Source organism: Altererythrobacter sp. MTPC7 (assembly GCF_042851395.1).
Classification (GTDB): Bacteria; Pseudomonadota; Alphaproteobacteria; order Sphingomonadales; family Sphingomonadaceae; genus CAJXSN01.
The window spans coordinates 55,897-112,642 of record NZ_BTGS01000010.1; the positions used below are offsets into that span (position 1 = coordinate 55,897).

Here is a 56,746-nt window from a genome sequence, read left to right on the forward strand (position 1 = left end):
AAGCTCAAGCCCGCCAAGATCATCAAGCGCCTGAAGGTCGTCGAAAGCTTCATCGATTCCGGCAACCGCCCGGAATGGATGATCCTCGAAGTCGTGCCGGTCATCCCGCCGGAACTGCGCCCGCTGGTCCCGCTGGATGGCGGCCGTTTCGCGACGTCCGATCTCAACGATCTCTATCGCCGCGTCATCAACCGCAACAACCGCCTGAAGCGCCTGATGGAACTGCGCGCGCCGGACATCATCGTCCGCAACGAAAAGCGTATGCTGCAGGAAGCTGTCGACGCCCTGTTCGACAACGGCCGCCGCGGCCGCGTGATCACGGGCGCGAACAAGCGTCCTCTGAAGTCGCTCAGCGACATGCTCAAGGGCAAGCAGGGCCGCTTCCGCCAGAACCTTCTGGGTAAGCGCGTCGACTATTCGGGCCGTTCGGTCATCGTGACCGGTCCGGAACTGAAACTGCACCAGTGCGGCCTGCCCAAGAAGATGGCATTGGAGCTATTCAAGCCGTTCATCTACGCCCGCCTCGACGCCAAGGGTCTGTCCATGACGCTGAAGCAGGCGAAGAAGTGGGTCGAGAAGGAACGCAAGGAAGTCTGGGACATCCTCGACGAAGTCATCCGCGAGCACCCGGTCCTGCTGAACCGCGCTCCGACGCTTCACCGTCTCGGCATCCAGGCGTTTGAGCCCGTGCTGATCGAAGGCAAGGCGATCCAGCTGCACCCGCTCGTCTGCTCGGCCTTCAACGCCGACTTCGACGGTGACCAGATGGCCGTCCACGTACCGCTCTCGCTGGAAGCCCAGCTGGAAGCGCGCGTGCTGATGATGTCGACCAACAACATCCTTTCGCCCGCCAACGGCAAGCCGATCATCGTGCCTTCGCAGGACATGGTGCTGGGTCTCTATTACCTGTCCATGGAGCGTCAGGAGCATAAGCCGGAATTCGTCGAAGACGAAAACGGCGAGAAGGTCGAGAAGCTGCCGCGTTTCTCCGACATGGCGGAGGTGCATCAGGCGCTGGAAACCAAGTCGGTCACGCTGCACACCAAGATCATCACCCGCGTTCCGCAGGCCGATGAAAAGGGCAAGATCTCGATGGTGCGGTTCATCACCACCCCGGGCCGTATGCTGATCGGCGAATGCCTGCCGAAGAACCACAAGGTCCCCTTCGACATCGTCAACCGCCTGCTGACGAAGAAGGACATCGGCGACGTGATCGACGAGGTCTATCGTCACACCGGTCAGAAGGACACGGTGCTGTTCGCCGATGCCATCATGTCGCTGGGCTTCCGCCACGCGTTCAAGGCCGGCATTTCCTTCGGCAAGGACGACATGATCATCCCGGCCAGCAAGGAAGGCATGATCGAGAAGGCCAAGGACGAAGTTGCCGATTACGAGCAGCAGTACCAGGACGGCCTGATCACCCAGCAGGAAAAGTACAACAAGGTGATCGACGCCTGGAGCCGTACCGGCGACCAGGTGGCCGATGCCATGATGGAAGAGATTAAGTCGCAGCCGATCGACGACGACGGCCGCGAGGCGCCGATCAACTCGATCTACATGATGAGCCACTCCGGTGCCCGTGGTAGCCCCGCCCAGATGAAGCAGCTGGCAGGGATGCGCGGCCTGATGGCGAAGCCTTCGGGCGAAATCATCGAGACGCCGATCATCTCGAACTTCAAGGAAGGCCTGACCGTCCTTGAATACTTCAACTCGACCCACGGCGCCCGCAAGGGCTTGGCCGACACGGCTCTGAAAACGGCGAACTCGGGTTACCTGACCCGCCGTCTCGTCGATGTGTCGCAGGACTGCGTCATCGTGGAAGAGAACTGCAAGACGGAAAACGCTCTGGAAATGCGTGCCATCGTGCAGGGCGGCAGCGTCATCGCTTCGCTGGGCGAGCGTATCCTGGGCCGCACCGTGGCCGAGGACATCGTCAATGCGGCGACGGACGAGGTCATCGTGAAGAAGGGCACGCTGGTCGACGAACCGATGGTCAAGGCCATCGAGGAAGCCGAAGTGCAGGTCGCCAAGATCCGCTCTCCGCTGGTTTGCGAAGCCGACCAGGGCGTGTGCGGCACGTGCTATGGCCGTGACCTTGCCCGCGGTACGCCGGTGAACATCGGCGAAGCTGTCGGCGTCATCGCCGCGCAGTCGATTGGTGAACCCGGCACGCAGCTGACCATGCGTACCTTCCACATCGGCGGTGCCGCCCAGCTGAACGAAACCAGCCACCTCGAATCCATCTCGGACGGTAAGGTCGTCTATCGCGACATGCCGACCATCGTGGACAAGAAGGGCCGGATCCTGTCGCTCGCCCGCAATGGCGAACTGGCAGTGATCGACGCCGAAGGCCGCGAACGCGAGATCCACAAGGTGCCTTACGGTACCGTGCTGATGCACAAGGACGGCGAGAAGGTGAAGGAAGGCGACCGGCTGGCGGAATGGGATCCGTTCACCCTGCCGATCATCACCGAAACCTCGGGCGTGGTGAAGTTCCAGGACCTGGTCGATGGCTCGACGATGGAAGAGCGCGTGGACGATGCAACGGGGATCGCCCAGCGCGTCGTCACCGAGAACCGGGCAACCGGGCGCAAGAAGAAGGAAGACCTTCGTCCGCGCCTGACCCTGCTCGGCGAAGGCCAGAGCGCCGATTCCGACGAGACCGAGGCCCAGCGCTACATGCTGGCCCCGGGCACGTCGCTGTCGGTCGATGACGGCCAGACGGTCGAAGCGGGCGACATCCTTGCCCGCGCCAGCCGCGAAGCTGCCAAGACCCGAGACATCACCGGTGGTCTGCCGCGTGTTGCCGAGCTGTTCGAAGCCCGTATTCCGAAGGATGTGTCGGTCATTGCCAAGATTTCTGGCAAGATCGAATTCGTCCGCGAATACAAGGCGAAGCGCAAGATCGCCATCGTCCCCGAGGAAGGGGATCCGGTGGAGTACCTGATCGCGAAGACCAAGGTCATCGACGTTCAGGAAGGCGATTTCGTGAAGAAGGGCGACACGCTGGTGTCCGGCTCTCCGAACCCGCACGACATCCTCGATGTCATGGGCGTGGAAGCGCTGGCCGAGTATCTCGTGAACGAGATCCAGGAAGTCTACCGTCTGCAGGGCGTGAAGATCAACGACAAGCACATCGAGGTGATCGTTCGCCAGATGCTGCAAAAGGTCGAGATCACCGATGGCGGCGACACCGTGCTGCTGCCGGGCGAACAGGTCGACCTGGAGGAAATGCAGGAAGCGAATGCCAAGCTGACCCGCAGCAAGAAACCGGCACAGGGTACGCCGGTCCTGCTCGGCATCACCAAGGCCTCGCTCCAGACGCGTTCCTTCATCTCGGCCGCGTCGTTCCAGGAAACGACCCGCGTGCTCACGCAGGCGTCGGTCGAGGGCAAGAAGGACACGCTGATCGGCCTGAAGGAAAACGTGATCGTGGGCCGTCTCATCCCCGCCGGTACCGGCGCGGCGATGAACCGCGTTCGCGTCACCGCCTCCAGCCGCGATGCCGCCCTCCGCGCCCAGTGGAAGAAGCAGCAGGAAGCCCTTCTCGCTGCCGAAACCGCCAAGGAACAGCACGAAGCGGAACTGGCCCAGGATGCGGAAGCTGCCGCGACCGGCGATGCCACCATGGCAGCGATGGTCGACAGCGGCACCGGGACCGATGCCGACGCCGGCGATTACCTGCGCGAAGACGAGGGCACTCCGCCCGAAGCCATCGCGAAGGAAGAGCAGGCACAGGACGACGGTGCTGCCGACGAGCCGAAGGCCGACGACGCCGAATAATCGGCCTGCCCTACGGTAAAAATATCAAGCCCCGCCGGTTCGCTCCGGCGGGGCTTTTTATTCGTGGAGGTCACGCCTAATCTCGGCGCATGAAGTGTCCCTTCGTCCTGGTTGCCGTCGGGCTCAGTCTGGCAGGCTGCGGGCCGCAGGATGCGAGCCTGCGGCCAGAGAACGAGCTGCAGGACATTGCAAAAAACGCGGAACCGGTGCCCGATCTGCAAGGGCACTGGACGGTCTCGCGCCTGGATGGCGAGACACTGGACATGCGCATACCCCTGTCCGGCAGCAGCGATACGCTGGCGTGGGACCCCGGATGTGCCGGCTGGATCCTTTCATATCGGGCAGAAGAGGGTCGGCTGGTTATCGCGGACGATGTCGTGCCGCGCGATCGCCCGGTGTGCGACATCGGCTATCCCGAACCCCTGCCAGCGGTCATGACAGCCCTTCAGGGACGCTGGACTGCGACGAAAGAGCCAAACGGGAACATCGTCCTCTTACGAGATGAAACCCGTCTCGTCCTCGAAGCGTCTTCGTCTACGCCGCCGGAAACGCTGGCGGGAGAATGGGATGTCGTGCAGATCGACGGGCGCCCGGCAATTCCAAGCGGAAGCCTGCGCATCACGGCAGATGCCCATGCAATCCGCGTCGAACCGTCGTGCCTTGGAGGCGCCGTCCCTTATCGCATCGTGAACGAGCGTTTTAGCGTCATCGAGACACCGGCGCCCCCTCCGCCTCCTCCGGGTGCCGAGCCGGTTCCTCCGCCCCCAGTCTGCGCAGTCGTGCCGCCCAAGGGCAGGAACACCATTCTTTCCATCATCGGGAAGGCCGAAAAGATTACGCGCGGGGCCGAGCGCAAAGTTACACTGTCCGGTAGCGGCGGCAGCCTGACGCTGGCACGACGCGCTGCCGTTCGCACGCCCGGGGCAGGAACGCGGCAAAGTCTACCAAACCGGGAATAAATTACGGGAAGGGCGAAATGCGAAGCCCGATCTACCTGCTCAGCGCAAGGTTGCAAAACTTGCCGTCCGCAGCCCTAGCGGCACTCGCGCTGCCGGTTTCCATCGGCTATCGGGCTTGGCCATGACCACTACCCGTTTCGCCCCTTCGCCCACCGGACGGCTGCATGTCGGCAATATCCGCACGGCGCTGCACAACTGGTTCCTCTCCCGCAAATCCGGTGGGACATTCCTGCTGCGCATCGACGACACCGATGCCGAGCGATCGAAGGAGGAGTATGTCGATGCAATCCGCGCCGACCTCGCCTGGCTGGGGCTGGAGCCGAATGGAGAGGCGCGGCAATCCGATCGGCTGGCCCTCTACGACGAGGCTTTCGAGAAGCTTAAAGCCGAAGGCCGCGTCTACCCGGCTTACGAAACCGCGCGCGAGCTGGAGTTGAAGCGCAAGATCGCGCTGGGACGCGGCAAGCCGCCGATCTACGACCGCGCAGCCCTTGCGCTGTCCGAGGAGGAACGCGCGGCGAAGGAAGCAGACGGCGTCACTCCGCATTGGCGGCTTCGCCTCGACCATGACTCGCCGATCCAATGGGGCGACGGCGTGCGAGGCACGGTGAAATTCGACCCTGCGACCCTTTCCGACCCGGTGATCCGCCGCGCCGACGGAAGCTGGCTCTACATGCTGCCAAGCTGCGTCGACGATATCGACATGGGCGTGACGCAGGTGCTGCGCGGTGAGGACCACGTCAGCAACACCGCCGTGCAGGTGCAGATGTTCGAGGCGCTGGGAGCAACCCCGCCCGCTTTCGCGCACGAGGCGCTGCTGGTCGGCAAGGAAGGCAAGCTGTCGAAGCGACTGGGCTCGCTCGGCTGCGATGCATTCCGCGAGAAAGGGATCGAGCCCGAGGCGGTCATCGCGCTGCTGGCGCGCCTCGGCACCTCGCAGCCGGTGGAGCCGATTGCCGACCGCGAGAAGCTGCTCGACAGCTTCGACCTTGCGACCTTCGGCCGCGCCCCCGCCAAGTTCGACGAGGCCGAACTGGAGCGGGTGAACACGGCCATCGTCCACCAGATGCCCTTCAGCGACGTGGCCGATCGCTTGCCCGAAGGCATGGACGAGGCCGGCTGGCACGCGGTCCAGCCTAACGTGTCGACCGTTGACGAGGCGCAGGAATGGTGGCGGCTGGTCACCGGGCCCGTCGATGCCGTGGACTTCTCCGATGAAGATCGGGCCTACCTTTCCGAAGCGGCGCAGGCGCTGGAATGGGGCGAGAACCCTTGGGGTGCGCTGACCGGAAAGCTGAAGGAGGCCACGGGCCGTAAGGGAAAAGCGCTGTTCCTGCCGCTACGCCAGGCGCTGACCGGCATGAACCATGGCCCCGACATGGGCGAACTGCTGCCGCTGATCGGCGAGGCGGAGGCGCGTGGGCGGCTCGAGCGCGCTTCTACCTAGCTGCCGTGTTTCTCCAGTTCGTCGCCGGTGAGCGTCACGACATGCAGCAGGTTCGTGCTGCCCGGGGTCCCGAAAGGCACGCCTGCCAGCGCGATCAGCTTGCTGCCCGCCTCGCCGAAGCCGTGGCGCAGAGCCATGCGCTTGCCCTTGGCGATCATCTCTTCGAAACTGCCGATGTCCTTCGTCGCAACCGCGTGCGCGCCCCATAGCAGGGCGAGGCGGCGCGCGGTGCGCATGCTGGGCGTCAGGACGAGCATCGGCACGCTCGGGCGTTCGCGGGCGACACGGCGGGCCGTGCTGCCGGAGCCTGTGAAGACCGTCACCGCGCCGATCTTCACCGTGTCCGCGATGGTCATGCAGGCATGGCTAAGCGCGTCGGCAGTAGTGGCGTCGGGCGGCGTGTCGAGGAAGCGCACGCGGGCGAGATATTCCGGATCGTTCTCGACCTTGGTCGCGATGCGGTGCATGATGGTGACCGCTTCTTCGGGCCAGTCGCCGGCAGCCGTCTCCGCGCTGAGCATCACAGCGTCGGCCCCGTCATAGACTGCATTGGCGACGTCGGAGACCTCGGCCCTGGTCGGGCTGGGGCTTTCGATCATGCTTTCCAGCATTTGCGTGGCGACGATCACCGGCTTGCCCGCCGTGCGCGTCTTGTTGACGATGGTCTTCTGCAGTGGCGGAACGTCCTCCGGATCGAGTTCCACGCCCAGGTCTCCGCGCGCGACCATGATGCCGTCGGACAATTCGATGATCTCGTCCAGCCGGCGCACCGCCATGGGTTTCTCGATCTTGGCACACAGGGCGCCATAGCCGCCCATCAGGCGCCGCGCTTCGGCAAGGTCTTCGGGACGCTGGACGAAGCTGAGGCCGATCCAGTCCGCGCCCTGTTCCACGGCAAAGGCAAGGTCCTTGCGGTCTTTCGCTGTCAGGGCCGGGATCGGGATTTCGGCATCGGGCACGTTCACGCCCTTACGGTCCGAGATGACGCCGCCGACCTCTGCCGAGCACAGGATTGCGTCCTCGTCCGCCTTGATAACCCGCAACCGGATCTTGCCATCGTTGATCAGCAGGCGCTGGCCCTTTTCCAGCAGGCCGAACAGTTCGGGATGGGGCAGCTGGACCCGCGTTTCGTCGCCGGGTTCATCGCGCCGGTCGAGCGTGAAGTGCCCGGAATGGCGAATGACCGCCTTGCCATCCTTGAATTTGCCGACCCGCAGCTTGGGCCCCTGCAGGTCGCAGAAAACCGCGATCGGGCGGTGAAATTCCTTCTCCAGCGCGCGGATCGCCTTGATCGTTTCGGCATGCTGCGCGTGTTCGCCATGGCTCATGTTCACCCGGAACGCATCGACGCCTGCGCGAAAGAGGCGGCGCAGCATTTCGGGATCGCGGCTGGCAGGACCCGTCGTCGCGAGGATCTTGACCTTGCGGCCCCGGGGATCGAGTTTGGGCGGGGCGGGTTTTGCAGGGCGCTTTTCCATGGCGGGAAGCTATGGCACCGCCACATTGCAACTCAAGGACGAAACGCATGGATACGAATACGCCCCGCTCGCAAGGCAATCTGGATACCCTGGACGATGCCGTCGCGGCGGCTGCCTTCCGCCGGCTTGTGCGGCATTTGCAGCACCGCCACGATGCGCAGAATATCGACCTGATGGGCCTGAGCGGTTTCTGCCGCAATTGCCTCGCCGACTGGATCATGGATGCCGGCTTCGAAGGCGACAAGGCCGCCGCGCGCGAGCTCATCCACGGCATGCCGCAGGACGAATGGAAAGCCACGCGCCAGACCCCGGCAACGCAGGAACAACTGGACCGCATGGAAGCGAGCGTGGCGAAGAACGCGCGATAATAATCGTCCGATAAACCGGGTTGGCGGTTCACCCCTCCGGACTGGCTCGCTAAAGCGCGCGCAACTGATTCTCACACATGACCGGAGACCCCCGATGGCCGATACCGATGCCAATGCCGCCGATGACCGCCTGCGCCTGCTGATCGAACGGATCGAGCGGCTGGAAGAGGAAAAGAAGGGCATCGCTGAGGATATCCGCGACGTCTACGCAGAGGCGAAGGCGGTCGGGTACGATCCGAAGATCATGCGCCAGGTCGTCCGCCTGCGGAAGATGAAGCCGGACGATCGCAGCGAGCAGGAAATGGTGCTCGACACCTACAAGACGGCGCTCGGCATGGTGTGATAGCCCCTGCTGTGTCATGCTGGTGGTACAGTCAGAGGAGGACAGAATGGCCGGACCCTGGAAAGATGCGCGCGGCATCATCGTAACCACGACCCCGACGATCGAAGGACGCCCGATCGAGGCCTATCTCGGCATCGTGACGGGCGAAGTCATCGTCGGGGCGAACCTGTTCCGCGACCTGTTCGCCAATATCCGCGACATCGTGGGCGGGCGTTCGGGCAGCTACGAACGGATCCTGCGCGATGCGCGCCAGCAGGCGATCGAGGAATTGCAGGCGGAATGCGGGGCGCTGGGCGGCAATGCCGTGGTCGGGGTCGATCTCGATTACGAGGTGATCGGCGATACCGGCTCCATGCTGATGGTGTCGGCCAGCGGTACGGCGGTGAAACTCTCCTGATCAGGCTTGCCGGGTTCGCTCAACCGGCGCCCGGCAGCATCTCGCCGAGCACCAGAACCAGCGCGACCGCCGTGCCGTTGTGCATGGCGTGCAGCAGCATCGCTGCCCACAGCCCGTAATGGACGCGGGCATAGCCGAACAGCGCCCCGGCAATGAATTGCGGGATTACCAACGGCAGCAGGATCAGCAGGGTCCCTTCGGTGTAATTGGCCAGATGAACCAGCGCAAAAGCCAGTGTCACCAGCCAGAAGACGACCGGGAATGCAGCGGCAAACCAGCGGAAGGGCGCTCTTCCGCGCAAGGTATAGAGCGCCGCGACCGCACCCGCCCCGGTAAGAAGCGCGCCGCCGATCGCCTTGACGTTCACGGGCGCGTCAGACCGGGCGATGTCGGTCTGGGTCAGCAGGATGAACCCCGCCGCCAAAACGCCGAGTGCGAGCCAGTGGCCGGGCCTGCCCGAGAGCCAGCTGCGAAAGGCGGTTTCCTCCAGCAGGGGCGCGCCCAGCACGATGGCGGCAATCACCATCGGCGTCAGCGCGATATCGTTCAGCGAGTTCGACGGGAATTCGAACCCTGCGGCAAGCGCTGCCATGGCCAAGATGCCGAGCAGGCTCATCGCCGCGAAATCCACCGCGTAAAGGCGCAGGACGCCGACAAGACCTTGCGCGCCGATCCCCGTTGCGCGTTCCGGCAGGACTGGCCTGCGCAGGAAAGCGGCCAGCGGGGGCCTGTTGCCAGTCGAGACAGGCGAAATGTCGCCGCGCTCCGGCGAGGGAAGGGTTGAGGGAGACGGGGTCATGGGGCTATGCGCACCTCTTACAGATTCATCCACTTACAATCGGTGCACGCGACCCATGGCAGGCCATTCCAAATTCAAGAACATCATGCACCGCAAGGGTGCACAGGACAAGAAACGCTCCAACCTGTTTTCCAAACTTTCGCGCGAAATTACGGTTGCGGCGAAAATGGGCACGCCCGATCCGGACATGAATCCGCGTCTGCGCCTGGCGGTCAATACGGCCAAGGCTCAGTCCATGCCCAAGGACAATATCCAGCGCGCGATCGACAAGGCGAGCGCGGCGGATGGCGAGAATTACGAGGAAGTGCGCTACGAAGGCTACGGCCCCGGCGGCAGCGCCATCATCGTCGAGGCGCTGACCGACAACCGCAACCGCACCGCCACGGCCGTGCGCACCGCCTTCAGCAAGAATGGCGGCAATCTGGGGACCGAGGGCAGCGTTGCCCACGGCTTCGAACGGCTGGGCTACATCGAATACGGGCCTGAGGCAGGCGACGAGGAGAAGATCCTGGAAGCTGCCATGGAAGCCGGGGCGGAAGACATTTCCTCCAGCGAAGACGGCCACGAGATATGGACGGCGGCAGAAGACCTGCACCAGGTTTCCAGCGACCTGGAAAAGTCGCTGGGCGAGGCGAAGGAAGTCAAGCTTGCATGGAAACCGAACCTGACGGTCGACATGGACGAGAAGGGCGCCGGCACGCTGCTGAAGCTGATCGACACGCTGGACGATGACGACGACGTCCAGACCGTGTGGGGCAATTACGAAATCTCGGACGAGGTGATGGCCAAGCTGGACGCGTGATCGTCCTCGGACTCGACCCGTCGCTCAGTTGCACGGGCTGGGGCGTCATCCGCTTCGAGGGAAGCCGCATCGCGCATATCGCGAACGGTCAGGTGCCCACCGCGCCGAAATCGCCCATGGCGGATCGGCTCGACCAGCTCTACTCCGCCATCGCTGCGGTCGTCGCTGCGCATGGCCCCGACCGCGCGGCGGCGGAGGAGATTTTCGCCAACAAGAACGCGCAATCGACCATAAAGCTGGCGCAGGCGCGCGGCGCGGTGCTGGCGGCCTGCGGTGCTGGCGGGCTGAGGGTGAACGAGCATTCCGCGCGGCTGGTGAAGAAATCGGTCGTCGGAACCGGCGCAGCGGACAAGCGCCAGGTCCAAGCGATGCTGAAGGTCCTGCTTCCCGGCATACAGGTCGCCGGCGCGGACGCTGCAGATGCGCTGGCTGTGGCTATTGCCGACGCGCATCTGTCGCCGCGATAAAATCCTGCAAAGGAACAATGCCTTAGCTCGGCCGTAATACCGTCATGCCGCAGCGGCTTTGCCTAAGCAGGCGTTTCAAGCGGAGAGCCGGAATGCGAAAGATCCTGACGACTGCCTTCGCCACGACCACCTTCCTGCTGGGCGGATGCGCCATGGGCTATGGCGGCAATCCGATCGGCGCCGTGCTCGGATCGGTCCTTGGCGGGGCCGGAACGCAGGACGGTTACGACACGAACCGCCTCAACGATTTCGAGCGGGCTGCGGCCAATGCATGCGCCAGGGAAGCGTCGCGTTACGGTCGCATTTCGCTGGAGCGGGTCGAGCAGCGCAGCCGCGACATCGTGCGCGTCGATGGCCGCATCGATTCCCGCGACCGCAATCGCGACCAGTTCCTGTGCGAATTCCGCAGCGACGGCCGGATCGTGAATTTCCGTACCGGCTGATCGCGGCGAGCGATTGACTCCGGTGCATCGCCGACGGAAATGGCGGCAATGTTTCTTGTCGTTTTTCGCAACACGAAATGCGCCGACATGGACGCACAGGCATATGCCGAGGACGCCGCGCGCATGGAGCGCGAGGCTTTCGGGCAGCCTGGGTTCCTGTCCTTCAAGAGCTTCACTGCGGATGATGGGGAAGTGGTCGCCATTTCCGAATGGGAGAGCCGGGAGGCTGCGGCTGCGTGGCGGCGACGGGCTTCCCATGCAAAGGCGCAGGCTCGTGGGCGCGATGCGTATTACGATCAATATACCGTCGTGACCTGCAACAATCCCGATATCCGGCGTTGGCAGGCGGGCGAACCGACCTGAAAAGACGTGCGTTCGGCCATGCTTAATATGAGCGCCTGCAAGGACCTTGTCATATGCAGGTGCTGTGACATGCCCGGCCCAGAGTGAATGTTCTCCAGCGAAGAAGTGCCAGCCATGACCATACAGCTTTTCGGCATCCCCAATTGCGACACCGTGAAGAAGGCACGCAAATGGTGCGATGCGAACGGCGTCGATTACGCGTTCCACGACTACAAGAAGGAAGGCGTGGACCGCGACCGGCTTGAACGGTGGGCCGACGAGTGCGGGTGGGAGTCTTTGCTGAACCGGCGCGGGACGACCTATCGCAAGCTGGATGACGCGGACAAGGCGGACATAAACCGCGACAAGGCGCTGGCCCTGCTGGTGGAACACCCGAGCATGATCAAGCGGCCCGTTGCCCAGCACGAAGATGGTAGCCGCATCCTGGTCGGCTTCAACGAAAGTGAATGGGAGAACGCGTGGTGCTGAGACTTTCCGTAAGGCTGTTGGCTCTGGCCGCATGCGTGCTCGCCCCGATGCCCGCTATTGCGCAGGACGATCTTCTGGTGATTGCACATCGCGGCGCGAGCGGGGATCGCCCCGAACATACGCTGGCGGCCTACGAACTCGCGATCGACCAGGGGGCCGATTATATCGAACCCGACCTGGTCGCGACGAAGGACATGGTCCTGGTCGCCCGGCACGAGAACGAGATCGGCGCAACGACGGACGTCGCCTCGCGCGACGAATTTCGCGACCGGCGGCGGAGCAAGACCATCGACGGCGAACTGGTTTCCGGCTGGTTCGTGGAAGATTTCACCCTCGCCGAACTTCGCACCTTGCGAGCCAAGGAGCGCCTGCCCGCACTGCGTCCCTCCAACACCCGTTTCGACGGCCTTTACCAGGTCCCCACATTCGCAGAGATCGTGACACTGGTGCGGGCGAAGGAGGCGGAGACGGGCCGTGCGATCGGGCTTTACCCCGAATTGAAGCACCCCACTTTCCTTTTGCAGGACGCAGGGATCGACATGGTCGACCTGCTGGTGGCCGAATTGCGGGAAGCGGGGCTGGACGGTGCGGACGACGCCGTGTTCGTCCAGAGTTTTGAAGTCGGCACGCTGGAACGGCTGGACCGGATGCTGGATGTCCGGCTGGTTCAGCTGGTGAAGGACGAGGGCGGCCCCGCCGACATGCGCGGCCTCAGCTATGCCGACATGGTCTCGCCGGCGGGCCTGGCAGAAATTTCCGCCTATGCCGACGGTATCGGGGCGCCCGTCGGCCTTCTTTTTGGACCTGCCGGTACGGCGTTGCCGGTCATTGCCGATGCGAAGGAGGCCGGGCTGCTGGTCCATGCCTGGACCGTGCGGAAGGAAAACGCCTTCCTTCCCGAACAGCTCAGGGGGCGGGGCGGCCCGGCGCAGACGGGCTGCGACGAATCTCTTTATTCCACGCTCGCCAGCAGCGGTATCGACGGGGTCTTCACGGATGATCCGGGGCGCATGGTTTCGCCCGATCCCACCGGCAATCCGGTCTGCATGGGCGGCGGCTAGGCCGCGCGCACGCTCATGATGTAATTCAGCGAGAAATCGTCCGACAAGTGCAGCCCCTTGCCCGGACGCCACGCGATGCCGCGGGTCTCGGTGACTTGCAGGCCCGTATCCGCCAGCAGCGCTTCCAGTTCATCCGGGGTGACGAAATCGTCCCAGTGATGCGTCCCAGCAGGGATGGCACCGGTGCCTTCTGCCGCGCCGACCAGGAGGAGACGGCTTGCGGCAGTCCGGTTGGGCGTGGACAGGACCATCAGGCCGCCCGGCTTGAGCCTGTAGGCAAGGCCCGACAGGAACGCGCCCTTGTCGGCGACGTGCTCCAGCACCTCCAGCGAGGTCACCAGGTCGAATTGGCCGAGCGCCGCATCCGCCAGCTCTCCCGCACGATAGTCTATCTCCAGACCGCTGCCCGCTGCGTGGGCGCGGGCCGCAGCGATATTCTCCTCCGCCGCATCAAGCCCCGTCACTGCCGCGCCCATCCGGGCCAGCGGTTCGCACAGCAGCCCTGCGCCGCAGCCGACATCCAGCGCGGTCTTCCCCGCCAGCGGCTGCGGGTCGCGCACATCGCCGCCCCAGTGGGTATCGATCGCCTCGCGCACGAAGCCCAGCCGCACCGGATTGAGCTTGTGCAGCATGGCGGAGGAGCCCTTCGGATCCCACCACTCCGCCGCCAACGCACCGAAATGCGCGGCCTCGTCCGGGCGGATGGTGGCCGCTGCATTTGCCTGCGGCGTAGAATTGCTTCGCGCTTCGTGTCTTGCATCGCTCATGCCCGCTTCGTAACAGCGCCCGTCTGCCCGGGATAGGGGCGAGCAGCGGGAGTGACGGATCCTTGGCGCGCATCGTGATGAAATTCGGCGGCACCTCCATGGCGGGGACCGAGCGCATTCGCCGCGTCGCGCAGATCGTGCGCCGCCAGGCCGCGCCCAAGCCCGACGGCACGCGTGACGAGGTCGTGGTCGTCGTCTCCGCGATGGCGGGCGAAACCGACCGCCTCGTCAATTTCGCGCGCGAGGCCCATGCCCTCTACGATCCCGCCGAATACGACGTCGTCGTCGCCAGCGGGGAACAGGTCACTTCCGGCCTCCTGGCGATGACCCTGCAATCCATGGGCTGCAAGGCCCGCAGCTGGCTCGGCTGGCAGCTCCCCGTCCGCACGGTGGAGGCACATGCCAAGGCGCGGGTCGAGGGAATCGACGCCGACGCGCTTCTCGCCTCCCTTGCCGAAGGCTCCGTCGCCGTCGTCCCCGGTTTCCAGGGCATCAGCGCCGAAGGCCGCATTACCACGCTGGGCCGCGGCGGGTCCGATACCAGCGCCGTGGCCGTCGCCGCCGCGGTGAAGGCCGACCGCTGCGACATCTACACCGATGTCGACGGCGTCTACACCACCGATCCCCGCATCGTGGCCCGCGCGCGCAAGCTGAAGGCGGTAACCTACGAGGAGATGCTGGAACTGGCCAGCGTCGGGGCCAAGGTCCTGCAGACCCGCAGCGTGGGCCTGGCCATGAAGGAACAGGTCCGCGTGCAGGTCCTTTCCAGCTTCACAGACGACGATTCCCCTCCCGCAGACGACCTGCCCGGCACGCTGATCGTGTCCGACACCGAAATGGACGCGATCCTCGAAAGGAACGACATGGAACGCCAGCACGTCACCGGCATCGCCCACGACAAGAACGAGGCCAAGATCATCCTGACCCGCGTGCCGGACAAACCGGGCGCCGTGGCGGAGATTTTCGAACCGCTGGCCGCCGCGTCGATCAATGTCGACATGATCATCCAGAACGTGGGCCGCGACAAGGGCGAGACCGACGTCACCTTCACCGTGCCCCAGACCGACCTGCCGCGCGCGCAGGCCCTGCTGGAGGACCGGCGCAGCGGCATCGGCTTCAACCGTATCATCACCGACAGCCACATCGCCAAGATCAGCGTGGTGGGCGTGGGGATGAAGAGCCATGCAGGCGTCGCCAGCACGATGTTCCGCAGCCTGTCCGACCGCGGCATCAACATCCAGGCGATCAGCACGTCGGAAATCAAGGTCAGCGTGATGATCGACGAGGACGAGACCGAACTCGCCGTCCGCGTCCTCCACACCGCCTACGGCCTGGACGCCCCCGAAGAGGGCTGAGCAGAGAACCAAGCAGAGGGCTGAGCACTCCCCTCTCCGCAACGAAGTTGACAAAGGTGACACCGCCCCGCGGCGCGAAATCTCCTTTTCCTGTTATACGTCAGCAGCTTGCGCCCGAAAACGAAGTTGACACTTCGCCCGGGTGCAAACGCGAAAACACACCCACCCGGCACGCCGCGCCCACCGGGTCGGCCCGGCGCCACAGGCAGCGGTAGCAAGCGCCGGCCGTGTAGGAAAATTGTTTGCTTGCGGCAAAGCCGAGCGGCCTTAGTAACCAAGACTACGGGAGAGTGTCTTGAGCCGCCAGCTTATCAATGAATACCGCAACGACCTCGATCGGATCATCAAGGTCGGCGGAAACCTGAACGAAGGCTCCGTACGCGATGCCTTTCAAGGGCTTCTGAAAAGCTGGGGCCGGTCCAACGACCTTACCTACCTGTCCGAACATCCCATGACGACGGCACAGGGAACGAACATCCGCATCGACGGCGCGCTGGTCTACGATATCCGCGTTCCCTTCGGCTATTGGGAGGCGAAGGACACCAGGGACGATCTCGAAGAGGAAATTCGCAAGAAGGAAGCCAGAGGCTATCCCAAGACGAACATCATCTACGAGGACACAACGCGCGCGGTGCTGATCCAGGACGGACGGCGCACTGCCGAAGCGGACATGACCAATACCGAGGAGCTATACGAACTCCTCAACCAATTCTTCGCCTACGAACAGACATCCATCCGCGACTTTCGTAAGGCGATTGCCAAGTTCGGCGAGGATTTGCCCGCCATCCTCGATGCCCTGCGCGAACGCATCCGCGAAAAACGCGAGGCCAGCCCGGATTTCGCCAAGGCCGAGGAGACGTTCCTCAAGCAGGTCAAGGAGACCATCAACCCCTCGCTAGAGCGCGCCGACGTCACGGAAATGCTGATCCAGCACATCCTGACGGAAGACATTTTCAACCGCGTGTTCGACATGCGCGACTACCACCGCGATAACAATATCGCGAAGCAGCTTTATGCGCTGGAGCGCAAGCTGTTCGAATATGGTGACAAGCGCTCGCTGCTACAGGCGCTGCGGCCCTATTACACAGGGATCGAGGAAACCGCGCACCTGATCCAGAGCCATTCGGAAAAGCAGAACTTCCTGAAATCGCTCTACGAGAATTTCTACAAGGTCTATAATCCCAAGGCCGCCGACCGGCTGGGCGTGGTTTACACGCCGGGCGAAATCGTCCGCTTCATGATCCGCAGCGCGGACTGGCTGTGCGAAAAGCATTTCGGCAAGAACCTCGTTGATCGGGGCGTCGAAATCCTCGACCCGGCGACGGGCACCGGCACTTATATCGTCGAGCTGCTGGAATATTTTCGCGGACAGCCGGACAAGTTGCGGCAGAAATACAAGGAGGAGCTGCACGCCAACGAGGTGGCGATCCTGCCCTATTACGTCGCCAACCTGAATATCGAGGCGACGTATCAGGCAATCACCGGCCAGTTTGCCGAATTCGAGGGGCTATGCCTGGTCGATACGCTGGACAATGTGGACGGGCTCGGCATCCATTCGGGCCACCAGTTCGACATGCTCGGCGCGCTGAGCGACGAGAATATCGAGCGCGTGAAGCGGCAGAACCGGCGCAAGATCAGCATCATTATCGGCAATCCGCCGTATAATGCGAACCAGCAAAGCGAGAACGACAACAACAAAAACCGCGAATACCCACACATCGACGACCGAATAAAGCGGACCTACATTAAAGAGAGCACCGCTCAGAAAACGAAGCTCTACGATATGTATTCGCGCTTTTATCGCTGGGCTAGCGACCGGCTTGGCGACGAAGGGATCGTCGCCTTCGTCAACAATAACAGTTTTCTGGAAGCGAGAACCTTTGACGGATTTCGGAAACGTATGGCCGAAGAGTTCTCGGAAGCTTGGGTTATCGATCTAAAAGGCAATGCTCGCAATAGTGGTGAACGGCGTCGGCGCGAAGGCGGCAACGTTTTCGAGGACAAGATCAAGGTTGGGGTCGCGGTCGCCTTTTTCATCCGCAAAAAAAGCAAAGCTCCTTTCAGGATCAACTATCTGGCCGTTGAGGATTATGCGACGGAGGACGACAAGCGGAGTTACATCGCATCGCGTGACCTGCAGACGGACAAGTTCGTTCGCATTCGCCCGAATGAGCGTAGCACTTGGCTAAATCAAATTGAAGCCAGTGAATGGGACGAGTTTCTGCCAATTGCAGATAAGGCGGTGAAATCTGCAGATGATAAGCGCAAAGAACGCGCTATTTTTAAGTTGTTCTCGCTCGGTGTGAAAACTAACCGCGATGACTGGGCGGTATCTCGTTCGTCAGGCTTTCTTGATACAGTGTATGAATACCATTTGCAGGAATATCGCGATCTCGTACGAAGCCTTCCGAAAGGAAAGCTAGACTATCGGAAACTTAACTTCAATGATCAGATTAAATGGACAAGGAAAACCCGTAAGCTGGCGGCGGCGAGGTCTAAGCTTGTCGGAAAACCCAATTCGATACAGTCACTCTATCGACCATATGACCGGCAACGAACGAACTTTCTGTGGCAATTCAACGAGGATCATTATCAGCTCGCGCGCTTAGAGCGTGACAACACATTTAGCCGGTCGATATTGATCAGCGGCCAGCCCGCCTCCAAGCCGTTTCAAGCATTGGCAGTAATCCAGTTGTGGCATCATGATACGCTCGAAAAGGCGACTGGACTCTCCAGCCATCGCTACACCAAATCCGGCGAGCAGATAGACAACATCACCGACTGGGCGCTCAACAAGTTCAAGGCGCATTACAAGGATGAGGTCGCAGCGGCGCGTCACGCGAATCGTGTCGGTAACGGCGGTGTAGCCCACCAGATAACCAATCCCGACGGTTCGGTCGAAACGCTGGAGCTGGACGCAAGCCCGCCCGCTTGGCCGGCCGATGACAACGGCGTGCCAACGGTCACCAAGGACGCAATCTTCGCCTATTGCTACGCCGTCCTGCACGATCCGGTCTATCGCGAGAAATACGCGCTGAACCTCAAGCGCGAGTTTCCGCGCATCCCCTTCTATCCGGATTTTGCCCAATGGGTGGAGTGGGGGGAGGCGCTGCTCGACCTGCATATCGATTACGAGGAGGTTGAGCCTTACCCGCTGGAGCGGGTCGATACGCCCAACCCCAAGCGCGCCGAGGGTTCGCATCCCAAGCCCAAGCTAAAATCCTTCCTCGCCGAAGGGGCCGAGACGGGCAGCGTCGTCGTGGATGAAGATACGCAGATCACCGGCATTCCGGCGGGCGCGTGGGACTATCGCCTCGGCAATCGCAGCGCGATCGACTGGGTGCTCGACCAGCACAAGGAAAAGAAACCGCGCGACCCGACCATCCGCGAGAAGTTCAACACCTATCGCTTCGCCGATTACAAGGAGAGCATGATCGACCTGCTCGCCAAGGTCGTGCGGGTGAGCGTGGAAACCAACGCGATCACCGATGTGATGGCCGCGTTGGATCGCAGCGATTGGGGCGACAGCTCGCCCTAACTCCCCGAAATCTCCCCGCCTGCGGGGGCGGCGGCTCTCAGGGTTTCGACCAGGGCCTGGCCTGCGGCCATGGCGGCGGCGTCGTCGCCTGCCTCCACCGCGTCGCGGATCGACTGCAGGTCTTCGCGTGCCGCTTCGACCAGCGGGGCGGGCAGGACGCGCTCGTTCTCGTCGAGATAGCTGGCCATGCGGTCGACCACCACGGTGCGGTCGGCGCTGATGGTGGGGCGGGCCAATTCGCGCGCGATCAGGCCGGCGCCGGAAATGGCCTGGTTGATCTCGGTCGCATCTTCGGAAATGCCGTAAGGATCCGCGCCCGCCGTGGTCTGTGCCTGCGGCTCGCCCGCCGGGTCGGCTTCGGGCGCGGGCTCTGCCGAACATGCTGCCAGCGACAGGGCGGCGATAGCGGCGGCGGCATTCAGGGCAATGATGGAAGTGGGGCGGTTGCGACCGTTGTGGGAATGCATGGGATGTCCTTGATTTTTATCGTTGTGCCTTCGCAAACGCATGGGCGGCGAAGGGTTTCCGCGGTGCAGGCGCTTGCCCACCGCGCGCCGCTCCCCTAACCGCGGCTGCCATGACTATCTATCCCAAAAGCCACGCCCTGATGCAGCGCGGGCGCGAATTTCTCGGCTGCGAACACGCCGTCCTGTGCGGCGCGATGAGCTGGGTTTCCGAGCGCAACCTGGTCTCCGCCATTTCCAATGCCGGCGGCTTCGGCGTGATTGCCTGCGGGGCGATGACGCCCGATCTGCTGGACGCCGAAATCGCGGCGACGAAGGCGATGACGGACAGGCCCTTCGGCGTGAACCTCATCACCATGCATCCGGACCTGATGGACCTGATCGACGTGTGCGCGAAGCATGGCGTGGGCCATGTCGTGCTGGCAGGCGGCATTCCGCCCAAGGGCAGCGTCGAGCGAATAAAGGAAGGCGGGGCCAAGGTCATCGTCTTCGCCCCCACGCTGGCGCTGGCGAAGAAGCTGCTGCGCTCTGGTGGGGACGCGCTGGTGATCGAAGGCATGGAGGCGGGCGGCCATATCGGTCCCGTTTCCACCAGCGTGCTGGCGCAGGAATTCCTGCCCGAGCTTTCGCAGGATCACCTGGTCTTCGTCGCGGGCGGCATCGGCCGGGGCGAGGCGATTGCAGGCTATCTGGAGATGGGCGCGGTCGGCGTGCAACTGGGCACGCGCTTCGCCGCCGCCAGCGAGAGCATCGCGCATCCCGACTTCAAGAAGGCGTTCTTCCGCGCCAATGCCCGCGATGCCGTGGCATCGGTGCAGGTCGATCCGCGCCTGCCGGTGATCCCCGTGCGCGCATTGAAGAACAAGGGGACCGAGGCCTTCACCGCCAAGCAGCGCGAAGTGGCCGGGCTGGTGGATACTGAAGGCCTGGAAATGATGGAGGCCCAGCTGCAGATCGAGCATTACTGGGCAGGCGCCCTGCGCCGCGCGGTGATCGACGGCGATGTGGAGAACGGCAGCCTGATGGCCGGGCAGTCGGTCGGCATGGTCAAGCAGGAAGAGCCGGTGGCGGACATCATGCGCGGCCTGATGGACCAGTGCGAACAGGCGCTCGGCCAGAGGCATAACGCCGGGTGAGCGAGCCGCTCGTTTTGACGCTCGCCTGCGAGGACCGGCCGGGCATCACGGCCGCCGTCACCTCGTTCCTGTTCGAACGCGGCGGCAATGTGCTGGAAGCGCAGCAGTTCGGCGACTTCCAGAGCGGGCGGTTTTTCATGCGGGTGGAATTCGACCCCGCCGACGCTTCGCGCGAGGTCCTGCGGCGCGAGTTTAAAGACGTTGGGGGCCGCTTCGCCATGGATTGGAAGCTGGCCCTGCGGGACCGCCCGCGCCGGGTGCTGCTGATGGTCAGCAAGTTCGATCACTGCCTGGCCGACCTGCTCTATCGCTGGCGGATCGGGGAAATGGCGATCCGGCCCGTCGCCATCGTCTCCAACCATCCGCGCGAAAGCATCACGCATACCGATTTGGGCGACGTGCCGTTCCACCACCTGCCAGTGACGCGCGAGACAAAGGCGGAGCAGGAGGCGCAGGTGCGCGCCATTGCGGACGAAACGGATGCCGAGCTGGTCGTGCTCGCCCGCTACATGCAGATCCTGTCGGACGAGCAGGCCGCCCATTTCGCCGGGCGCTGCATCAATATCCACCATTCCTTCCTGCCCGGCTTCAAGGGCGCAAAACCCTATCACCAGGCCCATGCGCGGGGCGTGAAGATGATCGGGGCGACGGCGCATTACGTGACCACCGACCTCGACGAAGGGCCGATCATCCACCAGGACGTGGAAGCCATCAGCCATGCCGACACGCCCGATGCGCTGGTGCGCAAGGGCCGCGACATCGAACGCCGCGTGCTGGCAGAGGCCGTGCGCCTCCATGTCGAAGAACGCGCCTTGCTGAATGACGGGCGCACGGTGGTGTTCCAGCGATAGACGGCCAGCGATAGACGGCCAGCGATAGACGGCCAGCGATAGACGGGAAGTGGGAGAGAGAGCATGAACGGACCGGACCTGACAGGACGCGTGGCGCTGGTGACGGGCGCGTCCTCCGGCTTTGGCGAGCGGTTCGCCCGCGTGCTGGCCGCGCACGGCGCGAAGGTCGTGCTGGCCGCGCGGCGGGTCGAGCGGCTGGAGGCGCTGGCGGATGAGCTGGGGCGCGAAAACGCGCTGCCGGTCGAGATGGACGCGAGCGATGCCGAGGCGCTGGTGGCGGCGGTGGAGGCGGGAAGCCAGGCGTTCGGCACGATCGACATCCTCGTCAACAATGCCGGCATTCCCGACGCGCAGCGTGCCCATAAGATGAGCCTGGAGCTGACCGACCGCGTGCTGGACGTGAACCTGCGCGCGCCGTGGGTGCTTTCCTGCGAGGTCGCCCGGCGACTGATGGCGGCGGAAAAGCCGGGGCGGATCGTCAACATCTCCAGCGTGGCACATTACCGCTACGATGGCGGCGGCGCGGCGCTCTATGCCGTGACCAAGACCGCGCTTGCCCGCATGACAGAGGCACTGAGCGTCGAGTGGGCCTATGCGAACATCAACGTCAACGCGATCTGCCCGGGCATGTTCGTGACCGAGATGACCGACGGCATGTTCGAACGCATCGGCGATCCGAGGCCGGGCCTAGCGCGGCAACGCGTGCCCGAGGTCGAGCAGATGGATTCCACCCTGCTCTACCTCGTCGATCCCGCCAGCGAATGCGTCACCGGCGCGGTGATCCGCGTGGATGACGGGCAGGCTGCAAAAGGCAAATTGCGCTAGTCGGCCGCTTGCGGTTCCATCGCCTTGTCCTCGTTCGCGCGGGCGATGACGTATTCGCGGATCGCGTCCATCTCTTCCTTGCTGAGCGATTCCGCGAAGCTGGCCATGCCATTGTCTTTCAGCAGGCCGTCATGGACGACGCTGAGCCAGGCGGCCTTGTTGCCCAGCGTGCCTGAGCGCCTGAGGTCCGGCAGGACGGTGCTGCCGACGGCTCCGGGTGCGTGGCACACGGCGCAGTAGCGGGCGTATTTTGCCTTGCCGAGCGCGATGGTTTGCGCGCTTGCTCGGCTGGGCGGGGGGTCGAGCGGGATGTCGGCCAGCGCCGGTTCGGGCGGCAATGCCGCCATAGCGCCCAGCCGGAAGACCAGCAGGCGCGATATGTTGCGCACCGGGGCCTTCGCCTTCATCAAATCGCCGTCGACGCTGAGCGCATAGGCGCCGCCCCAACCGGCAAGCACGGCGACATATTGCTGGCCGTCCACGGTGTAGGTGACGGGCGGGGCCACGATGCCGGTCTGCGCGGCGAAGCTCCACAATTCCTCCCCGCTGGCTGCATCGAACGCCTTGAAGTCGCTGCCCGCCGTGCCCTGGAAAACCAGGCCGCCCGCGGTTGCCAGCAGGCCGCCGTTCCACGGCCCCTCGTGTTCGACGCTCCAGCGCGCCTTTTTCGCCACCGGATCCCATGCGACCAGCATTCCGCGCAAGGTTCCGGCCACTTGCCTACGGAAGCCGAGATCGGGCGGCAGATCGCCTGCGCCAAGGTCGAAGCCTACGTTGAAGCCGCGCGCCCGGTCGGGCTTCCAGTCGGCTTGCGGGGCGTAAACCATGCCTGCTTCGAAGGCGGGAATGTAGACGAGGTTTTCGCCCGGGTGATAGGCCATCGGGTGCCAGTTGTGCCCGCCCAGTGCGCCCGGTGTGACCATCGCCGGCTGGCCCGTCCGGTCGATGCGGGTTTCGGGGTTCTCGATCGGTCGGCCCGTTTCCGGGTCGATTCCGGTCGCCCAGTTGACGGTGACATAGGGATCGCCGCTGATGAACTCGCCGGTGGCGCGATCGAGCACGTAGAAGAAGCCGTTCTTGGGCGCCTGCATCAGCACCTGACGCTCCCGCCCGCCGATCTCCATGTCGGCCAGCATGATGTGCTGCGTGGCGGTGAAGTCCCAGGTCTCGCCCGGCGTGGTCTGGTAATGCCAGACATATTCGCCGGTCGAGGGGCGCAGGGCCACGATGGAAGAGAGGTAGAGGTTGTCGCCTTCCCCGCGTCCGTCCGCGCCGGGGCTGCGATAGGCGCGGTTCCATGGGCTTCCGTTGCCGACGCCGATATACAGGAGGTCGAGTTCGGGGTCGTAGGCCATGGCGTCCCACACCGTGCCGCCGCCGCCGATGCCGTCCTCGCCCGTCAGCGTGTCGCCTTCCCAGGTGGCGGCCGCTTCGCGCAGATATTCGGGCGAGCCCTCCGTCTCCTCGCCATCGGGCACGGTGTAGAAGCGCCACAGCTCCTCGCCATCGACCGCGTCATAGGCCGCGATGTAGCCGCGCACGCCGAATTCCGCGCCGCCATTGCCGATGATGACCTTGCCGTCGATCACGCGCGGCGCGCCGGTGACGGTATAGGATTTGGACTGGTCGACCGTGACGGTTTCCCAGACGACCGCGCCCGTATCCCGGTCCAGCGCCACCAGCCGGCCGTCCAGCGTGCCGAGGAACAGCCGGTCGCCCCAGGCGGCAAGGCCGCGGTTCACGACGTCGCAGCACGCCTTGACCGCGGTTTCGCCGGGCACTTGCGGATCAAAGCTCCATAGCGGCTCGCCGGTTGCGGCATCGAATGCCTTCACCTTGCTCCACGCGGTGGTCAGGTAGAGCCTGCCGTCCATCACCAGCGGCGTCGCCTCCTGCCCGCGCGCGGTGTCCATGTCGGCGGCCCATGCAAGGCCCAGTTCGCCCACATTTTCGGTGGTGATCTGCGCCAGCGGGCTGAAGCGCTGCTCCGCATAGTCGCGGCCGTAGGAAATCCAGTTCGCCCCGTCGGCCTGCGCGTTTAGCAGCCTTGCGCCGTCGATCCCGCCGTTCGCTGCCGGTTCGTATCCCTCGCCGCACGAGCCGAGCGTGAACGGCAATGCCATTGCGGCCAGTGCCGCGAGCGCGAGACGCTTCATCCTATCCCCTCCCAAGGCAGCGACTCTTTTCCGATCGCCGATTGAAATCGAGTGTGCATCCTGCACGAAGGCTTGTCCATCATCGCAAGTCGGCTAGGCTGGCCCGCGAAGAGGAGACGAGATCATGTGCAAGGACACCGGCAACACGCAAATTCCCGATACAGAGTGGTATCGCAGCCCCGTCAGCAGGCGGCAATTCGCAGCAGGCGGCGGCGCGCTGGCACTGGCCGCGTGTACCGGCATGGGGACGAATGGCGATACGGCTGCGGGCGCTGGTGGCCTCGCCGAAAACACCGTCATCGTCGACACGCCCGACGGGGATGCCGATGCGGTGTTCATCCATCCTGCCAACGGCGCGCATCCGGCAGTCGTGTTCTGGCCCGACATTGCGGGCGTGCGCGATGCGAACCGGATGATGGCCCGGCGCGTCGCGGCGGAAGGCTACGCCGTGCTGCTGGTCAATCCCTATTACCGCGACGTAGCCGGCGAGCAGTTCGCCGATTTCGCCTCCTTCCGCGCGGGCGGCGGGTTCGACAAGGTCGGCCCGTGGCGCGACAAGCTCAGCAGCCAGGCGGTGATGCGCGATGCCACCGCACTGGTCGGCTGGCTGGACGGGCAGCAGGCGGTCGACACCGCGCGCGGCATCGGCAGCGAGGGATACTGCATGGGCGGTCCGTTCACCGTCTATACCGCCTCTGCCGTGCCGGGCCGCGTGAAGGCGGCGGCCAGTTTCCACGGCGGCGGGCTGGTGCGCGAGGACGAGCAGAGCCCGCACAAGCTGCTGACCGGCACACCCGATACGTCCTACCTCTTCGCCATCGCGCAGGACGACGATGCCGATGCGCCGGAGAACAAGACGATACTGCGCGGAGCGGCGGATGCCGCCAATGTCCGCGCCGAAGTCGACGTCTATGCCGGGGACCATGGCTGGACCGTGCCCGACAGCCCGGCTTACGACCGCGCGGCGGCGGAACGCGCCTATGCGGCCAAGATGGCGCTTTACGGTTCGGCGCTCTGATCCGCTTTTCCTTGGCGGGACCGGGAGCGTGGTCTAGATTGCCGCCGACTTGTGGGAAGGGGACGACATGGAACTGATTTTACTCGGACTGCTGCTGGCTCTGCTGGTGGTATTTCTTCTGTCGGCGGTCACGGTGGTGAAGCAGGGCTTCGTCTATACCATCGAACGGTTCGGGAAATTCACCAAGGCCGCCGATCCCGGCCTGACCCTGATCGTCCCGTTCATCGAGCGGGTGGGTCACAAGATCAACATGATGGAACAGGTGCTCGACATTCCGGGCCAGGAGATCATCACCGCCGACAACGCCATGGTCGGCGTGGACGCGGTCGTCTTCTTCCAGGTGCTGGACGCGCCCAAGGCGGCGTATGAGGTCAGCGGCCTGCAGAACGCCATCATGGCGCTCACCACCACCAATTTGCGCACCGTGATGGGCAGCATGGACTTGGACGAAACGCTGTCCAAGCGCGACGAGATCAACGCCCGCCTGCTCAGCGTGGTGGACCATGCGACCTCGCCATGGGGGATCAAGATCACGCGCGTGGAGATCAAGGATATCCGCCCGCCGCTGGACATCAGCGAGGCGATGGCCCGCCAGATGAAGGCGGAACGGCTGAAGCGCGCCGAAATCCTCGAGGCCGAGGGCGACAAGACCAGCTCGATCCTGCGCGCCGAGGGTCGCAAGCAATCCGCCATCCTCGAAGCCGAGGGCAACCGCGAGGCGCAGTTCCGCGACGCCGAGGCACGCGAGCGTGCCGCCGAAGCGGAAGCCAGGGCGACCCAGATGGTGTCCGACGCCATTGCCAGCTCGGGCAGTCAGGCGATCAATTACTTCATCGCGCAGGAATATACGAAGGCCGTCGGTAAGTTCGCCGAAAGCCCCAATGCGAAGACCATCCTGTTCCCGGTGGAAGCGACCCAGCTCATCGGCTCGCTCGGCGGGATCGGCGAACTGGTGAAGGACGCGGTCACGGACGGCACGGTGCAGGCGAACAGCGGGACCGAGCTGCCGAAGGGGCGCACGAAAGCCCCGGCGCGCGCCAGCGTCCCGCGCACGGGCGACGGGCGATAAATGCCAGTGACGCGAGGGCGCAATGCTTGACGGGATAGAACCGCACTGGATCTGGGTCGCCATCGGCCTGGCTCTGGCCATTACCGAGATACTGGTCCCGGGCGTGTTCCTGATCTGGCTGGCGGTGGCAGCGATCGCCACGGGCCTGCTTACCTTCCTGTTCGGCCTGCCATTGTCGCTGCAGGTCGTGCAATTCGTGGCGATTTCGCTGATCGCCGTCTACAGCGCACGGCGTCTTTTACGGGACAAGCCCATCACCAGCACCGACCCGCTGCTCAACAACCGGATGGGGCGCTTGGTGGGTGAAACCGCCATGGTGGTCGAGCCGATCGAGCACGGGCGGGGGCGCGTGCATCTCGGCGATAGCGACTGGACCGTGCGCGGCCCGGAAACGCCCGCGGGGGAGCGGGTTCGGGTGACCGGGCATGACGGTTCGATCCTGATCGTGGAGCCGCTGACCCTGCTGCAGGACGAAGGTACGCAGCCGCCTGCCTGAGGGCTCTGGCCGAACGCTCAGCTCTTCCCGGCGCTCGCCAGCTTCTCGGAAAACCGGCCATGCTTGCGGTAGCGGGTCATCCAGCGATCGAGGTAAAGGCCCAGCGGTGCAGGCTCGATTCCGAACGCCTTGAAGCCCGGCAGGTCGCCCGACACGGTGCTGCCCTGCTTCAGCAGGGTCCACTGGTCCGTGCCCATCGGCGTGCCGGGCAATGCGGCAAAGGCGCCGGACAGGGCGTCGGGCATCGGGATGAAGCTGCGGCGGCGACGCTGCGCCGCGGCGATGCGTTCGTTGATTTCCATCATCGTCAGCTTTTCCGGGCCGCCCAGTTCGTAGGTCTTGCCGCCGAACTTCGCAGGGTTTTCCGCCGCGATGGCGACCGCTTCGGCACAGTCGTCGACATGGACCAGCTGAAGTTCGGACTCCGGACCGAACACGGGCAGGGCGGGCATCATCCGGATCAGCCCGGCAAACATGTTCAGGAAATTGTCGTCCTCGCCGAAGATGATGGACGGCCGCAGGATCGTCGCCCCGGGGAAGGCGTCGGACACCAGTTTCTCGCCCAGCGCCTTGGCCTGCGCATATTGGGTCGGGCTGTCCGGGTCGGCCCCGATGGCGCTGACCTGCACCATCGCGCCTGCGCCTTCATCGGCGGCCGCGCGGGCGATCGTGCCGGCCGCCTCGCCCATCAGCTTCATCAGATTGCCTTCGAACGATCCGACCAGGTTGACGACGACATCCGCACCCTGGACACAGGCGCGCACGCTGCGTTCGTCCAGGACGTTGCAGCGGGCGAATTGCAGCTGGCCCAGATTGGCCAGCGGTTTCAGCGAGAACGCCGCTTCCGGGTGCCGCGCCGCGATCCGCAACCTCGCGCCGCGCGACAGCAGGGCCTGCGCGACATGCGTGCCGAAAAATCCGCTGCCACCGAAAACGGTGACGAGCTTGCCGGAAAGCGGGCTGGACGAAGGCATGGGCGTGATCCTGAGCGGTTACGAAACGTGACGCTGGCGCTCTGCCCCAACCACCATCGCAGGGCAACCGTTCCCCGAGGCGCGCAATCGAAATACCGGCGCAAACCGGCCGAAGAAGAACAGGGTCGTGGGTTCAGGACGCCGCGCCCGAAGCCGGATCCCAGAAGCCCCGTCAGCCCAGCTTCGCGAAATTGGCCACTCCGGGGGCCGGACGGCGCGGTTCCTGCGCTGGCTCGCCGGGTAGCCCCCCGAGTTCCTGCGCGGTACCGAAAACCGTGGCCAGCATTCCCTCTTCGATGCGGTAATAGACGAGCTTCGCGTCCTTGCGCGTCTTCACGAGGCCTGCATTGCGAAGCACTGCGAGTTGCTGCGAAAGCGTGGGCTGGCCGATCTCGGCGGCCTCGTCGATCTCCCCGACATTGCGCTCCGTCCCGGCGAGCGCTCGCATGATCCGCAGCCGCACCGGATGTGCCAGCGCCTTCAGCGCATCGACCAGTTCCTCGTCGGTCATTTGCGAGAGCCTCACCCGGTTTCCTTCAGGAACCAGTCGGTCTGTCCCTTTGCGGCATAGACCGTATCGAGCGATGCGTCGGGCTGGGCCAGCAGGGCGTCCCCCCGGGTCCAGTTCGCAGGGGCAAGCACGGGCCCGTCATCCACCGCCTGGAGGGCATCCAGCGTTCGCAGCATTTCGGGCGTGGAACGGCCCACATTCGCGGGATAGCAGGTCATCGCGCGGATGATCCCGCCGGGATCGATGAAGAATGTCGTGCGCACCGTGGCGCTGTCGTTATCGTTCGGGGCCACCATTCCGTAGGCCCGTCCGATCACGAGGGTCGGGTCTTCCAGGATCGGGAACCGCACCTCGACGTCGTAGCGGTCGCGGATCAGGCGCAGCCAGGCGAAATGCGAGAACAGGCTGTCGACGGACAGCGCCATCAGCGCGCAGCCGCGTTTCTCGAACTCGTCCGCGGACCCGGCCAGGGCGACGAATTCGGTCGTGCAGACGGGCGTGAAGTCCGCAGGGTGCGAGAACAGGATCAGCCACCGGCCCCGGTAATCCGACAGGCGGACCTCCCCTGCCGTGCTGCGTGCGGAAAAGTCCGGGGCGGCATCCCCGATACGCAGGCCGGCGCAGGGCGCGTCGCGTCGGGCACTGGGGTCTGTCATGTCGTTCATCCGGCCCTCCATATCACTTGACAGTTCAATAGCAAAACATATAAACAGTTTATGTAAACGTTTGGAGATAAAGCCGTGGCTGACGACCAGAACCTGAACAGCGCCGCCTCCCAGATCGAGCGTGCCCGGGCCGACAAGAACCTTCGTCCCTCCATTGCGGGCTTTTTCGACGAGGCGACGAACACGGTGTCCTACGTCGTGCACGACCCCGCGACGAAGGAATCCGCGATTATCGACTCGGTGCTGGATTTCGAAGCGGCGTCAGGCCGGACCTCGAACGGGTCGGCCGACCGCATTATCGAATACGTCACTTCTAATAATCTGAAAGTGAAGTGGCTTATCGAGACCCATGCGCATGCGGATCACATTTCGGCCGCGCCCTATCTGCAGGAGCGGCTCGGCGGAAAGCTAGCGATCGGGCGGGACATCATCCGCGTGCAGGAAGTGTTCGGGAAACTCTTCAACGCCGGCACGGATTTCGAGCGCGACGGATCGCAGTTCGACAAGCTGTTCGAGGACGGGGAGACCTTCAAGGTTGGCGATCTGGAAGGCATCGCCCTGCATGTGCCCGGCCATACGCCGGCCGACATGGCATTCATCATCGGTGATGCGGCATTCGTCGGCGACACGATCTTCATGCCGGATTTCGGGACGGCGCGGGCCGATTTTCCCGGCGGAGATGCCGCCCAGCTCTATCGTTCGATCCGCCGGTTGCTCTCGCTTCCCGATGAAACACGCCTGTTCCTCTGTCATGATTACAAGGCCCCGGGCCGCGACGAATATGCCTGGGAAAGCACCGTCAAGCAGCAGCGCGAAGAGAATGTGCATGTGAAGGACGGGGTGAGCGAGGCCGAATTCGTCGAGATGCGGACCGGCCGGGACAAGACGCTGGCCATGCCGAAGCTGATCATGCCTTCTGTCCAGGTCAACATCCGCGGTGGCCGCCTGCCCGAACCGGAAGACAACGGGGTCAGCTACATCAAGATTCCGGTGAACGCCGTATGATGCTCCCCGGTTTCCCCGAAGCTGCCCCGCTTGCCGGACTGGCGGGCGGTGTCCTGATCGGCCTCGCGGCGGCCGTGATGCTGCTCGGACTTGGCCGCATTGCCGGCGTGTCCGGCCTGGCCGCGAAGGCAGCCGGGCTTGGCGGCAGCGGTATTTCCGCAAGCGGCGCATGGATGTTCGTGATCGGCCTGCCGCTGGGCGCGCTGGTCGTCATGCTGGTATCGGGCGGGATCGAGGCCCGTTTCGCCAGCCCCCTGACGCTCGCGATAGCCGGGCTGGTGGTTGGCGTCGGAACGCGCCTCGGCAGCGGATGCACCAGCGGGCACGGGGTTTGCGGGGTCAGCCGCCTGTCCGCTCGCTCGGTCGTCGCCACGCTCGTCTTCATGGCGACCGGCATTGCGACGGTGGCCATCATGAATGCGCTTGGGCTGGAGGTATTGTGATGCGAACCGCCATCCCCTCGCTTGTCACCGGCGTCCTGTTCGGTGCCGGCCTTGCCCTTGGCGGCATGACCGACCCTGCGCGTGTGCGCGGCTTCCTCGACATCTTCGGCGACTGGGATCCCACGCTCGCTTTCGTGATGGGAGGGGCCCTCATCGTGATGGCCATCGCATGGCGCATCGTACCGCGCCTCGCGCGGCCGGTACTGGCGGCCGAGTTCCATTTGCCGACCAGGTCCGACCTGACCCCCCGGCTCATAGGCGGGGCGGCGCTGTTCGGCATCGGCTGGGGCATCGCCGGCCTGTGTCCGGGGCCGGGCATTGCAGCGCTCGTCATCGAACCGGTTTCCGCCGCCATCTTCGTGGCCGCGATGCTCGTCGGCATGGCCATCGTGCGTTTCGCAGAAGGAACCTCGTCGTGACGTCGGCCCAGGTGAGCGAGGCGTTTGCGGTGTCGTCCCAGATCCGGCCCGGGGACCTGCAGGACATTGCAGAGGCAGGCTATCGCACCGTGATCTGCAACAGGCCGGACGGCGAGGAGCCGGACCAGCCGACTGCGGCATCTATGCAGGACGCCGCCGAGGCCGCCGGCCTCGCCTTCCACCACATCCCGGTTTCGGGCGGCGAATTTCCGCCAGACGCAATCCGGGCCTTCGCCGAGGTCCGCGAACAGGCGGATGGCAAGGTGCTCGCATATTGTCGGACCGGCACGCGGTCGATCACGCTCGATGCACTCGCCAACACCGCGAACGAGACCGCCGACCAGCGTATCGAGCGCGCCAGGCGGGCAGGTTACGATCTGTCCGGCCTGCGCGGCCGGCTCGGCGAATAGCGACATGATACCGGAGAGTTTGTCATGGCCCGAAGCCTGAAGCACGAAGTCGTCATCATCGGCGGAGGATCGGCGGGAATTGCGACTGCGGCTTCCATGTTGAAACGGCGCCCGTCGCTCGACATCGCGGTCGTCGAGCCGAGCGAGGATCATTACTACCAGCCCGGCTGGACGATGGTCGGCGGAGGCGTCTTCGAAGCACCAGCCACCAGGCGCACCACGCAGAGCGTGATGCCAAAACAGGCGACCTGGTTGAAAGTAGCCGCTGCCTCGTTCCAGCCGGAAAGCAACCAGGTCACGCTGGGCGACGGCACCACGATTGCCTACCGCGTCCTGATCGTCGCACCGGGTATCCGGCTGGCGTGGGAGAAGATCGACGGGCTGGAGGAAACGCTGGGCAGGAACGGCGTCACGTCCAATTATCGCTACGACCTGGCGCCCTATACCTGGGACCTCGTACGCAATCTGAAATCGGGCCGCGCGGTCTTCAGCCAGCCGCCCATGCCCATCAAATGCGCTGGCGCGCCGCAAAAGGCCATGTATCTGGCCTGCGACGCGTGGATGGAACGCGGCGTTCTGGGCGATATCGACGTCGAGTTTCGCAATGCCGGCGGGGTCCTGTTCGGGGTGAAGGAATATGTCCCGGCCCTGATGCAATATGTCGAGAAATACGGGATCGACCTGAAACTGGGCCATACCCTCGTCGCGGTCGATGGCCCCGGCAGGAAGGCAGTCTTCCGGAGCGCAGCGGGGGAGGAAACGGTCGAATTCGACATGCTTCACGCGGTTCCGCCGCAGGTCGCCCCGCAATTCGTCGCAGACAGCCCTCTCGCCAATGCGGAGAGCGGTTTCGTCGATGTCGACAAGTTCACGCTGCAGCACGTTCGCTATCCGAACGTTTTCGGCCTGGGGGATGCCGGGTCCACGCCCAATGCAAAGACCATGGCAGCCGCGCGCAAGCAGGCACCGATCGCTGCGGTCAATGCACTGGCTCGGCTCGATGCGAGGGAGCCGGTGGCGGATTATGATGGCTACGGCTCGTGTCCGCTGACCGTGGAGCGCGGGAAGATCGTGCTGGCCGAATTCGGATATGACGGGAAGCTTCTGCCGAGCTTCCCGAAATGGGTGATCGAAGGCACCGAGCCGCGCAAGCTGAGCTGGCTCCTGAAGTCGGAGGCACTGCCGTGGATCTACTGGAACGGCATGCTGAAGGGCCATGAGTGGCTCGCCAAACCGAATGTGAAGAAGGCCGCCTGATCGTGAGCCCCGGCCATCAGGGACCTGAAAGCGAGCCCTCCGGCTTGCCGCGCCGGGACAAGCCCGGGCTGCTGGCGCAATATTTCCCCATCCTGGAATGGGGTCGCAGCTATAACGGTTCGGTCCTGACCAACGATCTCGTCGCAGCGGTGATCGTCACGATCATGCTGATCCCGCAGAGCCTGGCATATGCGTTGCTGGCAGGTCTGCCGCCGGTCGTCGGGCTCTATGCGTCGATACTTCCCCTCGTGGCCTATGCCATCTTCGGAACCAGCCGCACGCTCGCGGTGGGGCCCGTCGCGGTCGTGTCCCTGATGACGGCCAGCGCTGCCGGAGCAGTCGCGGCGCAGGGCACTGCGCTCTATCTCGAAGCGGCCATCACGCTTGCCGCGCTGTCCGGGGTGATGCTGGCCGTGCTCGGTTTCCTGCGCATGGGCTTCCTTGCAAACCTGCTCTCGCACCCGGTCATCAGCGGCTTCATCACCGCCAGCGGCATCCTGATCGCGACGAGCCAGCTGAAACACATCCTCGGCGTATCGGCAGGCGGCGACACCTGGCCCGAAATGCTCGGCGGGCTGGTTGCGGCAATCGACACGATCAACCCGTGGACCCTTGCCATCGGCATCCCCGCGACGCTGTTCCTGTTCTGGGTCCGCAAGGGGATGAAGCCGGCCCTCGTCGGACTGGGCATGACCGAGAGGGCTGCCGACATCGCGGCCAAGGCGGGGCCGGTGATAGCGGTGGTCGCCACCATCCTCGCCGCTATCGGTCTCGAACTGGAGGAGCGCGGCGTCGACCTCGTGGGGGCGATACCGCAGGGCCTGCCTCCCTTCGCCCTGCCATCGACCGATCCGGGCCTGATCGGGCAGCTATGGGTGCCCGCGCTGCTTATCTCGGTCATCGGCTTCGTCGAAAGCGTGTCGGTCGCGCAGACCCTTGCGGCCAAGCGCAGGCAGAGGATCGCCCCCAACCAAGAACTGATCGGGCTGGGGGCATCGAACATCGCCAGCGCGTTCTCGGGCGGCTATCCCGTCACCGGCGGCTTTGCCCGCTCCGTCGTCAATTTCGACGCCGGGGCGCAAACGCCCGCCGCCGGGGCCTACACCGCTGTCGGCATTGCACTGGCGGGACTGTTCCTGACCCCGCTGCTCTACAGCCTGCCCATCGCGACCCTTGCTGCCACGATCATCGTCGCGGTTCTCAGCCTCGTCGACCTGAAAACGCCGGGGCAGCTGTGGAACTATTCGAAAGCCGATTTCGCCGCGCACATGGCGACGATTGCCATCACGCTGGTCGCAGGGGTCGAACTGGGTGTGATCGCGGGCGTCGGCGTCGGCCTGCTGCTCTATCTGTGGCGTGCCAGCCGCCCCCATGCCGCCATTGTCGGCCGCGTTCCCGAGACCGAGCATTTCCGTAATGTCGAACGGCACCGCGTCTTCACCGTCCCGCACGTCCTGTCGATCAGGATCGACGAGAGCCTGACCTATCTCAATGCGCGGTGGCTGGAAGAATACGTGCTGGAGGAGATCGCCGAACGTCCCGGCGTGCGGCACGTCATCCTGATGTGCAGCGCAGTCAACGAAATCGACGCCTCAGGTCTCGAAAGCCTCGAGGCGATCAATCACCGCATGGAGGATGCAGGCATCGGCCTGCATCTTTCCGAAGTGAAGGGACCCGTGATGGACCGGTTGCAGCGGACCCGTTTCGTGGAGGAACTGAGCGGTCAGGTGTTCCTGTCGCAAAACCGTGCCTTCAGGGAGCTCTCGGCCAATGGCGGGCCGCCAGCGGAACCGATCGTGGATGCTGCGAGGGGAATGATCTGATGCGCGCGGTGCACCACGCTGCGCGAAAAACGACATCGCCGCCTACACTCGAAAGGCTTATGAGAAACCCATGTTCGAACAGCTAGACGCCCTGCTGCTGGCCCGCATCCAGTTCGCGTTTACCGTGAGCTTCCACTTCATATTCCCGGCCTTCTCCATCGGCCTCGCCAGCTATCTGGCGGTGCTGGAGGGGCTGTGGCTGAAGACCGGCAGGCAGCTTTATCTCGACCTGTTCAAATACTGGCTGAAAATCTTTGCCATCGCCTTCGCCATGGGCGTGGTGAGCGGGATCGTGATGAGCTACCAGTTCGGGACCAACTGGTCGGTATTCTCGGACATTGCCGGGCCGGTCATCGGGCCGTTGATGGCGTACGAGGTCCTGACCGCATTCTTCCTGGAAGCAGGCTTCCTGGGCGTGATGCTGTTCGGCATGAACCGGGTCGGCAGGAAATTGCACTTCGCCGCCACGCTGATGGTGGCCATCGGGACCTTCATCAGCGCCTTCTGGATCCTGTCGGTGAACAGCTGGATGCAGACCCCGGTCGGATACGAGATCGGGGCGAACGGGCAATACCTGCCGGGCGACAGCTGGTGGGACATCGTCTTCAATCCCAGCTTCCCCTACCGGCTCGTCCACACGGTCATCGCCGCCTACCTCACGACGGCGTTCGTGGTGGGCGGGGTGGGGGCCTGGCACCTGCTTAAGGACCGGGCCAACCTCCACGCGCGCAAGATGTTCTCCATGGCCATGTGGATGGCCGCCATCGTCGCGCCCATCCAGATCTTTGCAGGCGACATGCACGGCCTCAACACGCTGGAGCACCAGCCGCAGAAGGTGATGGCGATGGAAGGGCATTTCGACAGCCATCCCGATGGCGCGCCGCTGATCCTGTTCGGCATTCCCAACAGCAAGGAAAAGCGGGTCGATTACGCGATCGAGATACCCAAGGCATCGTCCCTGATCCTGAAGCACGATCTGAATGCGCCGATGGCCGGGCTGGACACCATTCCCGATGACGAGGAACCGCCCGTCGGCATCGTCTTCTGGTCGTTCCGCATCATGGTCGGCATCGGGTTCGCCATGCTGGGTCTGGGGATGTGGAGCCTCCTCGCAAGGTCACGGCGGAAACTTTACGACTGGCCGATGCTGCACCGCGCGGCGCTGGTCATGGCCCCCAGCGGGTTCGTGGCCGTGCTGGCCGGCTGGATCACGACCGAGGTCGGCCGCCAGCCCTATGTCATCTACAACCTGCTGCGCACGGCCGACGCCGCGAGCCCGCTGGACGCCCCCGCGGTCGCTGCATCTCTGGTGGCATTCGTGCTGGTCTATTTCGCGGTCTTCGGCGCGGGCGTGTGGTACATCCTCCACCTGATGCACAAACCGCCCCATGCCGGCGAAACCGGGGTCAAGCGCGGCGACAAGGGCCCGATCCGGACCGCCGGCATCACGCCCGGCCCGACGCAGAACCCGGGCGACGACGACACCCTGCCGGCATCGAAGAAGGAGGCGGAGTGATGGACCTGACCGTGATCTGGGCGTTCATCATCGCCTTCGCCGTCTTCGCCTATGTCGTGATGGACGGGTTCGACCTGGGGATCGGCATCCTGTTCCCTACCTTCGCCGTCGGGCCGGAACGCGACCGGGCGATGAATTCCATCGCGCCGGTCTGGGACGGAAACGAAACATGGCTGGTGCTGGGCGGAGGCGGCCTGTTCGCCGCTTTTCCGCTGGCCTATGCGGTCATCCTTCCCGCGACATACCCGCTCATCATCGCGATGCTGCTGGGCTTGGTGTTCCGCGGCGTTGCCTTCGAATACCGCTGGCGCGATCCGGGGCACCGCCGATACTGGGACGCGGCCTTTACCGGCGGCTCGCTGGTCGCGGCGATGGCGCAGGGCATGACGCTGGGGGCCCTCCTGCAAGGCATCGAAGTGGTCGACCGGTCCTATGCCGGCAGCTGGTTCGACTGGCTGACGCCCTACACTCTGCTGACCGGCCTCGGCACGGTTGCAGGCTACGCACTGCTCGGTGCGACATGGCTGGTGTGGAAGCTGGAGGGCGACAGCCAGCACCATGCGCGGCGCCTGGGCAAGCGGGCGGCATGGGCGACGCTGGTCCTGATGGGCGGGGTCAGCCTCTACAACGTCTTCCTCAACGCCGAATATGCAGAGCGCTGGCTGACCGCGCCCGAGATCTACTTCGCTGCGCCCGTTCCGATACTGACCGCGATCATCGCTCTTGCGCTGCTGCGCGCCCTGTCGGTGGAACGGCACAGCAAGCCGTTCTGGCTCAGCCTCGCGCTGTTCTTTTTCGGCATGGCGGGGCTGGGCGTGACGATGTGGCCCTATGTCGTGCCGCCGGGCCTCACCATCTGGGATGCCGCCGCGCCGGAACGCAGCCAGGTCTTCATGCTGGTCGGCGTTGCGATCACCATGCCGCTGATCATCGCCTACACGGCCTGGGCGTACTGGGTGTTCCGCGGAAAGGTCGGCGACGAGGGATACCACTGATGCCCGAAGCCGAAGAACGGCCCCTGTGGCAAAAACTGGCCTGGATGGCGGGTATCTGGCTGGCAAGCGTGACAGTGCTCGGTCTCGTCGCTGCCGTAATCAGGGCCTGGCTGAAGGTTTGAAGGACGCTGTGGCGGACGCTGTCGTCGCCGTTCGAGACCGCGGAAGTCGCCGATTCCTAAGGGTTTGGCCATACTTTTGGGGGTGTCAGGAAACAGTCTAATGGTGCCAGAAGAGGCATCACATTCGAACTTCTTTTCCGTTTAATTTCTGATGTTTAGATATTTCGGTCAAGCTGAAAAGCCCGCAAAAGGCCCGCAAAATCCCTCTAATGTATTGGTTCGATGCCTTTTTTAGGACTCGGAATTTCAATTTCAAACTTGACCGCGGAGTAGGTCGTTATCCGCTTTGCGCTCCAATCTCCGCTATTCTACGGGCTGCGCGCTCTGCCCGGAAGCAGTCATCCGTTCGGTTTACTTTAAATCATCGATATTCGTTCCAGCTTCTCTTCTTTTTGGCCGATAGTCTGGGAGGGGAGGATTTGATGTAATTCCCTCAACCTGAATATCTTCGATTTTTTCACTGAGAGGAGCAAGTTCGCGACTAAGCTCGCGAAGGTCCGTTTCACCTTCAACCAAAGAATCTTCGACCGCCGGAATGCCACTCCTTATCTGGGAAAGTTTGTTTTCAGCGTTCTGCACCCCCTCCCTGAATTGGCGAAGGCGTCGTTGCGCGATAGCAGAAGCGCTCCGCCCTGAGATCCGCCGATCTGCATCTCGAAGATTATTTCCCCATCCACCAACCCTTTGCCCTAAGTCTAACAATCTTCCTTTTGTTGAGGCCAATCGTTCGTCCCAACCTTCGGCGTCCGATGCGAGTGCGGCCGTCGTGACTCGAAGCCGGACAAGATCGGAGGTGATCACCCGTTGCTTTTCTGGCTCCAGTCCTTCGTTCAGAGCGCGAATGCTATTTGCCACGGTCTCTACAGTGGCGGTCGCATCCCTCCCCAATAGTCCGGTTTCGTCCGCGGCGGGAATGATCTTTTTTCCTGACTTGTCGGTGTAAATGCCCTGACGACCCCGTCGGCCCTCGAGCACGAGCGCAGCCTCTCCAGTTATCAGATCCGTGCTGATTGTCGCTTCAAGGCCGTGGACTTTCGCCGCAGAAGGATCGAGAGTCAGAACAACGACCACGTTTTCCGGTTCATTTTCCGCCAGACGGACCGATGTTACCTGTCCCACAGGGACTCCCGATAGTGTTACAGTCGATCCCGACTGAAGGCCTTCCACGGAGCGATCAAACTTGATCTGATATGTTTCCTGATTTGGTCTGGGATCGATTAGCCACATCGCGAAAGCGATGGTCGTAAGCATCAGAATGCCAACGATCCACGCCACTAGGGAGAAGTTTGCGTTAGTTTCCATCTAGCACGCCGCCAGCGGTTTGTTCGTCCGGCAGAGGGCCGGTGCAATGAAAGTTCGCGTCCCGCATGCTCCATTCGGTTGTCCGCTATAGAACATGACCGAGGTTCGTCCCCTGGCGCAATCGCCACGAGCGGGGCATCCGGGCGCGTCGAATGTGTTTTGGTTTGAGATCGGCCTAGTCCCAACACGGGCGTGATGCCGCCCCGCCCGTGGCGACCGAATATTGCTATGACTTGCGCAAGCCGCGTCCGGTCACTCAAGCGCGAAGGCGTCATGTCTTCCAGGCCGCTGCTGGAGGATGTGATTTCAAGTCTCCTGGCGATGTCCGTCTGGTTCAGGGCAGGAGCTCTGATGAGCTGCGCCAACACACGCCACTGCGTACGATTGAGGCTCAGCGGCTGTGCTCGGTCATCGAATGCCTTGCGCGCGGCGCGGCTGATCTGGTCCATCATGAAGATCGCTCGATCATCGTGGGTGATGACATTGTCGAGTGCGAGAGTGCCCTCATCTTCTGGCATGAGACATTCCTATCGATCGGAGAAAAATAGTAAAGGACTTTCGCATTTTGTTTTGGCCGCTATATCGCTCGCGCAGCGGCTCAAACGATGGCGAGGAGCGAAATAATCATGGCGGACGAGACAGCAGGGGCTAGCGATGAAGGCGCACGTCCGACGGGGTTGTCCAGTCCGCGGGTCCGGCTGGGTCTGCTGATCGCCGGCATTCTGGTCCTGCTCGCCGGGAGCTACTGGTATTACAATCATCAGACGTACGGCAGATTCCAGCAGTCCACCGACAACGCTTATATTGCCGCCGACAGCGTCATCATCTCCCCCAAAATTGCGGGCTACGTCGAGCGCGTATTAGTGACGGAGAATCAAACGGTCGCGTCGGGCGATGCACTTGTCCAGCTGGACGTGCGAGATTATCGTGCCCAAACGAACCAGGTCGAAGCCCAGATCGCCGCGTCGCTCGCCGGAGCAGATACGGTACGCGCCCAGCAACAAGAGCAGGACGCGGCAATTGCCCAGGCCCGTGCACAGCTCGCAGCAGCATCTGCACAGGCTGGTCTCGCTGCTGAGCAGGTTGTCCGGTACCGCCCCCTTGCCGCTTCGGGAGCGGAGCCGCGCGAGAGGCTCGATCAGCTGGAGGCCCAGGCCAGAGAAGCGCAGGCTCAAGTCGCGGCAGCGCGCGCCGCGCTCACGGCGGCACAGCGCCGACAGAACACGCTTAGCGAGCAGATAGACCAGGCCAATTCGCAAGCCAACGCCGCTCGTGCGCAACTCGAGGCCGCCCGTCTGAACCTGTCATCGACCACGCTCCAGGCCAGTATTTCCGGGCGGGTGGGTGACCTCACGGTCCGACCTGGACAATTTGTCCAGCCTGGCCAACGCCTTATGAGCCTCGTACCGACCGACCGCCTCTACGTGACAGCAAATTTCAAGGAAACGCAGCTCGGACTTGTCCGCCCGGGGCAACCCGTCACCTTGGAAATCGACGCGCTGCCGGACCTCGAGCTATTAGGAAGAGTGGAAAGCATCGCCCCCGGGACCGGGGCAGAATTCTCGATCCTACCTCCGCAAAACGCGACGGGTAATTTCACCAAGATCGTTCAGCGCGTCCCGGTGCGCATATCCATTCAGGCTTCGCCCGAGATCCTGCGTCTGCTGGTGCCGGGCATGTCTGTTGTCGCGAGTGTCGATACGCGCGCCGCTAGAGACCAACTCGATTCGATCCGCAACGCGGCCGGAGACTGACCGATGGCAGGCGCCGCTGCAGCGGTTTCGCCGCCGGTCGAAAAGGCCGATGCTACGGCCTGGATCGCCGTAGCCGCCGGTGCGCTGGGGGCGATGCTGGCAACGCTTGACATCTCGATCGTCAATTCGGCGCTGCCGACGATCCAGGGGGAAATCGGCGCGACCGGAACCGAAGGCACCTGGATCGCGACAGCCTTCCTTGTTGCCGAGATCATCATCATCCCTCTGAGCGCGTGGCTGGAAAGACTGCTCGGCCTTCGCACGCTGCTCATCGTCGCGGTTTCTGCCTTCACGGCCTTTTCGGTGTTGTGCGGCATTGCCACCGATCTGACGACGATGATCATCGGTCGCACCGGTCAAGGGTTCATGGGCGGCGCGCTTATTCCAACCGCTATGACCATCGTCGCAAAGCGACTGCCTCCATCGCAACAGCCGATCGGCATGGCGCTCTTCGGAATGACCGTGGTTCTTGGGCCGGTAATGGGCCCGTTGGTGGGGGGCTGGCTTACCGAGAACCTGAGCTGGCACTACGCCTTCTTCGTCAACGTGCCCGTCTGCGCGTTGCTCCTTGCTTTACTATTCATCGGGCTACCCCATGAAAAGCCCGACTGGGTTTACCTGCGCGAGGCTGATTGGGCGGGAATAGCTGGTATGATCCTTGGGTTGGGTGGGCTGACCATCGTTCTGGAAGAAGGCCACCGCGAGGAGTGGTTCGATTCCACGCTGATCGTCCAGCTCACACTGATGACGGTCGTGGGTTTTGCACTTCTGACCTACGGACAGCTTTACGCGCGCAAACCCGTGCTCAAATTGCGCCTGATGCTCAGCAGGCAGTTTGCCAGCGTCGTGGTGATGGCACTGGCGCTTGGCATGGTCATGTATGGCTCGACCTACGTGATCCCGCAATTTCTCGCGATAATTTCCGATTATAATGCCTTGCAGACCGGACTTGTGATCTTCTGGATGGGCGTTCCGGCTTTCCTGTTGATGCCCGTTCTCCCGTTCATGATCCGCAGGATTCACATCCGCATTGCGGTCGGCGCGGGCATGTTCATCATGGCGCTAAGCTGTTTCGTCAGCATAAATCTGACAGCGGAATCGGGAGGTGGAGTGTTCACCGAAAGCCAGTTCCTGCGTGGCATCGGCATGATCCTCACGATGATGTTCCTCAACCAGGCGACGGTAGCTTCGGTTGCCAAGGAGGATGCCGGCGATGCTTCGGGCATCTTCAACGCGGCGCGAAACCTCGGGGGCTCGTTCGCGCTCGCGGGGCTTGCCTCGTTCCAGGATCAGCGCCAGTGGCATCATAGTCGACGCATGGAAGAAACCCTCAACGCTAACAGCCCCCGGCTACAGGAATACCTGGACGGCATGACGGCGTCGCTGGGCAGCCCACAGGCCGCGCTGGAGATGCTTTCCGGCATCATTCAGCGCGATGCGTTCGTGATGACCTACAACGATGTCTTTTTCGCCATGGGCGCGATTACCCTGGTCACGGTGCCGCTGGTACTGTTCCTCAAGCCTCTCCCGAAGAACTTATCCCTTTCGATGCACTGAGAACTCTATGCGCAAGACCCTAACCCTCCTCGCTCCCATGGCGCTCCTCGCGGGTTGCATGTCCGGTCCCGACTATGCCGGTCCCCCGCAACTTGCGACCGCCGCAGGCAATGCGTTCGTACGCGCCGGCCCCGAAATCGATCCGTTTGCGCCGATTGCCGGCGACTGGTGGACGCTGCTCGGCGATCCGGTTCTCAATGAACTGGAGGCGCGCGCGCTGGTCGGCAATCCGGGCGTGGCCGCGGCGCGCGCTCGCATCGAACAGGCAAGGGCTTCTGTCCGCCAGGAGCGCGCCAACCGGCTACCCGCCGTGGCTGCGCAGGCGACTGCGGTCCAGGCGAATATCCCAGGGCTAGATATCGGCAGTGGCCCGCCCCCGGGATCGCCCGGCGCTCCTGCAGACACCGAAGAGCAGGACAGCCTCAGCGTCTACAACGTCGGGCTCAATGCAAACTGGGAGATCGATTTCGCTGGGGGGCAGGCACGGCGTGTCGAGGCCATTAACGCTCAGGCTGCGGCCTCGGTGGCGAACGCCGAGGATGCGAAAGTCCAGCTCGCCGCCGAAATCGCGCGGGCGTATGTGAGCCTGCGAGAAGCGCAAGGGCGGCTCGAGCTTGTCCAGCGAGAGCGCGACTTGCAGCAGCAAATTCTCGAACTGACCTATCAGCGCTATACACAGGGCGCTCTCGCGTTGTTCCCGGTCGGTAACGCGAACGCCGAGCTCGAACTGCTCAAGTCGCAGATCGCGGAAGCTCAAGCGGACATCGATGTATTCAAAGACACGCTCGCGGTGCTGACGGGCGAAGCGCCCGGCGCACTCGACGGGCTCCTGGCGGCTCAGGCCGAAATTCCGCTTCCCCCCGAACGGGTCGCGGTGGGCGATCCCGCAGCGCTAATAGCGCGGCGGCCGGATGTTCGAGCCGCCGAACGCATGCTGGCCGCGGCGAATGCGCGCATTGGCGTGGCAGAGGCTGCTCGCTTCCCCAAGATTTCCTTCATGGGGATTCTCGGTTTGGGCGGATCGGAGCCCGACGACATCCTGGACCCGGGCAACTTATCGGCAATCGCTTTGCCGCGGCTGCAGTGGAACCTGCTTGATTTCGGCCGCACGGCAGCATCGATCGATCAGGCCGAGAGTGCGCGCGACGAGGCCGAAGCGCGCTATCTTGAAGTGGTCCTGGGCGCACTACGCGACGCCGAACAATCGCTTGCTCGGTTCGGGCAACAAAGAGCCAACGTAGCCGCGCTGGCGCAGATCAGTCGGCAGGCCGACACGGCTGCGGAGCTTAACGAGCAACGCCGCGCCGCGGGGGTAATCTCGCAAGGCGAACTCAACACTTCGATCCGCAAGCGCGAACAGGCCAGAGCAAATCTCGATCGGGCGATCGCCGCCATGACAAATGGCTGGATCGCGATCCAGAAGTCGCTTGGGTTGGGATGGGTCGAATTGTCTCGCGACAATCGCACGTCGGTTGAGCCAGCTCCGGTCGATCGAAAATCAGTTATGAAACCTGAACAGAGTTAGGATAAGTTTTCTCAGAAGTCTGCCCCGCAGCCCCTTCCAACTTTTCCTAACGCGTCAGCACCTCGTGCACTACGACCCAATCTTGGATCATAGGGGTCAGCATGTTTCCGCCTTTCGCAGAGTGCGTTTGCCAGTATCACCATCGGATATCCCGATTGCACTATTCGGTGACTCTTCATTGTCGTTTCTATGTAAGGCCTTAAGCTTTCCGCGAGCATCTCGTAGCGACATCAACGAGCGATCGTACAGGCATTTCGAGTGCAGCTCGCATTTGGCCGGTTCGATGACCGCCTCGTCGGTAGGCTTACGAGGCGGTCATCGAGCATTACGCCGCTCTGGAAAAGCTATAAAGTCATGGGTCGAAATACGAACTAGCTGGCACTGTCCGTTCGGGTCGTTGGGAGGACCACCGATCTCCCCGCCAACACGATCTGGACCTGTTAGAAACTGAACCCCAAAGCAACACCATATCTACGAGGATCCAAAGTGTAGATATTGGTAAAATTCCCCGAGGATGCGTCGGTCAAGTACAATCCTGTCACCGAGCTGCTGTCGAAAATGTTCTGAACGAATCCGCGCACGAACCAACGCTCATCCGCACTGTTCAACTGCACGATCGCGTTGGCTTGCACGAATGGCTCGATCCGGTTGACCCTGCCGTTAAAGATATTGCCGTATTGCTCACCAGTCAGCGCTACGTCCACGCGAGGAACCAGAGTCATGCCATTGTCGAAAGTGGCGGTGTACTGCACACCCATCGAAACCTTCATTTCGGGGGCCTGCGGCAACTTGTTCCCTTTTATGTTGACCTCTACGCCAGGGCTTAATACCGCAAGGCCGCTGCCCGCCGGAACGGCTCCGGCCAAGACATCGCAAATGCTGAATGCGCCGCTTGACGCAAGATTGCCGTCATTAGGAAATTCTTCGGGACCACGAAGACCCAGAGCTGCGTTCACTCCGGCCACGAATGCGTCGGCCGCGCCGGGGGCTGGCCCGGTTACGGCACAATTAGCACCGTTGCTAATATCCTTGATGATGACGGCATCAGGATCGCCGCCACCCGGGTCGCGCGGATTGGAGAAGAACTGGTCGCCGGCAACTTCCGCGTTGAGATAACTGAACGTCAAGTTGACAAGCCAATCGGGATCGGGCCGGATAACGGACTCTAGTTCCACACCCCAGATATCGGCATCGATAGTATCATTAACTGAGGTACGGGCGACGATGCGGCTAAGCTGCAACCCGCTATACTTATAGTAGAATGCAGTAGCGTTTAATTGCAGTGCGCCATTCGCAAAGGTATTTTTCGATCCGATTTCAAATGCGTCGATGGTTTCTGATCCGAAGCTTTCAGCCACATCGAAAACGGGCGAAAGGGGCGGGTTGATACCCCCGGATTTATAGCCCCTGGCATAAGATGCGTAAATCGAATTGTCAGGCGTAACTTCGTAGTCGAGCACCGCACGCCCGGTTATTTCATCGAAACCTACTTCTCTAAATTGCGTTAGCTGCTCACCTGGCGTACCAGGATCGGCATCAAAAAGACCAGAGGGACCGGTTAAGGGAGTGATCGGGCTGTCGAACGGCTCCCCGTCATTCGCGTAAGGATTGAGGAAGCTAATCAAGGTCGTGCGCGCAGTCACGTCTTTCTTGTCGTCGTTATACCGCAAACCTCCGGTGAAGGTCAGACGCTCGGTCAGGTCGACGTAGATCTCCCCGAACACACCGAAGCTCTCAAGATTAGCCTCGAGAGAATTGTTGCGGTACATGGATGTTGCGAAGTAGGATGGCGGTGCACCGCCTGCCAAAGTACCAAACGATCCCAGAATGGCACTGGCGTAGTCAAGCGCGAATGAGTTTACATAGTAACTGTTGTCGGTAGTCTTGGACTTTGCATAGATCCCTCCGAGCAGGAAATTGAATGCTCCGTCGAAATCACTGGAAAGGAGGATTTCGCCGCTCCAGGATTCGCGTTGCTCTGAAGACCTGTCGAAGGATAGCGGCGTTTCGCCGCACAATACATTACCTTCGAACGCGCCCCTGTTCCCATCATCGTTATCGGAGGTGCACAATACGCCCCCTGGGCCATTGGGGATGAGAGCCTCCACAATCGGGGTAAAATACGCCGACGAACCTGGCACGAACGCCGGTGCAGGTGCGGGGAGGCCGGTAGGCAAACCGTTGGCCGCGAAGCCGGACAACACGTTCAAGGCCGTAGCAAAGCCGGTACGATCCTGAATGCCCAGAAAGTAGTCCTGCCGGGAATCGACTTCGGTGTCCTGATAAAGACCGGTTGCAGTCAGTGTCATAGCTCCGATGCGCTGCTCGAGACGGGCCTGTAGCTGCACTTCATCGGCAAAATAGAATGGAGTATACGCCGTGTTTACCGTGCGCACATCGTCGGGCTTATCGAATCCTGCAAATGCGTCGGGGCCGTACAGGCTTCCCAATCCCAGTACTGAGGGAATTCCCTGAATAGCGAAGAACTCTTGCGAACTGAGCGTTGCGCCGACTGTGGAATTGGCATTGGTGATGTCAAAGTCGCGGCGATTGTTCAGACAACCCAGCACGCCGAGCGGGTCACGCTGGCAGGCCTGCTTTTGATTACGTAAACGGGTGTCATCTTCCCTGAAATAATATGCCATGAAGTCGAGAGTGGTATCGGCACCGGGTTCAAAACGAAGAGAACCACGAACAGCGTACATGTCTCGGTCGTCGACATCCGAATTGTCGAAAAGGTTTGTGGTGTAACCGTCGCGATTCAGAAAGAATCCGGCTACCCGAACGCCGATAGAATCGCCGATCGGGACATTGACCATCCCTTCGGCCTTGATGCTGTTGTAATTCCCATACTCGAACTCTCCGGCCGCGCCGAAAGAACCGAGGTCAGGCTTGGCTGTCACAAGGTTGACAACACCCGAGGTAGCGTTGCGGCCGAAGAGGGTGCCCTGCGGCCCCCGTAGGACCTCAATTCGCTCAAGGTCAAAATATTCTGTTTCGAACAGCCGGGTACCAAAAAGAGGGGAACCATTGATATGGATAGCCGTCGCTGCGTCACACGTCACACCAACACAAAGATCGCCGATACCACGGATGGTGAAGGACGACCCGGTGAAGTTGCCCTTCGAAAATGAGACGTTCGGGAGCGTCAATTGAAGGTCAGCAGCGTTTTCGATCTGCTGGCTTTCGAGAGCCGTAGCATCGAAGGCACTGACCGCGATCGGCACCTCTTGCAGACTTTGAGATTGGCGTTGGGCCGTAACGATGATTACGGATCCTTGGGGTTCCGCCTCATCAGTTGTGGGATCCTGCGCTAAAGCCATCTGCGGCCAAGCCAAGATGGCCGAAGTGGCGAGCACCATCGCTCTCAGTGTCATATAGCATCCCTTCCCATCTCTTCAGTGCGACGATAATTGGCTCCGCCGCTTACTGCAAAATGGGGCGACCTCGAGGGTCGCCCCTTAGTCTGTGGAGAGGAGAGGGAGAGAATTAGCCCAATCCCCGTCCATGGGCATATACATCCGCGTGATATTAGTAAAGCGCCTTATCTTTTGACCCCATGGGCCACGATCCAGATCGCACGCGGAGTGAACGTTTGCTAAAGATCAGCAATGGTTGGCGCGCTAAGCGAGTTGCTCCCGATAAAGCTTTTGCCCCAGCTGGCATCGAGACCAACGAAGCGTTCGCCGTGCCGACGGCGACAATAGTTCGGATATAGTACAAGATGAATATGGACGCCCTTTGCCCCCATCTCGCTGGCCTCTGACCAGGAACCAGCCTCTTAGTATGGGGGATCTCAGAGGCTCCAAAAGGCCAGTACCGCCCGAAGCGCAGCGACGAACGCGAGCGGCTGATCCAGCATGAGATGATGGCGTGCATCGGGCACTGCAACAATTGGTATCTTTCCCCCTCCCAGTTCCCGGATATAGCGGGCGGAATCGCGATCAAAGAGCTGACTTTTCTCGCCGTACACAATCGCTTTGCGCCCGGGCGCATCGACCAGCCTCTGGCCTACTGTCAGCCATTCGTCGGGCTTGTTGCTGCGCCGGAACACTTCGGGAGAAAACTTCCATGTCCACTCCTCGCCATCGCGGCGGAGAGAGTGATAGGCCATGTAATCCATCAGGAACGGCTCACCAACTGCCTGCGGCGGCGACAGGATATACCTCTCGCGCGCCGCTTCGTAGGTCGGGTAGCGTCGCACCGGTTTGTCAGGATTACCCGACCCGGGGCTCGATCTGCCCATGGTCCAGTATTTCTCCAGCTTTTCGGGCCGCATCAACATGAGATCGCAGACAATAACGCCGGCGAAGGCATCCGGCGATTGGGAAACGGCGGTCAGCGCTGCACCCGAGCCGAAACTATGGGCGATGATCGTCGGTCTGCTTCCATCCGCAAACAAATCGAGCGCTTCGCTGATCTCGACAAATTCCTTTCCCCGCGCAGCTATATCGGCCACGCCGCGCATCTCGCTATCGCCCATACCGGCCAGATCGAACGCCACCACGTCGTAGTCTTCGGCAAGGTACGGTGCGATGAAGGCAAAGCAGCGGGCATGGGCGAGAAAACCGTGAGTCATGAGCAATTTGGGCCGGTCACGCCTGCCCCAGCGAAGATAATGCACCCGCGCGCCACCAACCTCTACGAAGCCTTCCTCACGGGGCACGCTCAGCGCCCAGGCGAACCATTCGGGTATATCCGCCCCGTCGCCGGCCCATACGGGATCAATATCTGTTGACCCGTCGTGGATTGGTTTCATTTCATTCATTTCGGCGCAGTCTCCATACCGGATAGTGTATTCCTGATAAAACCACGATAATCGTGCCGTGCGACATCGTGGCATAGATCGGCGTAACCAGATACGCTGGGGAAATTGATCAGTTGTCGGGGTTTGCCGGGAATATTGGCGCCCATGTACCACGATTCAGCCTTGGGGAAGAGCGTCATCGACCCTACTTGGGCGACCATATCGGTCCAGCTTCGCTCGGCCAGCGCATCGGCTTCGAAAAGGCCGATCCTGTTATCGCGCAGCCAGATCCGGAAATCGCAGATCCAGTCACCCTGGATTTCGGCGCTTGTCGGACCGTTGGAAAAGCCTGAAGGGCTGAGCGGGCCGTAGGCGAACAGCATGTTCGGAAATTGGGCGACGGCCATGCCCAGATAGGCTTTGATCTCACTCTTCCATGCTTCTGCCAGCGCCAGCCGACCGCGGCCGGTGATGTTCATGTCGATGAGCCCGCCACGACCGGCATCGAAGCCGGTCGCGAAGACAATGAGATCGCACGGGATCATGCCAGTGGCTGTTTCTATCCCGGCCTCGGTGACGCGAGTGATCGCGGTGTCGTTCAGATCGACCAGCGTAACATTGTCTTGTGCGAAGATCTCGTAATAATTCTGTTCGAGCGATGGTCGCTTGGTCCCGAAGGGATGTGGCGGCTCATCGGGAGCGAGCTTCTCGGCAATGGTCGGGTCGCAGATCCGCTCGCGCACCTTGTCACACCAGAACTCGTAGGCGTGGCGATTGGCGTCCTCGTTCGTCAGTATGTCAGCGAAATTATGATACCAGAAGCGCAACCCTCCTCGCTGCCACAAATCCTCGAAATGCGTAGTCCGCTCTTCCTCGGTCACAGCCAGGGCCGAGATGTCCAGCGATTGGCATTCGAAACCGCCACTTGTCGTAAGCCTTTTGTGGAAGACAGCGGGATATTCGGATTTTTCGCGAAGCTGACGATCAGCGTCCAGTTTTTCCTGCCGCATGGGAAGGGCGAGAATCGGGGTTCGCTGAAAAAGCGTCAGCTGCTCCGCGCAGCTTGCCGCCTCCTGCGCCACCTGTACGCCGCTGGCACCCGTGCCGATCAGGGCGATCCGGCGGCCGGAAAGGTCGATGCCTTCCTGCGGCCAGCGGGCGGTATGGCACCATTCGCCTTCGAAATCGCTAAGGCCCAGGATATCGGGAATGTAGGGTTTCGAGGCGAACCCCAGGGCCGGCAAGAGGAAACGCGCGCTTACTTTTCCGCCATCGTCGAGCTTCAATCGCCAGCAGGCGGTGTCTTCATCGAACGGCGCGCTTTCGACCCGTGTTTTCATTCGCATTGCCGGCCAGAGGTCGAGCGTATCGCAGACGTGGAGGAAATAGGCGCGCAGTTCTTCCCAGCCTGGAAATCGTTCGCTCCACGTCCAGCTTTTCCATACTTCCGCAATGGAAAATTCGTAAAGTGGAACCTGGGAATCGACCCGTGCTCCCGGATAGCGGTTCCAGTACCAGATTCCGCCCGGCTGCTCCGCTGCGTCTACCAGCAGAACATCGAACCCCGCCTGACGCAGCTTGTAAAGCAGGTATATTCCGCTGAACCCGGCCCCGACGATTACGACATCATAGTCAGGAGGGGGCGAATGGCTCACGAGGCCCCGGCACCCGCTTTCGCGATGTCTTTAGCCGTAGTATAATCCGCCTTGCCGTTTGACGCGCGCAAGGCGGTTTGCGTTGGGCAAATCGCCTTGGGCGTTTTGTAACCTGCCAGTTGCTGGCGCACGTGATCCTTGATCGCTTGCGCGTCGAAGTCCGCATCCTGGGTCAAATGCACCACAGCGGTCACCGCTTCGCCCCATTTTTCGTCAGGCACCCCGACGACAAGCGCGTCGGCAATGGCGGGATGGGTTTTGAGCACTTCCTCCACCTCCTCGGGGTAAACCTTTTCACCTGCGGTGTTGATGCAGACGCTGCCGCGGCCCAGCAAGGTCAGGCTTCCATCGGATTCCACCCGGCACCAGTCGCCCGGGATGGAGTAACGCACGCCATCGATCGTCCTGAAAGTCTTGGCCGACTTTTCCGGGTCCTTGTAGTATCCTGTGGGGATTGCGCCCTTGCGGGCAATAAAGCCGGGCACGCCGCTCCCCGCCTCGACCTTCCGGTCGTTCTCGTCGAATACGTCGCAAAATTCCCCGATCCCGAATTTCGCGGTGTTGGTGCCGCCCTGTGCGGTCGTCACCGACAAGCCGTAGCCCAGCCCTTCCGAAGCGCCAAAACTGTCCATGAGGATGACCTGGGGGATATGTTTGCACAGGCCCGCCTTTACCTGTTTACTCCACATGACGCCGGACGAGATGATCGAAATCAGGCTGCTCGTGTCCCAGCGCTTCGGGTGGGCGTCCAGCGCCTGCAGCATGGGTTTGGCAAAAGCGTCACCGACAATGGCGATGCTCTGCACCTTGTGCTGGTCCACCGCATCCCACAATTCTTCCGCGTCGAAGGATGGATCGGACAGCGTGACGATGGCCCCGCCCGACATGAGCGTGCCAATAGCAGTAATGAACCCGGTTCCATGCATCAGCGGGCACGCCGGCAAAGTGATGCGCGCAAGCTCGCCCTGCTTCACCAGGGCCACCATTTCCTCCATGGTCTGGGGAACCGGACCCAGCAGCTTTTGCGCGTCGAGCTGAGCCTTGCGCATATCATCGTGTCGCCACATCACGCCCTTGGGCATGCCGGTGGTACCGCCTGTATATATGAACAGCAGGTCATCGGGAGAACGCTCGATATCGAGAGGCGCGCCGTTACCTTCTACAAGTTTTTCGTAAGGAAGCGCGAAGGAAGCGATCTGCGAAGCATCGCCGATTTCTACAAATGTATGAACCTTGGTCAACCGTTCCTTCAGTTCAAGAATGCAGTCGCGGAACTCGGAACTGTAAACAATTACCTCGCTATCGGAATCGTCGAAGATGTAGAAAACCTCCTCGGGACGGTAACGATAATTGATGTTCACGTGCGTGAGGCGGCCCTTGAAGCACGCGGCCATCAATTCCCCGTATTCGGAACGGTTGCGCATGTAGAAGGCTATCTTCGCCCCGTCGCCTGCACCTTGCGCGCGCAGATTGCGCGCCAAATTGTTCGAACGCTTCGACATTTCGGGCCAGCTAATGATCCGGTCGCCGTGAATCAGCGCCGGAGCATCTTCCGGGACCGCAGGTTCGATTGCATCAAGGATGTCGCCAAGGTTCCAGTCGATCACGTATTAATTCCTCTCTCCTTGGTGGCCACGATTTTGTCGGTAGCGTGCGCCTAATTCATCGTCTCATGCGACCTGCGTCCACCCCTGCAAGGCCGCTGCTTCGGCCCGGACCGCTTCGGGACTTCCCAGAACCTGGCGGTCGAAACCGATTCGCTTGAACCAGAAATGCAGACCTAGGAGATCGGTAAAACCCATCCCCCCATGCACCTCGGTTGAGGTTCGGGCGACAAAACGGTGGACTTCGCCCGTATGTGATTTGGCATGGCATGCCACCAGCGAAGCCTCGTCGGGCGTCGCATCGAACGCATGGGCGGCATACCAGACCAGCGAACGGCATGGTTCATGGCGGGCAGCCATTTCCGCGCACATATGCTTGACCGCCTGGAAGCTGCCGATCACTCGTCCGAACTGTTCGCGCTGCCCGGCATAGTCGACCGCTTTTTCGATCATAGCCTGGCCCGCACCGAGGCTATCGGCGGCCAGGAGCACCCGGCCGGCGTCCCGCAGGCGCCTGACTGTGGCCCCACCATCGTCCGCGAGAGCCTCGCCCGCTACGCCAGAAAACCGCAGCTCCCCTACGCTCCGGGTGCGGTCGATCGTTTTGAGAGCAACCTTCTCCAGACCCGCAGCATCGCCAGCTACGAAGTGCATACGACCGGCGGTATCGGCTACCAGAAACGCGTCGGCTTCCAGGAAGTCGAGCGCGAACAAAGCCGTTCCGTCGAGCTTTGCGCCGTCGAAGTCCACGCCTGCCCGGTCCCGGATCTCCACCGTTTCCGCGATCGCGACGGCGATTTGCGCCTCGCCCTTCGCTATCCTCGGCAGCCAGTGCGCCTTCAACTCCTCGCTACCGCCCTGTGCCAGCGCAAGGGGTGCCAGTACATGGGCACCGATAAAAGGCACCGGCGCGACGGCATAGCCGAGCTGCTCGGCCACAGCGGCGGCATCGAGCATTGTCATCCCGAGCCCGTCATGTTGCTCGGGAACCATCATTCCCCAAATGCCGATTTCGCCCAGCGCCGAACGCACGTTGTCGCTGAAGGGAACCGAGCCCTCCGCGCATTCGCGCACATGATCGAGCGGACAAGTATCAGCAAGAGTGCGGCTGATCGCGTCGCAGAGCATCTCTTGGTCTTGCGAAAGTCCGAAATCCATCAGGCGGCTCCCTTATTCTGCCCGCTTGCAACGGCCGTCGCCTGTTCGACGGCGGGAGGCGTTGCGAACTTGGGTTCGCGCGGCATTTCCAGCCCGCGTTCGGCGATGATGTTCTTCTGGATCTGGGCGGTGCCTCCACCGATGATCAGACCAAGCTGGAACATGTAGTTCCACTGCCAGGCACCGTCTTCGCGCTCGCGCTCGCTTCCGTGATAGAGTATGCCCATCTCGCCCATTGCGTCGATCGCGAGCGCGGAAATCTGATGGGCGAGCTCACAGCTCTGCAGCTTCACGACAAGTTTCGCCATGCCGCCGGCATCCCCCCTAAGGCTGTTCGACAGGATGCGCATGCCGTTGAATTTCATCGCCGCGACTTCGGCTTGCAATGCAACCAGCCGGTCACGCAGAACGGCGTTGTCCATTGCGCAACCCTGGCCGATGCGTTCTTTTTGCATCAGCCTGACCAGCGCCTGGAGCCGGTTTTCCAGTGCATCGGGGTCGCCCAGCATGCCACGTTCATGGCCCAGTGTGGCATTGGCCACGTACCACCCCTGCCCGCGCTGCCCGACGATCTGATCCAGGGGAACCCGCACGTCGGTAAAGAACGTTTCATTGAACTCGGCATGACCGGTCATGGTCTTGAGTGGTCGGACCTCGATCCCTGGTGTGTCCATCAAGAAGATCAAGTAGGAGATGCCGCCGTGCTTGGGCGCGTCCGGTTCGGTCCGAACAAGGCAAAAGATCATGTCCGCCTGCTTGGCCGTGCTGGTCCAGATCTTCTGTCCGTTGATGACAAAGTCGCCATTTTCGACGCGGGCGCTGGTCTTGAGCGCGGCGAGGTCCGATCCCGCTCCAGGTTCCGAATATCCCTGACACCAGACTATCTCGCCATTTAGGGTCGGCTCGATCCATTGCCGTTTCTGGGCTTCGGTTCCGAGTTCCAGCAGCGTGGGAACGAGCATGGAAATGCCCTGGTTCGCAAGGCCTGCGGGGATGCCAGCGCGCGAAAATTCCTCGGCAATGATCCGCGATTTCAGGATGTCCGGCTCGGCTCCGTATCCGCCGTATTCCTTGGGAATCGTACGCGCCGTGTAACCATGCAGGATCAACAGCTTTTGCCATTCGACGGCTTCGGGGGAAGGGCGCGCGGCACGGCCTTGGCCATCGGGTGCGCGGTGACCGTGGGTTTGCAGGAACTGGCGCACTTCCTCGCGAAACGCGTCATACTGGGGTCCGTAGTCGAGATCCATCTTGGTCTATCCTTCTGCGCGCGCGATCGCGACGGGTCGGAATACTGGCAGGCGAAAATCTTCGGAGATCGGCTCGAAATCCAGCGTGACCGGCAGATCGAGCTCAAGCTCGTCGAGCGCGCAATCGACCAGCCGGGTTGCCATGCGCACTCCCTCCTCCAGTTCCACCACCGCAGCGATGAAGGGAATCTCGCCGGCGAAGGCGGGATGCAGTGCCTGATGGGTCACCGTCCAGGAAAACAGCGTGCCATTGCCGGTGCTACGCTCCCACGACCATTCAGGAGAACCGCATCGGGCGCACATATAGCGCGGCAAATGCCGAAAACTGCCGCATCCTTCGCACTGCTGGAAGTAAAGGTTGCCGTCCTGACACCGGTTCCAGAATTCCTGCTCCACCGGATCCTGCGGGCGCGGCTTTGGCTTGGCTGGTGCGGCCTGCGCCGAGGGGCGCATCTTGGGCGGCAGATCTTTCTCGTCGCTCACGCAAACCTCCTCAAAATCGCTATACTGCCGTCACCCAGATCGCCCCAGCCGGTCACCAGGCCGGTCTGGGCGCCTTCGACCTGCCGCTCCCCACAATCGTGGCGCAACTGACGCACCGCCTCGACGACATGGTTCAGTCCCCAAACATGGGCCTCGCTCAGCAGGCCGCCATGGGTGTTGACGGGATAGCGCCCGCCCAGCTCGATCTGGCCATTCGCGACGAACTCTGCCTGTCCACCTGGTTCGCAATAGCCCAGGGCCTCCAGCTGAAGGAGAACCACGTAGGTGAAGCAGTCGTAGATCTGCAGAAAATCCATGTCTTCGCGATCGACCCCCGCCATTTCGAACGCGCGCGGCGCGGCGTAGCTCAGGCCGATCTTGAAGGGGTCGGGACGCGAAGGGATATCGTCGGCGGGGTAAGGATGCCCTTCAGCCGCACCGGCGATGCTCACGGGAACATGCGGCATGTCCCTGGCGCGGTCTATTCGCGAAACCACGACTGCGCATGCCCCGTCAGTCTCCAGACAGCAATCGTAGAGGCGAAAGGGTTCGGATATCCAGCGCGCGGAATGGTAGGTTTCGGCATCCAGTTCCCGGCCATAAGTGAAGGCCTGCGGATTCATCTGCGCATGGCGACGGCACGCCAGTGCAACGGCCGCCATCGCTTCCGGGCCGATATCGTAAATTCGGGAGTGCCGGGTGGCGAGCCAGGCATACATCTGCACCGGCAGGAACACGCCATACGGAATGTAATAGCCTTGGATCGTATTCGTCAGGGTGTTCATGTTCATCGGCCGCGTCGGCGGTGCGCCAGGCTTGGGCCGCAAGGCGGAATAACCGTTCCACCCGAGCGTCACCAGCACATGGTCGCATAAGCCGCTGGCAATTGCCATCGCGGCGTTCTGGAGTGCCGTGGTAGGGCTCGCCCCGCCCATGTGGACCGTAGAGGCATAGCGCAGAACTTCGATACCGAGGTTAGCCGCCATCTCTTCCGAGGTGGTGTAGATCGGCGGAGGAACCATGCCGTCGATATCCGACGGCTTCAGCCCTGCATCTGCTATGGCTTTGCGCGATGCTTCCAGCATCATGTCGACCGCGGTTTTCTCGGTGCCTTTCACGAAAGCGGTTTCGCCCACTCCGGTGATGGCCGATTTGTCGCTTAAGCTCATGCCTGCCTGACCGCCTGGTAATCGCGTTCGAGCTGTTCGGAAAGAGCGCGCACCCTCTGATAGGTCTCCGGCGGACGCAGTCGCAACTCGCGGCGGACATCCTCCAACGGACGATCGAGATTTTCTTCCCAGTAGAAGGTGGTCAGATCGGCTGCAGCCCGGCCCCGGCGCCACGCTTCAAATGCAGCGCGCGCCACTGGCAACTGGGCAGCTTCCAGTTTCATCTTGGGAATGCCGACGCCCAAGATGAAAGCGATCCCGTGATTATAGAATTGCGCGTTTCCGAAGGACAGCACGCACAATTCGCCCAGTGCGTCCCTGCCGTATCCGGCGACGTCATGAAACAGGTCATGCGAATCGCGAAGGCGCCGACGATAGAGGGAAACATCGGGGTCGCCGAGGTCCTCCAGACCTCCGGCCTCGCTGGCTTCCGCCAGACCTTCTGCTGTCAGACCCTCCCCGTAAACAAAATCGAGGTAGGCTCGGCCAAGCGTGCCAGACGCACAGGTCGCAAGGCGTTTGCGATCGCACAAGGTTTCAAGTAGGTCGGCCCGGTCGGAAGCGATACGCCGCCCATCGCTCGACTTCATGAAGCGATTGAAATTCCGATAATAGGAATTGCCCGACAATGCCTTGACGATACGGAACACCTGCGCCGTATCCTCCTTGTCGGCAATCAACTGCCTCATTGCCCCAGCGCTCTGAGAGGCTCTACGGGGCGGCGCAATTCATGACCTTTGGCGTAAGCCATCTTCTTGCCTCCTGCGCTTCACTTGTAGATACCAGCGGACGCCAACGCCTTCTCGGCTCCATCGACCAGGTCGCGCATCACTTCGGCGGCAGGCCGGATCGAATCGATCAGGCCGATGCCTTGCCCCGCGAAGCCGGGGATGACATCCTTGCGCTCTGCCTTGATCCCGGAGGCCATGACCGGGCCGGAGATCATCGACTGATAGGGCATCGGCAGAGGCTCCTTTCCGGCCTGCACCCAGGCGTCGGCCCATTTGTTACGGATCATGCGCGCCGGTTTGCCGGTAAGCGATCGACTAACGACCGTATCGGCATCGCCGCTTTCGGTGATCGCCTCTTTCTGGAAGCGCTCGATGCCCGCTTCCTCGGTCGCGAGAAATGCCGTGCCGACCCACGCGCCCTCTGCCCCCAGCATCATCGCAGCGGCAACACCCCGGCCATCCGAGATACCGCCGGCCCCAAGGACAGGAACACGATCGCCAACGGCGTCGACCACCTGGGGAATCAAGGAAATAGTCCCGATCGGCGAGTTGTGACCTCCGCCATCGTGCCCTTGCGCGACGATCATGTCGATGCCCGACCCGACGACCTGTTCGGCGTGCTTGACCTTGCCGATCACCGCCATGACCTTGGTGCCATTGGCATGGAGCCGATCCATCCACGGTTCAGGATTGCCAAGGCCGGCAGCATAAACCGGCACCTTTTCCTCGATCACCACTTCCATCTGCGCCTCAAAGAATTCCTTCGAGAACAACTGCGGGCCGCCCTTGCCCATTTCAGGCGCGCCCGCCGCCCGCAT

At 62.5% G+C, this 56,746-nt stretch carries 52 protein-coding genes (2 of these 52 running past the window's edge); 32 read left to right on the plus strand and 20 right to left on the minus strand.

Going from position 1 to position 56,746, the window contains the following annotated elements; translation table 11 throughout:
- The 3 genes from rpoC to gltX form a co-directional block, all read left to right on the plus strand.
- Window positions 1-3,783, plus strand: partial view of a DNA-directed RNA polymerase subunit beta' gene (rpoC, locus tag ACGHJ7_RS10180; protein ID WP_390477052.1) — the 3' portion only. The gene continues 633 nt to the left of window position 1, outside the view; 3,783 of the gene's 4,416 nt are visible here — the last part of the coding sequence; its start codon lies off the left edge, out of view; its stop codon occupies window positions 3,781-3,783.
- An 89-nt stretch (window positions 3,784-3,872) separates the two neighbouring features.
- Window positions 3,873-4,742, plus strand: a complete 870-nt coding sequence (locus ACGHJ7_RS10185) for a hypothetical protein (protein WP_390477055.1) — start codon at window positions 3,873-3,875, stop codon at window positions 4,740-4,742.
- Between the two features lie 121 nt (window positions 4,743-4,863).
- Window positions 4,864-6,189 (plus strand): glutamate--tRNA ligase, encoded by a 1,326-nt coding sequence (gltX, locus tag ACGHJ7_RS10190; RefSeq protein WP_390477058.1) that lies wholly within the window; start codon window positions 4,864-4,866, stop codon window positions 6,187-6,189.
- Here the strand turns inward: gltX and pyk are convergent.
- Window positions 6,186-7,667, minus strand: a complete 1,482-nt coding sequence (pyk, locus tag ACGHJ7_RS10195) for a pyruvate kinase (RefSeq protein ID WP_390477060.1) — start codon at window positions 7,665-7,667, stop codon at window positions 6,186-6,188. The genes gltX and pyk overlap by 4 nt on opposite strands.
- Before the next feature lie 47 nt (window positions 7,668-7,714).
- Between pyk and ACGHJ7_RS10200 the strand changes: the two genes are divergently transcribed.
- The 3 genes from ACGHJ7_RS10200 to ACGHJ7_RS10210 all read left to right on the plus strand — a co-directional run bounded on the left by ACGHJ7_RS10200 (window position 7,715) and on the right by ACGHJ7_RS10210 (window position 8,775).
- Complete coding sequence (locus tag ACGHJ7_RS10200; RefSeq protein ID WP_390477063.1) at window positions 7,715-8,035, plus strand: DUF1244 domain-containing protein; 321 nt, start codon at window positions 7,715-7,717, stop codon at window positions 8,033-8,035.
- 94 nt (window positions 8,036-8,129) lie between these two features.
- Complete coding sequence (locus ACGHJ7_RS10205) at window positions 8,130-8,378, plus strand: DUF2312 domain-containing protein (RefSeq protein WP_390477065.1); 249 nt, start codon at window positions 8,130-8,132, stop codon at window positions 8,376-8,378.
- Window positions 8,379-8,424: 46 nt separating this feature from the next.
- The gene (locus ACGHJ7_RS10210; RefSeq protein WP_390477068.1) at window positions 8,425-8,775 is read left to right on the plus strand and encodes a heavy metal-binding domain-containing protein; all 351 of its coding nucleotides are present in this window, start codon (window positions 8,425-8,427) and stop codon (window positions 8,773-8,775) included.
- A 19-nt stretch (window positions 8,776-8,794) separates the two neighbouring features.
- Here the strand turns inward: ACGHJ7_RS10210 and ACGHJ7_RS10215 are convergent, their stop codons facing one another.
- Window positions 8,795-9,574, minus strand: a complete 780-nt coding sequence (locus tag ACGHJ7_RS10215; RefSeq protein WP_390477071.1) for a type II CAAX prenyl endopeptidase Rce1 family protein — start codon at window positions 9,572-9,574, stop codon at window positions 8,795-8,797.
- Window positions 9,575-9,629: 55 nt separating this feature from the next.
- On the opposite strand from ACGHJ7_RS10215, the gene ACGHJ7_RS10220 reads away from it, so the two are divergent.
- From ACGHJ7_RS10220 to ACGHJ7_RS10245, 6 genes are all read left to right on the plus strand, one after another.
- Entirely contained in the window at window positions 9,630-10,376 is a 747-nt protein-coding gene (locus tag ACGHJ7_RS10220) for a YebC/PmpR family DNA-binding transcriptional regulator (protein WP_390477074.1), read from the plus strand.
- Window positions 10,373-10,843, plus strand: coding sequence for a crossover junction endodeoxyribonuclease RuvC (gene ruvC / locus ACGHJ7_RS10225; RefSeq protein WP_390477077.1), 471 nt, complete (start codon window positions 10,373-10,375; stop codon window positions 10,841-10,843). The genes ACGHJ7_RS10220 and ruvC overlap by 4 nt, the downstream gene beginning before the upstream one ends.
- Window positions 10,844-10,935: 92 nt before the next feature.
- Window positions 10,936-11,286, plus strand: a complete 351-nt coding sequence (locus ACGHJ7_RS10230) for a hypothetical protein (protein ID WP_390477079.1) — start codon at window positions 10,936-10,938, stop codon at window positions 11,284-11,286.
- A 48-nt stretch (window positions 11,287-11,334) separates the two neighbouring features.
- Entirely contained in the window at window positions 11,335-11,649 is a 315-nt protein-coding gene (locus tag ACGHJ7_RS10235) for an antibiotic biosynthesis monooxygenase family protein (protein ID WP_390477082.1), read from the plus strand.
- Between the two features lie 114 nt (window positions 11,650-11,763).
- Entirely contained in the window at window positions 11,764-12,117 is a 354-nt protein-coding gene (locus tag ACGHJ7_RS10240; protein WP_390477084.1) for an ArsC family reductase, read from the plus strand.
- Complete coding sequence (locus ACGHJ7_RS10245) at window positions 12,096-13,178, plus strand: glycerophosphodiester phosphodiesterase (RefSeq protein ID WP_390477087.1); 1,083 nt, start codon at window positions 12,096-12,098, stop codon at window positions 13,176-13,178. Before ACGHJ7_RS10240 ends, ACGHJ7_RS10245 begins: the two co-directional genes overlap by 22 nt.
- Here ACGHJ7_RS10245 and ubiG read toward each other — a convergent pair.
- Window positions 13,175-13,945: a bifunctional 2-polyprenyl-6-hydroxyphenol methylase/3-demethylubiquinol 3-O-methyltransferase UbiG gene (gene ubiG / locus ACGHJ7_RS10250; protein ID WP_390477090.1), complete on the minus strand. Its 771-nt coding sequence runs from the start codon at window positions 13,943-13,945 to the stop codon at window positions 13,175-13,177. The two genes, ACGHJ7_RS10245 and ubiG, sit on opposite strands and share 4 nt — an antisense overlap.
- A 62-nt stretch (window positions 13,946-14,007) precedes the next feature.
- On the opposite strand from ubiG, the gene ACGHJ7_RS10255 reads away from it, so the two are divergent.
- Both ACGHJ7_RS10255 and ACGHJ7_RS10260 read left to right on the plus strand, forming a co-directional pair.
- On the plus strand, window positions 14,008-15,300 hold the full coding sequence (locus ACGHJ7_RS10255; RefSeq protein WP_390477093.1) for an aspartate kinase: 1,293 nt from the start codon (window positions 14,008-14,010) through the stop codon (window positions 15,298-15,300).
- Window positions 15,301-15,931: 631 nt separating this feature from the next.
- Window positions 15,932-18,838 (plus strand): type ISP restriction/modification enzyme, encoded by a 2,907-nt coding sequence (locus ACGHJ7_RS10260; RefSeq protein ID WP_390477095.1) that lies wholly within the window; start codon window positions 15,932-15,934, stop codon window positions 18,836-18,838.
- Here ACGHJ7_RS10260 and ACGHJ7_RS10265 read toward each other — a convergent pair.
- Window positions 18,835-19,305, minus strand: coding sequence for a hypothetical protein (locus tag ACGHJ7_RS10265; protein WP_390477097.1), 471 nt, complete (start codon window positions 19,303-19,305; stop codon window positions 18,835-18,837). The two genes, ACGHJ7_RS10260 and ACGHJ7_RS10265, sit on opposite strands and share 4 nt — an antisense overlap.
- 110 nt (window positions 19,306-19,415) lie before the next feature.
- Here ACGHJ7_RS10265 and ACGHJ7_RS10270 point away from each other — a divergent pair, with 110 nt between their 5' ends.
- From ACGHJ7_RS10270 to ACGHJ7_RS10280, 3 genes are all read left to right on the plus strand, one after another.
- On the plus strand, window positions 19,416-20,438 hold the full coding sequence (locus tag ACGHJ7_RS10270; protein ID WP_390477100.1) for an NAD(P)H-dependent flavin oxidoreductase: 1,023 nt from the start codon (window positions 19,416-19,418) through the stop codon (window positions 20,436-20,438).
- Entirely contained in the window at window positions 20,435-21,289 is an 855-nt protein-coding gene (purU, locus tag ACGHJ7_RS10275) for a formyltetrahydrofolate deformylase (RefSeq protein ID WP_390477102.1), read from the plus strand. Before ACGHJ7_RS10270 ends, purU begins: the two co-directional genes overlap by 4 nt.
- Window positions 21,290-21,352: 63 nt before the next feature.
- On the plus strand, window positions 21,353-22,114 hold the full coding sequence (locus ACGHJ7_RS10280) for an SDR family NAD(P)-dependent oxidoreductase (RefSeq protein WP_390477105.1): 762 nt from the start codon (window positions 21,353-21,355) through the stop codon (window positions 22,112-22,114).
- On the opposite strand, the gene ACGHJ7_RS10285 is transcribed toward ACGHJ7_RS10280, so the two are convergent.
- The gene (locus tag ACGHJ7_RS10285) at window positions 22,111-24,270 is read right to left on the minus strand and encodes a PQQ-dependent dehydrogenase, methanol/ethanol family (RefSeq protein ID WP_390477108.1); all 2,160 of its coding nucleotides are present in this window, start codon (window positions 24,268-24,270) and stop codon (window positions 22,111-22,113) included. The genes ACGHJ7_RS10280 and ACGHJ7_RS10285 overlap by 4 nt on opposite strands.
- Window positions 24,271-24,394: 124 nt before the next feature.
- On the opposite strand from ACGHJ7_RS10285, the gene ACGHJ7_RS10290 reads away from it, so the two are divergent.
- The 3 genes from ACGHJ7_RS10290 (at window position 24,395) to ACGHJ7_RS10300 (ending at window position 26,853) form a co-directional block, all read left to right on the plus strand.
- A complete protein-coding gene (locus ACGHJ7_RS10290) occupies window positions 24,395-25,288 on the plus strand; it encodes a dienelactone hydrolase family protein (protein ID WP_390477111.1) in 894 nt (297 codons plus the stop codon).
- A 67-nt stretch (window positions 25,289-25,355) separates the two neighbouring features.
- Entirely contained in the window at window positions 25,356-26,357 is a 1,002-nt protein-coding gene (locus ACGHJ7_RS10295; protein WP_390477113.1) for an SPFH domain-containing protein, read from the plus strand.
- Window positions 26,358-26,379: 22 nt separating this feature from the next.
- Window positions 26,380-26,853 (plus strand): NfeD family protein, encoded by a 474-nt coding sequence (locus ACGHJ7_RS10300; RefSeq protein WP_390477116.1) that lies wholly within the window; start codon window positions 26,380-26,382, stop codon window positions 26,851-26,853.
- A gap of 17 nt (window positions 26,854-26,870) precedes the next feature.
- On the opposite strand, the gene ACGHJ7_RS10305 is transcribed toward ACGHJ7_RS10300, so the two are convergent.
- The 3 genes from ACGHJ7_RS10305 to ACGHJ7_RS10315 all read right to left on the minus strand — a co-directional run bounded on the left by ACGHJ7_RS10305 (window position 26,871) and on the right by ACGHJ7_RS10315 (window position 28,994).
- Window positions 26,871-27,827, minus strand: coding sequence for a complex I NDUFA9 subunit family protein (locus tag ACGHJ7_RS10305; protein WP_390477118.1), 957 nt, complete (start codon window positions 27,825-27,827; stop codon window positions 26,871-26,873).
- A gap of 172 nt (window positions 27,828-27,999) precedes the next feature.
- A complete protein-coding gene (locus ACGHJ7_RS10310) occupies window positions 28,000-28,353 on the minus strand; it encodes an ArsR/SmtB family transcription factor (protein WP_390477121.1) in 354 nt (117 codons plus the stop codon).
- Window positions 28,350-28,994 (minus strand): peroxiredoxin, encoded by a 645-nt coding sequence (locus ACGHJ7_RS10315; protein ID WP_390477174.1) that lies wholly within the window; start codon window positions 28,992-28,994, stop codon window positions 28,350-28,352. The genes ACGHJ7_RS10310 and ACGHJ7_RS10315 overlap by 4 nt, the downstream gene beginning before the upstream one ends.
- Window positions 28,995-29,096: 102 nt before the next feature.
- On the opposite strand from ACGHJ7_RS10315, the gene ACGHJ7_RS10320 reads away from it, so the two are divergent.
- From ACGHJ7_RS10320 to ACGHJ7_RS10360, 9 genes are all read left to right on the plus strand, one after another.
- The gene (locus ACGHJ7_RS10320) at window positions 29,097-30,008 is read left to right on the plus strand and encodes an MBL fold metallo-hydrolase (protein ID WP_390477177.1); all 912 of its coding nucleotides are present in this window, start codon (window positions 29,097-29,099) and stop codon (window positions 30,006-30,008) included.
- On the plus strand, window positions 30,005-30,451 hold the full coding sequence (locus ACGHJ7_RS10325) for a YeeE/YedE family protein (protein WP_390477124.1): 447 nt from the start codon (window positions 30,005-30,007) through the stop codon (window positions 30,449-30,451). The genes ACGHJ7_RS10320 and ACGHJ7_RS10325 overlap by 4 nt, the downstream gene beginning before the upstream one ends.
- Window positions 30,451-30,870 carry a DUF6691 family protein gene (locus tag ACGHJ7_RS10330; RefSeq protein ID WP_390477127.1) on the plus strand — a complete coding sequence of 140 codons (420 nt, stop codon included), beginning with the start codon at window positions 30,451-30,453 and terminating at the stop codon, window positions 30,868-30,870. The genes ACGHJ7_RS10325 and ACGHJ7_RS10330 overlap by 1 nt, the downstream gene beginning before the upstream one ends.
- Window positions 30,867-31,280 (plus strand): TIGR01244 family sulfur transferase, encoded by a 414-nt coding sequence (locus ACGHJ7_RS10335; protein ID WP_390477129.1) that lies wholly within the window; start codon window positions 30,867-30,869, stop codon window positions 31,278-31,280. Before ACGHJ7_RS10330 ends, ACGHJ7_RS10335 begins: the two co-directional genes overlap by 4 nt.
- A 24-nt stretch (window positions 31,281-31,304) precedes the next feature.
- Window positions 31,305-32,537: an FAD-dependent oxidoreductase gene (locus tag ACGHJ7_RS10340; RefSeq protein ID WP_390477133.1), complete on the plus strand. Its 1,233-nt coding sequence runs from the start codon at window positions 31,305-31,307 to the stop codon at window positions 32,535-32,537.
- A complete protein-coding gene (locus tag ACGHJ7_RS10345) occupies window positions 32,501-34,360 on the plus strand; it encodes a SulP family inorganic anion transporter (RefSeq protein WP_390477136.1) in 1,860 nt (619 codons plus the stop codon). The genes ACGHJ7_RS10340 and ACGHJ7_RS10345 overlap by 37 nt, the downstream gene beginning before the upstream one ends.
- A 70-nt stretch (window positions 34,361-34,430) precedes the next feature.
- Complete coding sequence (locus tag ACGHJ7_RS10350; RefSeq protein WP_390477139.1) at window positions 34,431-35,876, plus strand: cytochrome ubiquinol oxidase subunit I; 1,446 nt, start codon at window positions 34,431-34,433, stop codon at window positions 35,874-35,876.
- Window positions 35,876-36,871: a cytochrome d ubiquinol oxidase subunit II gene (gene cydB, locus ACGHJ7_RS10355; RefSeq protein ID WP_390477141.1), complete on the plus strand. Its 996-nt coding sequence runs from the start codon at window positions 35,876-35,878 to the stop codon at window positions 36,869-36,871. Before ACGHJ7_RS10350 ends, cydB begins: the two co-directional genes overlap by 1 nt.
- Entirely contained in the window at window positions 36,871-36,993 is a 123-nt protein-coding gene (locus ACGHJ7_RS10360; RefSeq protein WP_390477143.1) for a DUF2474 family protein, read from the plus strand. Before cydB ends, ACGHJ7_RS10360 begins: the two co-directional genes overlap by 1 nt.
- Window positions 36,994-37,344: 351 nt before the next feature.
- Here the strand turns inward: ACGHJ7_RS10360 and ACGHJ7_RS10365 are convergent, their stop codons facing one another.
- A complete protein-coding gene (locus ACGHJ7_RS10365; protein WP_006834175.1) occupies window positions 37,345-38,295 on the minus strand; it encodes an MlaD family protein in 951 nt (316 codons plus the stop codon).
- Window positions 38,268-38,813 (minus strand): MarR family winged helix-turn-helix transcriptional regulator, encoded by a 546-nt coding sequence (locus ACGHJ7_RS10370; protein ID WP_119511589.1) that lies wholly within the window; start codon window positions 38,811-38,813, stop codon window positions 38,268-38,270. Before ACGHJ7_RS10370 ends, ACGHJ7_RS10365 begins: the two co-directional genes overlap by 28 nt.
- A 108-nt stretch (window positions 38,814-38,921) precedes the next feature.
- On the opposite strand from ACGHJ7_RS10370, the gene ACGHJ7_RS10375 reads away from it, so the two are divergent.
- From ACGHJ7_RS10375 to ACGHJ7_RS10385, 3 genes are read left to right on the plus strand one after another with little or no spacing between them, the layout of a single operon-like run.
- The gene (locus ACGHJ7_RS10375; protein ID WP_063511170.1) at window positions 38,922-40,049 is read left to right on the plus strand and encodes an HlyD family secretion protein; all 1,128 of its coding nucleotides are present in this window, start codon (window positions 38,922-38,924) and stop codon (window positions 40,047-40,049) included.
- A gap of 3 nt (window positions 40,050-40,052) precedes the next feature.
- Complete coding sequence (locus ACGHJ7_RS10380; protein WP_006834177.1) at window positions 40,053-41,606, plus strand: DHA2 family efflux MFS transporter permease subunit; 1,554 nt, start codon at window positions 40,053-40,055, stop codon at window positions 41,604-41,606.
- Between the two features lie 37 nt (window positions 41,607-41,643).
- Window positions 41,644-43,131, plus strand: a complete 1,488-nt coding sequence (locus ACGHJ7_RS10385) for an efflux transporter outer membrane subunit (protein WP_006834178.1) — start codon at window positions 41,644-41,646, stop codon at window positions 43,129-43,131.
- A 440-nt stretch (window positions 43,132-43,571) separates the two neighbouring features.
- On the opposite strand, the gene ACGHJ7_RS10390 is transcribed toward ACGHJ7_RS10385, so the two are convergent.
- The 10 genes from ACGHJ7_RS10390 to ACGHJ7_RS10435 all read right to left on the minus strand — a co-directional run.
- Window positions 43,572-46,508 (minus strand): TonB-dependent receptor, encoded by a 2,937-nt coding sequence (locus tag ACGHJ7_RS10390; RefSeq protein WP_006834179.1) that lies wholly within the window; start codon window positions 46,506-46,508, stop codon window positions 43,572-43,574.
- Between the two features lie 419 nt (window positions 46,509-46,927).
- A complete protein-coding gene (locus ACGHJ7_RS10395; protein ID WP_390477150.1) occupies window positions 46,928-47,899 on the minus strand; it encodes an alpha/beta fold hydrolase in 972 nt (323 codons plus the stop codon).
- Window positions 47,896-49,533 carry an NAD(P)/FAD-dependent oxidoreductase gene (locus ACGHJ7_RS10400; protein ID WP_063506924.1) on the minus strand — a complete coding sequence of 546 codons (1,638 nt, stop codon included), beginning with the start codon at window positions 49,531-49,533 and terminating at the stop codon, window positions 47,896-47,898. The genes ACGHJ7_RS10395 and ACGHJ7_RS10400 overlap by 4 nt, the downstream gene beginning before the upstream one ends.
- Window positions 49,530-51,140 carry an acyl-CoA synthetase gene (locus ACGHJ7_RS10405; protein ID WP_006834182.1) on the minus strand — a complete coding sequence of 537 codons (1,611 nt, stop codon included), beginning with the start codon at window positions 51,138-51,140 and terminating at the stop codon, window positions 49,530-49,532. Before ACGHJ7_RS10405 ends, ACGHJ7_RS10400 begins: the two co-directional genes overlap by 4 nt.
- 63 nt (window positions 51,141-51,203) lie before the next feature.
- Complete coding sequence (locus ACGHJ7_RS10410) at window positions 51,204-52,295, minus strand: acyl-CoA dehydrogenase family protein (RefSeq protein ID WP_050599567.1); 1,092 nt, start codon at window positions 52,293-52,295, stop codon at window positions 51,204-51,206.
- Window positions 52,295-53,545 (minus strand): acyl-CoA dehydrogenase family protein, encoded by a 1,251-nt coding sequence (locus tag ACGHJ7_RS10415; protein ID WP_390477153.1) that lies wholly within the window; start codon window positions 53,543-53,545, stop codon window positions 52,295-52,297. The genes ACGHJ7_RS10410 and ACGHJ7_RS10415 overlap by 1 nt, the downstream gene beginning before the upstream one ends.
- A gap of 6 nt (window positions 53,546-53,551) precedes the next feature.
- Window positions 53,552-54,028 (minus strand): Zn-ribbon domain-containing OB-fold protein, encoded by a 477-nt coding sequence (locus ACGHJ7_RS10420; protein ID WP_006834185.1) that lies wholly within the window; start codon window positions 54,026-54,028, stop codon window positions 53,552-53,554.
- Complete coding sequence (locus ACGHJ7_RS10425) at window positions 54,025-55,197, minus strand: transporter (protein ID WP_006834186.1); 1,173 nt, start codon at window positions 55,195-55,197, stop codon at window positions 54,025-54,027. Before ACGHJ7_RS10425 ends, ACGHJ7_RS10420 begins: the two co-directional genes overlap by 4 nt.
- Window positions 55,194-55,886, minus strand: coding sequence for a Coq4 family protein (locus tag ACGHJ7_RS10430; protein WP_006834187.1), 693 nt, complete (start codon window positions 55,884-55,886; stop codon window positions 55,194-55,196). Before ACGHJ7_RS10430 ends, ACGHJ7_RS10425 begins: the two co-directional genes overlap by 4 nt.
- 80 nt (window positions 55,887-55,966) lie before the next feature.
- Window positions 55,967-56,746, minus strand: partial view of a nitronate monooxygenase family protein gene (locus ACGHJ7_RS10435; RefSeq protein ID WP_006834188.1) — the 3' portion only. 363 nt of this gene lie beyond the right edge of the window; only the last 780 of its 1,143 coding nucleotides appear in the window; its start codon lies off the right edge, out of view; it ends in the stop codon at window positions 55,967-55,969.

Bases quoted from the DNA above. Each gene is read 5' to 3' on its own strand.
- ACGHJ7_RS10265 (WP_390477097.1), bottom strand. From the start codon at position 19,305: ATGCATTCCCACAACGGTCGCAACCGCCCCACTTCCATCATTGCCCTG.
- ACGHJ7_RS10430 (WP_006834187.1), bottom strand. From the start codon at position 55,886: ATGAGGCAGTTGATTGCCGACAAGGAGGATACGGCGCAGGTGTTCCGT.
- ACGHJ7_RS10415 (WP_390477153.1), bottom strand. From the start codon at position 53,545: ATGGATCTCGACTACGGACCCCAGTATGACGCGTTTCGCGAGGAAGTG.
- ACGHJ7_RS10185 (WP_390477055.1), top strand. From the start codon at position 3,873: ATGAAGTGTCCCTTCGTCCTGGTTGCCGTCGGGCTCAGTCTGGCAGGC.
- ACGHJ7_RS10380 (WP_006834177.1), top strand. From the start codon at position 40,053: ATGGCAGGCGCCGCTGCAGCGGTTTCGCCGCCGGTCGAAAAGGCCGAT.
- ACGHJ7_RS10365 (WP_006834175.1), bottom strand. From the start codon at position 38,295: ATGGAAACTAACGCAAACTTCTCCCTAGTGGCGTGGATCGTTGGCATT.
- ACGHJ7_RS10230 (WP_390477079.1), top strand. From the start codon at position 10,936: ATGCGAAAGATCCTGACGACTGCCTTCGCCACGACCACCTTCCTGCTG.
- ACGHJ7_RS10205 (WP_390477065.1), top strand. From the start codon at position 8,130: ATGGCCGATACCGATGCCAATGCCGCCGATGACCGCCTGCGCCTGCTG.
- ACGHJ7_RS10305 (WP_390477118.1), bottom strand. From the start codon at position 27,827: ATGCCTTCGTCCAGCCCGCTTTCCGGCAAGCTCGTCACCGTTTTCGGT.
- ACGHJ7_RS10315 (WP_390477174.1), bottom strand. From the start codon at position 28,994: ATGACAGACCCCAGTGCCCGACGCGACGCGCCCTGCGCCGGCCTGCGT.
- ACGHJ7_RS10360 (WP_390477143.1), top strand. From the start codon at position 36,871: ATGCCCGAAGCCGAAGAACGGCCCCTGTGGCAAAAACTGGCCTGGATG.
- ACGHJ7_RS10425 (WP_006834186.1), bottom strand. From the start codon at position 55,197: ATGAGCTTAAGCGACAAATCGGCCATCACCGGAGTGGGCGAAACCGCT.
- ACGHJ7_RS10325 (WP_390477124.1), top strand. From the start codon at position 30,005: ATGATGCTCCCCGGTTTCCCCGAAGCTGCCCCGCTTGCCGGACTGGCG.
- ACGHJ7_RS10410 (WP_050599567.1), bottom strand. From the start codon at position 52,295: ATGGATTTCGGACTTTCGCAAGACCAAGAGATGCTCTGCGACGCGATC.
- ACGHJ7_RS10245 (WP_390477087.1), top strand. From the start codon at position 12,096: ATGGGAGAACGCGTGGTGCTGAGACTTTCCGTAAGGCTGTTGGCTCTG.
- ACGHJ7_RS10285 (WP_390477108.1), bottom strand. From the start codon at position 24,270: ATGAAGCGTCTCGCGCTCGCGGCACTGGCCGCAATGGCATTGCCGTTC.
- ACGHJ7_RS10280 (WP_390477105.1), top strand. From the start codon at position 21,353: ATGAACGGACCGGACCTGACAGGACGCGTGGCGCTGGTGACGGGCGCG.
- ACGHJ7_RS10210 (WP_390477068.1), top strand. From the start codon at position 8,425: ATGGCCGGACCCTGGAAAGATGCGCGCGGCATCATCGTAACCACGACC.
- ACGHJ7_RS10340 (WP_390477133.1), top strand. From the start codon at position 31,305: ATGGCCCGAAGCCTGAAGCACGAAGTCGTCATCATCGGCGGAGGATCG.
- ACGHJ7_RS10270 (WP_390477100.1), top strand. From the start codon at position 19,416: ATGACTATCTATCCCAAAAGCCACGCCCTGATGCAGCGCGGGCGCGAA.
- ACGHJ7_RS10395 (WP_390477150.1), bottom strand. From the start codon at position 47,899: ATGAATGAAATGAAACCAATCCACGACGGGTCAACAGATATTGATCCC.
- ACGHJ7_RS10240 (WP_390477084.1), top strand. From the start codon at position 11,764: ATGACCATACAGCTTTTCGGCATCCCCAATTGCGACACCGTGAAGAAG.
- cydB (WP_390477141.1), top strand. From the start codon at position 35,876: ATGGACCTGACCGTGATCTGGGCGTTCATCATCGCCTTCGCCGTCTTC.
- gltX (WP_390477058.1), top strand. From the start codon at position 4,864: ATGACCACTACCCGTTTCGCCCCTTCGCCCACCGGACGGCTGCATGTC.
- ACGHJ7_RS10235 (WP_390477082.1), top strand. From the start codon at position 11,335: ATGTTTCTTGTCGTTTTTCGCAACACGAAATGCGCCGACATGGACGCA.
- ACGHJ7_RS10390 (WP_006834179.1), bottom strand. From the start codon at position 46,508: ATGACACTGAGAGCGATGGTGCTCGCCACTTCGGCCATCTTGGCTTGG.
- ACGHJ7_RS10220 (WP_390477074.1), top strand. From the start codon at position 9,630: ATGGCAGGCCATTCCAAATTCAAGAACATCATGCACCGCAAGGGTGCA.
- ACGHJ7_RS10300 (WP_390477116.1), top strand. From the start codon at position 26,380: ATGCTTGACGGGATAGAACCGCACTGGATCTGGGTCGCCATCGGCCTG.
- ACGHJ7_RS10200 (WP_390477063.1), top strand. From the start codon at position 7,715: ATGGATACGAATACGCCCCGCTCGCAAGGCAATCTGGATACCCTGGAC.
- ACGHJ7_RS10215 (WP_390477071.1), bottom strand. From the start codon at position 9,574: ATGACCCCGTCTCCCTCAACCCTTCCCTCGCCGGAGCGCGGCGACATT.
- pyk (WP_390477060.1), bottom strand. From the start codon at position 7,667: ATGGAAAAGCGCCCTGCAAAACCCGCCCCGCCCAAACTCGATCCCCGG.
- ubiG (WP_390477090.1), bottom strand. From the start codon at position 13,945: ATGAGCGATGCAAGACACGAAGCGCGAAGCAATTCTACGCCGCAGGCA.
- ACGHJ7_RS10370 (WP_119511589.1), bottom strand. From the start codon at position 38,813: ATGCCAGAAGATGAGGGCACTCTCGCACTCGACAATGTCATCACCCAC.
- ACGHJ7_RS10330 (WP_390477127.1), top strand. From the start codon at position 30,451: ATGCGAACCGCCATCCCCTCGCTTGTCACCGGCGTCCTGTTCGGTGCC.
- ACGHJ7_RS10385 (WP_006834178.1), top strand. From the start codon at position 41,644: ATGGCGCTCCTCGCGGGTTGCATGTCCGGTCCCGACTATGCCGGTCCC.
- ACGHJ7_RS10295 (WP_390477113.1), top strand. From the start codon at position 25,356: ATGGAACTGATTTTACTCGGACTGCTGCTGGCTCTGCTGGTGGTATTT.
- ACGHJ7_RS10350 (WP_390477139.1), top strand. From the start codon at position 34,431: ATGTTCGAACAGCTAGACGCCCTGCTGCTGGCCCGCATCCAGTTCGCG.
- ACGHJ7_RS10375 (WP_063511170.1), top strand. From the start codon at position 38,922: ATGGCGGACGAGACAGCAGGGGCTAGCGATGAAGGCGCACGTCCGACG.
- ACGHJ7_RS10290 (WP_390477111.1), top strand. From the start codon at position 24,395: ATGTGCAAGGACACCGGCAACACGCAAATTCCCGATACAGAGTGGTAT.